A 40,545-nucleotide genomic window follows, 5' to 3' on the forward strand; every position below is an offset into this window, starting at 1 on the left:
ATGCAGGGGGCTTATATATGAAGTAGATGTGCTGAATGTTATCGTAGCGAACAGATAGCTGAGAATCCCAGTGTGCGTTTTAGACAACTGCAAGTCGTTGCGTAGTGTGTTGACCCGTGTCAGGCACTAGAGAGAGGAGCTTTCCTGCGCCAGTTCTCGTTTGCTTGCCTCCCAGCCAATGAGTGCTTTCTTGCGAGTCGAACCCCATCGGTATTTTTTTATGGCACCTGTGCTGGTTATCGCACGATGACATGGGATTAGGTACCCGACAGGATTGACGGCGATCGCATTCCCCACAGCTCTGGATGCTTTGGGGGTTCCGAGCAACGTTGCAATGTCCTTATATGTCGCAAGGTGTCCTGCCGGAATGGTGAGCAGGGCTCGCCATACATTGATTTGAAAATTCGTTCCCTTGAGGAGCAGTGTTAATTTTTTTCCTGTGCTTCCTTGCGGGTAAAAGATACTACGCATGATCGGTGCAATAGCATCAGAACTCCTTACAAAGCATGCTCCAGGCCAGGTGCTTTTCAGTTCGGCAAATTGGTGATCTTGCGACTGCCCTACAAATCCCAGATAGCAAATTCCGCGTGTAGTTGTTGCAAGCAGGCATTCTCCAAAGGGTGAAGAAGCAAAGTCGTAGGTGATGGTCAGCTCTTTTCCACGCTGTTTGTATTCACCGGGTGTCATTCCTTCAAAATTAACAAACAGATCATGAAGACGCCCAGGCCCGGAAAGTCCTGCAGAGTGTGCTGCATCAAGTATGGATTGTTGTTCTGCCAGCCGTTCTTTTGTGTACTCAACAGTAATAAAATGAAGAAACTGTATTGGGCTGACACCTACCCATTCTTTGAAAAGGCGTGCAAAATGATGCTTGCTCAAATGCACATGCGCAGCAATGTCATCAAGGCCTGGTTGTTCCTGCGCATGTTCTTCAATGTAATGAATTGCGGCCTCAATGCGCCTGTACACGATGTTGTGCTGTTCAATTCTAGCCATTAGCTCGCCTTTATTTTTTGTTGTAATACTGTGCCAATATATAGTGGGGTTTGTTTAATAGCCACCCGAATATTGCTATAGCACTTCAATAAAACGTACCGGTACAAAAAATAAATAAGAAAAGCAGTATGTTTGCATGTGAACAAAGTTTAACTGTTAGAAATGTAATGCAATTTCTATGTAGGCATGTTCGTTGTGTATAAAGAAAATGTATAATTATGCTGTTTTTCTGATCTAATTTATGGAAATAGATATTGAATAGTGCTAATCGTCCGAAGAGAAGTTTGCGTAGTATTGTGTGATAACACAGTCAACTGCGCTATGCGTTAATTTTAGCTGACAGAAAAAGAATGCCGGAAGTAATGCATGCGTTGCATTACATGCTTTTATGTCGCTGATATTGGGAAGGAGTGGAACGATGGGAAAATGTTCCCTGAAGATGCAACTTGTTTTGATTGCCGCAAGTGCATTGCTGTCATTCGGTGTCGGATATGGTTTTCTGTATGCAGGATCAAACGGTGTAACCGTCCCGGTTGCAAGTGTTAATACCGCGCTTTTAATAACTGTCGGTTTATTTACTATCCTTGTGTTACCGTTAGTCTTTATTGCGTTGGCTACGTTCCGTACAGCCGCTAACGTATTGCATGAAAAATGTAAAAGAGTCTGCAACAGTGACTATACAGTGTCTTTTTCTGCTTCAACTGCAAGTGATATCGCCAGTATTGAAAAAGATATTGAATCGCTGTTTAACTGTATGAAAGACCGGTTAGGTTTTGCTCATGGTGTCCTGACAGGAATAGATACTCCGTTTGTCGTTGTAGATACAAATGAAGTTCTTACGTACACCAACGAATCGTTACTGACGATTTTGGAGCAGGATGGAAATCCGGAAGATTACTACGGGCAGAATGTAGCGCACTTTTTTTATGGTGACGCATCCAGAAGGACAGTTCTTGCAGATAGCCTTGAAACACATGTAGTAACCAAGCGTGAGGTTGTGTTGACCGGCCGGAAAGGCGGACAACGCAAAATCTACATTCATGCTTCTCCGTTATTCGACCTGACAGGCGAACTTATGGGTGCGCTCTGTATTTATCAGGACTTGACTGCGTTACGACAGCGTGAAGAAGAAATTTTATCGAAAAATGAGCAAATTGCCTCAGCTGCACGCGAATCCGAGGAAGTTTCAACAAATGTTGCGCGGGTTGCTTCTGAGATTGCAGTCCAGATGGAGGAAACCAATGCCGCTGTATCTCGCCAAAATGAACGCGCATTGGAAGCAGCCACAGCAATGGAGCAGATGAACTCTGCAGTGACAGAAGTGGCTCAGAATGCATCTAATGCTGCAGAACAGGCTAACTCTGCACGTACTGAAGCCGAACACGGCTCAAAGGTTGTCGGGGAAGCAATTACTGCAATAGACAATGTTGCTCGCTTGTCTAGACAAGTACATGAGGACATGGCGTCGCTTGGACATCAGGCAGAAGGCATTGGTGAAATTATGAATGTCATCACAGACATTGCTGACCAGACAAACTTGCTAGCATTGAACGCTGCAATTGAGGCTGCACGGGCAGGTGAAGCAGGACGCGGATTTGCTGTGGTTGCAGATGAAGTGCGTAAGCTTGCCGAGAAGACCATGCAGGCCACAAAAGAAGTTGGTGATGCCATTACTGCGATTCAAGATGGGGCAAAGCGTAACATACTGAGTGTGGAGGAAGCCGCAAAGGCTGTTGCACGTTCCCGCGAACTTTCCGGAGCATCAGGTGAGGTGCTGACACGCATTGTGACCTTGGTAAATGATTCGACAGATCAGGTTCAAGCCATTGCGACTGCGGCGGATGAGCAAGCTGCCACAAGCGATCATATCAACAAGTCTGTGGACGATGTTCGCGTCATTTCCGAACAGTCTGCTGGGGTGATTGTATCAGCTTCCAAAGGTGTCCGTGAGTTGTCTGTTATGGCAGGTCAGCTACAGGAAATTATTCAGAAAATTGATTCATAATTTATTTCAAAAATAATAAAATTTCGGGGTGGAGAATCAGATTCTCCACCCCGTTTTTTTTAGCAATTGGATGATGCGACTTTTTTTTGTTCAGGAATATCAATGTAAATACAGTTACGTCCTGAATCTTTGCTTAAATACAGCTGTTTATCAGCTCGGGAAAGAACAGTGGAACTGGGTTCATGCGAACGGGCAATAGCGCCGCCGAATGAGGCCGTCACAGAAATTTTCTGGTTCTCGTGCATGAGCCAGGAGTTTTGAATAAGCAGGCGTAAGCGTTCTGCAAGAACAGATAAGGTTGAAAACGTTGTATTAGGAATAAATATGACAAATTCCTCACCGCCCCATCTGCATAATACATCAAGAAAACGTAATGACTTACTCATGTTTTGGGCAACCATACGCAGTACGTTGTCTCCGGCATGGTGTCCGTAGGTGTCATTAACTAATTTAAAATCATCAATATCAATAAAAAGAATGCCGAATGGCGCGTGATTCTGCTCCATGGCAAAGTCGAGATTGCGCATGGTGATTTCAGCATACCGCCGGTTGCCGATGCCGGTAAGCTTATCTGTCAGAACTTCCTTCCTCAGTACTTCCATTTCACGGCGGACATTCAGTGATTCGTTGTTTTCCGAAAAAATCTCAACGGCTCCGGCAATATTGCCGTCCGGTCCAATCATTGGATATGCTTGCACATTGATAGGAATTTTGTGGCCGAGCTTATGATGCATAAACAGGTTTTCCTGTCGTTCCTTTCCGTCCTTCAGTGTGGCAGAAAGCGGACAACCGTTATTGCATAGAACGCACCCGTCTTCAGTTTCATGTCTGAGAAGTTTTTCTGAACAAACATTGCCGACTACTTCTTCGGCGGTGTAGCCGCTGAGTCTTTCTGCAGATTTATTCCAGTAGGTTATGTTTTTATTTGTATCAACAAAATAGACGCCGTCTGTGATTGCATCCAGCAGCGTTTGATAAAACCGTTGATCCATGAATTCGTCCCCCGAAAAGAGTAAAGCATAGCAACAGGTCCCCCCCTGTAATTGGAACGTCTCACTATGTAGATCAAGGCACAAAACGTTTCCGTAAGAACGGATGTATAGTAAAAAAATGTGGGTACGCGTTAGAGTATATGTTTTGCGCAAAAATGATATGCATGTGTACACTGTTTGTGACGTAAAAACAACTGCTTGAGAAGTTTTTTGCAAAGGCTATTTTTTACCGTTCTATTCAATAAAATTGAGTGCTGTAGATACAAATACGATGTTTTACCGGCTAGTTTTTGTTGTAGTAATGGTAATTATTTCTTTTATTTTTTCAAGAACAGGGTGTTATGGTTCGAGAACTATATAGGGACTGAAGTTTTAAGCGGTTGTCTACTGATACAGTAGAGTTATTATCTGGTGCATCACCCTGTAATGCATGATACCGTGCGTTCAAATATAGTTAGGACGTATGGTATGAATCTTCTTCATGTTCTCATTTTCTGTTTGTCATTCAGTTTCAGCTTTATCTTTGCCCTTGGGGGTATCGGCTCAGCCGCAGCCATCATTCCTGTGCTTACGTGGGTTGGGGTTCCGTTCAGCATTGCACGCCCTACAGGATTATTCATCAACACGTTGAGTATGGGGGGAGCAACCTATTCAAATATCAAAGGCAGACGACTGGATGTAAAGCTAGGGCTTCCAGTAATTCTTACATCACTTGTAATGGCGCCGATTGGAGCATGGAGCGGGCATTTTTTACCAATACAGTATCTGATGAGCGCGCTTGTGGTGTTTTTACTGTTTGCATCATGCATGATGCTGTTCTTTAAAGGCAAGCAGGGAGAGATTGTTTACCGGGAAGACCACCCTTTTGCAGGGCCGGCACTTGTCGGCGTTCTGGCAGGATTTTTTTCTGGGTTGCTTGGAGTTGGTGGCGGTGGATTGATTTCTCCGCTGCTTATTATGCAAGGGTTCAATCCTAAGAAGATTGCCGCAATCACGGCTTTTGCCGTACCTTTTTCGTCAGCTGCAGGGTTTGTAACCTATGCTCTGATGGGATCAGTCGCATGGGACATCTGGCTTGTTGCTGGAATAGCAGCGTGCTGTGGAGGTTATCTAGGAACATCTGTTATGCATAAACGGATGCAGCCTGCTGCTGTTAAAAAGTTTTTGGGGTGTATTCTCTTTTTCGTAGCAATGCGCATTTTTCTGGATATGGTTTTTAGCTGAAACGAAACTCCGTTTTCAATAGTATTTTAGTAGCACAAAAAAAGAGACCGCATATGTCGGTCTCTTTTTTTAGCGATCTGTCCCCATATTTTCATGAGGCGATTATTTGGGGAGTACAAAAAGTGTGTGCCTTCCCTTGGTGAAAGGAAGGCACACGAATGAAGAGCGTTCTATTTCTAAAAATTTATTAGAAGGTACCTGCATGGATGGTGGTGCATGAAATAACCTGCGGAATAGTTATTTTGGTACCAGAACAAATTGATTGCTCAATCAATATGAGTGTTTTTTAAATATTCTAAGGTGCTGTGTCAATGGAAAAAAGAAGAAGAGATATGCAAAATTCCATTTTGCGTGTGCTTTTATTGAAATATCTCAATATATCATGCTGTTGTGGTGTGAGGAATGTTTGTGTTTGGGGCTTGGTGAAGATGGAGAGCTAAAAAGCACATGTATAAAATTTGAAAAAAAACTGCACTAAATTCTGTAAGACAGGCCTAGTGTTCGTAAATTAAATTTACAGTCATGGAACCGTTATTTTGGTGCTTGTTTTTTGATGAAAATTGCAAGCATGGAAGAAGTTGCAAAGTAAATTGTAGTTTTTTCAAATAGTAAATTTGTTCTAGAGAGTAAGAATATATGCAAAGACAGGCTGCTTATGTTGTGATGTGTTGGGTGCAAAAAATGGTCATACTCTGTGAATTAGCGAGCAGTCACATTTGAATTTTAGCGCAATGCTGTCTCAAGAAGGTGGGTAACTTTTATTTGCAAATGTGTAGCCGGACTTTGCTAATGAGCATCATCATGATAGTTAATCCGGTTGATTGCTCAACCAAACCGGTTGGCATCTACTCTGGGCCCTTATGCAGGATGTTGCCGTGCCTGTAAAAAGGGTGGTGGACTGTCATACTGCCTGAGCTCTGGTACAGCCAGGCAGTATGACAGAGAGTTAGACACATGTAGGTAGCGTTCCGTTGGCCTGGTCTCTACCTACACATACCTGAACTAGGACTTGTGATGGAATACTTGTCTTTTTTATTGGCGCTTGCGCCAATTGCGTGGCTTATCTTTTCGCTTGTTGTTCTCAAGCTCCCAGCACATAAAACTTGTACTGCAACCTTAGTTGCAACTATTGCAATTGCTGTATTCGGTGAATGGCACATGCCTGCATTCGATGCTGCCACAGCTGCGGCTGAAGGCGGTGCGTTGGCACTGTGGCCTATTATGATCGTTATTATTGCTGCGGTGTTTACCTACAACCTGTCTACCAAGACAGGCAGCATGAACGTTATCACCAAAATGCTTTCAGGCATTACAACTGACCGCCGTTTGCTCGTGCTTATTGTTGCATGGGGCTTTGGCGGTTTTCTTGAAGGCGTGGCCGGTTACGGTACAGCAGTAGCTATTCCGGCAAGTATCCTTGCAGCAATGGGCTTTGCTCCGATGCACGCAGCTGTAATCTGTCTCGTTGCTAACACTGTTCCGACTGCTTTCGGCGCAATCGGCATTCCGATTTCCACAATGGCAAGTGTTACCGGTATTCCTGTTGAAGTAGTAAGCTATCTTACTGCATTCCAGCTTACCGTATTTATTGTGCTTATTACCTTCCTTGTTGTTGCCCTTGTTGACGGGGTCAAAGGATTGAAAGGCGTAATAGGCGCTTGCATTGTTTCCGGCTTTAGTTTTGCCCTTCCGCAGCTGTATGTTGCCAAATTTATGGGTGCAGAACTCCCGTGTCTTGTTGGGAGTATCTGTAGTATGGCGGCAACCATAGCATACACCCGTATGGCACATCGCAGCACCGCAGCCGAAGCGGAAGATGCACTTACTGCAAAGAGCAAATTCCTTGCGTGGGTTCCTTACATTCTTATTCTCACGCTGATTGTTCTTTGCAGTAATCTTTTTCCTGCAATCAAAGACGCAGCAGGCTCTATCAAGTCTGTAGTCACCATCTACGGGGACAAACCATTTACCATTAAATGGATTGCCACACCGGGTGTTCTTATCATTATCGCCACCTATCTGGGCGGTATGATTCAAGGCGTCTCTGTTGCCGAAATTACTAAAGTTCTGGCCAGTACTGCAAAGCAGCTCACCAAATCTGCAATTACAGTAGTGGCCATCGTCGCGCTTGCGAAGGTAATGTCCTACAGTGGTATGATTAATACCATTGCTCTGGTCATTGCCGAGCTTACCGGCTCCTTCTACCCGTTCATCTCTCCAATGGTGGGTGCGCTTGGTACCTTTGTTACAGGATCCGATACATCTTCAAATGTGCTCTTCGGGCAATTGCAGATGCAGGTAGCAGCAAAGATCGGTGTCGATCAGGCGTGGCTGGTATCAGCTTCCGCAGCTGGTGCTACAGCCGGTAAAATGATCTCACCACAATCTATTGCCATTGCAACAGCAGCAACCGGTATTACCGGTAGTGAAGGTCGTATTATGAATAAGACCATCGTTGTGTGCTGCGGCTATGTGCTTATCCTCGGTACGCTTGTGTACGGGCTTATCCCGTACTTACACGTAATCTACTAGATCATTCGCAATGCGGCGGAGGCGTGTATGCGCCTCCCTCGCATTGAAATAATCCTGTCTGCTACGTTTACAGCAATGCTTGGCTGGTTTTTCGTGTGCGCTACAGTGCCTGTTCTGCAAAACCGAACTTGGAAAGTTGGTCGCACAGCACTTGCCGTGCAAGATACAAAACACCGAGCATCAGTAATCCGGAAATGAAAGCGTTTTCACGGAAAACGAAAGAAACAGCAAAACATATGGCTGTTACTGCAAGCTGAGCCTGAGCAAATTTTTCTGGAACTTTATTATGGGATACAAGCAGCCATTGCGGCTTGGTGCCATATAAAAAGAGAGAGACCAGAAAAACTACACCAAGAATTCCAGCAGCTTTTAAATCCGCAAGCAAAACCGGAAATCCAGCGGTGCCTCCGCTGAGTAATGCAGCACTCAGTAAAATATACATATCTATCCCGATAATAACGGGATCAGGTGTAACCTGTTTTTTTACTAAAATTGCAAGGGTAACCAGAGCAGTAGCTGCTGCCGCGTAAAACGGCATCATCCAGCTGTCCGGCTGGGAAACATCAACATACCGGAACGATAAAGCAAATATCTGAAGCGGCAGTAACTCGAGTAGAATCTGTAACCAGCGGTTCATAGTGATTCCCCTTGGTACTGTGTGCCGGAACGTCTGCCGTAACAAGAAACCAGTGTCTTTACCGGAGACGTGCAAGCACGTTATGTACAATGCTGAGAATTACTATTGCAGATTATTTTTTTTGTTATCAAGTCCTAATTGTTAATTGTGCTTTCAAACAGTTTCGAGAGCGATTCCTTAAGCAATCGCATCTATTCTAAAATGTTAAACAAAATTACATTTTGTATTTTCTTTGAGTGAAGAAAGAAAAATGCAAAAAATACGCTCTAGTAAGGGCGTAAGTGTTCACTCTCTGGAGTTGTTTCTCCGGAGATTTTTTATGTATTCACCTGAATTTTGAGATGGTACGTTTTGTCATACAACAGAAGGCCCTGATATACAGGGCCTTACGTGTATGAAGGAGGAGAGACGGCAGACCGTCAGGTGGAGATGTGGGTCTGCCGCGTTAAGTAAGCGCTGTCTTACTTAATGTATTGGGCAAACTGCAAAACATTTGCGCCTACAGCATGTGCTTTGATGGAAAAAGCAGTGAAGAGAATAGCTGCAGTGAGCAAAGTTGCGAGTTTTGCAGAGCCGGTATTGATTTTGGAGTCGTCAACGTTGAAAAACAGATTCATGGCAGTCCCTTTTGTTCCGCAAAAGAGTGTTACGAAAATTGTTTTTGATTGAGCAAACAAACAATATCAAAAACGCTAACCATGTAAAGCGGTAAAATGCTCTTTTTCGATTTTTTTACGAAATGATGATTTGTCACCTTCATATTGCTATGTAGATGAAGAGTAGGGTTCTTTTGAAATGCCTGCATAGCGTTTGCTTTATTTGTTTTTGTTTATTTTTGCCGTGCGCGTTTTGGTGCTTCAAGAAATAAGTTTGTTGTGTCAAAAAATGAGAGTGCATAACTTTTTTATTAATAAGTATTTAAAAAATAGATAGTTATTTTTGCTTTACGAAAAGTTGTATGGTCACCATAACCGTTTTGCAAAGTATAGGTCAGATTGTTTTCTACAAAATAATGCAAAAGTGAATTGAATGATTCATGTTTGAAAAGCGAGCAGATACTTACCGGTCTGAGCCCTTTGTTTTTCAGTGTATCCTACTGCGCGTTAGGGTTTTGAAAAGTGAGATTGAAGCGTAAAATTATCGCTCGAGCTGTCAAATGGTGGGAAAAGTCTTGATATCAGAAAATCTAAGTTAAAAATGAATCGATTTGGATAAAAAGTAATTCAATAATGAATTGATATTGAGCGTTGAATCAGTGTTGGATTTAAAAAATGATTAAAAACAGCATGTTGTGAAGTCGCGTATAGTTGGCACATGCTATGCATAGGGCTGAGTGCTCCTAAAAGAGTGCCAAAACCTTAGGCATGGGTGTTGTACGGTGTCATGTCCGTATGGATACCCCTCTGCATGAGAATCTCATCGTTGCTTATTGGGCGGTATGTAACCTGTCCCCAAGATTTAGTTCTCCTGCCGGTAACGACGCTATGGTTAAAAGGTAAACTTGGGAACAGCTCCGGTTGTTCCCTTAATTTAGGAGAAGCTTACTATGAGTGGTAATTCAACGAATTCAGACGACACTTCGGCGTTAAAGAAATCTATTAAACCATCTCAGGCATGGGCTCTTGCGTTAGGAGCCATTCTTGGATGGGGTGCGTTTGTTCTGCCTGCACTGCGCTTTCTGCCCTCAGCAGGGCCTTTGGCAGCATGCATCGGATTTATGCTGGGTGGAGGAATGTTATTCTTTGTAGCCATCAGTTATGGAAACATGGTGAGCAAGTATCCTGTAGCAGGAGGCGCATTTACTTTTGCGTACATCGGCTTCGGACCGACTGCAGCATTTATATGCGGTTGGGCTCTCGTTCTCGGATACATCTGTATTATTGCGCTTAACGCAACTGCCCTCGCGTTATTATCGCGCTTCTTATTACCGGGTGTGTTCGAGGTCGGGTATTTATACACTATTGTAGGTTGGAAAGTATACGCGGGTGAATTGGCAATGCTTATTGCTATTCTTGCCGGTTGTGGCTTTTTAAACTACTGCGGTGCCGATCTTGTAGGCAAAATTCAAGTGTTCCTGGCATTTGCTTTAGTAGCCGGAGTGTTTGCTCTTTTCTCAGGTTCCTGCCTGATGGAAAGTGCATCAGTTTCAAACCTGTTTCCGCTGTATGCGGAAGATAAAGGGTTGATTGCCAGCATTATGGCAATCACAGCCATTGCTCCATGGTTGTATGTTGGGTTTGATACCATCCCGCAAGCAGCAGAAGAGTTTGATTTTCCACACAAGGATGCTCAGCGTCTGATGCTGTCGGCCATTGCATGGGGCGTGCTCTTGTACGCACTGGTGACAATTGCTGTGGCGGTGGTGATGCCGTATCAGGAATTGCTTCAGATGGATGTTCCGTGGGCAACCGGTACAGTGGCAAAAATGAGCCTTGGTAATGCAGGCAGTGTGATTTTGGCGATTGCTGTATCTGCTGCTATTTTTACCGGTATCAATGGCTTCTTTATTGCTTCTTCCCGTCTGCTGTTCAGCATGGGACGTGCAAAGGTGCTTCCTGCATGGTTTGCACAGATCCATCCGAAACATCAAACTCCGCATAATGCTATTGTTTTTGTGCTTGTTATCGCTATCTCTGCACCGTTCTTCGGTCGCGAAGTTCTTAACTGGGTTGTAGACATGTCTGCAATCGGAACAGTTGTAGCGTATCTCTATTCCTGCCTTGCAGCGTATAAATATATGGTTGCACACCCATTTGAAGAAGGCTCCAAGAAAGGTAAAATTAACGCAGCACTCGGTACATTAAGTTCCGTTATCTGCCTTTGCCTTTTGACCATTCCCGGTTCTCCGGGTGCAATCGGATCAGAGTCCTGGATGGCACTGTTAGTATGGTGTGCTCTTGGCGGCATCTTCTACAAGACTAAAATTGGTGAATTTACATCAATGAGCCGTAAGGAACAGACAGAACTTATTCTGGGTTGTTCTTCTCGTCCGGTTTTCTTTAAATAGTTATAGTACTGATACTTGCTGGCTCCATGTGCAAGGAGCTTATGGTGTAATACGCTCTTTGGTTGATACAGCGGCATGAATGTTATCTCATGCCGCTGTTTTTTTATGCTTGACTGGATTCAGTTTCTTCTTTCTCTTCACTATTGTTACTTTTTCAATTTTCAGCGCAATATTGTTCAATATCTTGAGCTTCATTTTCCGTACTCTCTCCAGATAATTCAATGGAGGGTGCTACGTGTCTGTTCTTATTTCCATGTTTATTTTTATATTAGTCGGTGCAATTTCACCTGGGCCGGTAAATATTATTGCAGCAAGCACCGGTGCGCGTGCGGGCTATAAAAAAGCCGCAGCCTATATTCTGGGTGCGACTGTTTCGTATACTCTGGTTGTCATAATCTGTGGTCTGAGTTTGAAAGAAGTTGCGCACATCTTGCCTGAAATAACTTGGCTTCTTAAGATTTTTGGTGGAGTATTTTTGTTGTATATGGCGTACAAGATCGCCAGTTCAAAAGGGTTTGATTCCACACAAGGCATTGATGCTCCGCTGCCCGGTTTCTGGGATGGTGCGCTGGTGCAAGTGCTTAATCCAAAAGCATGGCTTTTTGCCATGTCCGGTGTAAGCATATTCATAGCGGGAAAGGCTTCTGCGGAGCTGTATCTTATGTTTTTCTGCACCATGTCTTTTCTGGTGTGTTTTTCCGGCGTGTCTGCATGGGGAGCGCTGGGAAGCAGCATTTCCGGTTTGTTGTCGACACCGGAGCGGCAAGCGGCGTTCAATTACGCTATGGGAGGTCTGCTTGGTATGGCAGTGTTCTATATGTTGCTTGGATAACGGGAAAAAGATGAAAAAAGACAATACTGTTTCTTTGAATACATGCAGCTTACCGTTTGTGGAAATACGAACGGCTGTTGACTCTGCCGCCTGCTATCATGCTCATTCACATGATGAATTTTCATTTGGTGTGATTGATAAGGGAGCGGCCAAGTACATGAATCATCATGCAATGCACAGAATTCATGCCATGAATACGGTGATGATTAATCCGGGTGATGTTCATTCATGTAACCCGTATTCAGAAGAGTGGTCGTATCGTATGCTTTTTGTGGACGCAGAATGGATCGGGGAAATGCAGCGTGAAATATTTGATTCTTCACTTGTGGACTATCAATGTTTTTCAACAGCCTATGAAACAGGGAGGAAACGATATGCCGAGTTTTCTGGTCTGTATGCTGCCTTGATGCAAGATTCCAGTGCACTTGCCTGTGAAAGTGCCTTGGTGGAATTCGTTGCCAAATGTTTTACACAGGAGAGTAGCGAAGATGCAGCCAGTCGGAAGATGGCTGCACACCACGTCCAGAGGGTGCGTGAAAAGTTACTGGATCAGCTTTCGGAAAATCATTCGCTGCAAGAGCTGGCTACAGAAGCAGGGCTGAGCCGGTATCACCTTATACGTAAATTTAAAGCAATCTACGGGCTCACACCGCATGCTCTTCAGATTGACGAGCGCATAAAGCGCGCCAAAGAATTACTTAAGCAGGGGCAGGCTATTGCCGATGCTTCCAGCCAGCTTGGTTTCGCAGACCAAGCCCACTTCCAGCGTAATTTCAAAAAACGCCTAGCCATCACTCCTAAACAATACCAGTCATTTTTCCTCTAGTTCACTATATTGCCATGTAACTGACGTGATGAAACCGTTTCATTCGTGGCACAACAATAAAAAACGCAAAATAAAATAAACATAAATAAAAATAGAAAGTTACATGGTTTTCATCAATGTTTTGTAACTTTGCTGTGAATGCGACGAAAGCGTTTACATTAAAGCCGTATGGAAGCTGAAAAGTATTGCTCCTGTTGGCTTTAGGAGTAGTCTGCTGTTTTTGGGAACCTATTTGACAGTAAGACCGTTTACATTATTTTGTGTTGTCATAATTTTCAAAAATGCTCTATAAATTTCTCTAGGACTATTCTTTTCAAGCGACCTACGTCATGTATTAGTAGAAGTTCATTTGAGTTTGTGCAGTTAGCAATTTCAATGATGAAGAAGCTAGGTATGGCATAGGTACCGGGGAAGGCGTGTTCGCCCGCACGTTACTTCACTGATGGTACAAGCGAGTGCTGTTACATTCGACCCGGTTTAACGTAACCATTTAGCACAAGTAAAAGAACATTATGATTAAAATCGGTATTAACGGCTTTGGCCGTATCGGCCGCCTTGTTTTCAGGGCTGCCACACAGCGTGATGATATTGAAGTTGTCGGTATTAACGATCTCATTGATGTTGATTACATTGCGTACCTTCTGAAGTACGACTCTACACATGGACGCTTTAATGGCACCGTTGAAGTTGTGGACGGCCATCTTGTTGTTAATGGCAAGACAATCCGTGTTTCCTGCGAATGCTGCCCGGATAAACTTGCATGGGATGAGATTGGTGCTGAATATGTAGTGGAAGCTACCGGTTTCTTCCTTACTGATGAGTCTGCTCGCGGTCATATTCGTGCCGGTGCTAAAAAAGTTATTATGTCTGCTCCTTCCAAAGATGCGACCCCTATGTTTGTTATGGGAGTTAACCACAACGAATACGCAGGACAGGACATTGTTTCCAATGCTTCTTGTACTACCAACTGCCTTGCACCGCTTGCGCATGTTGTTCATAGCGAATTCGGCATTGTTGAAGGTCTGATGACAACCGTTCACGCAACCACTGCTACTCAGAAGACCGTTGACGGTCCTTCCTGCAAAGACTGGCGTGGCGGACGTGGTGCCGGACAGAACATTATCCCAAGCTCAACCGGTGCTGCAAAAGCGGTAGGTAAAGTTATTCCGTCACTCAACGGTAAGCTTACCGGTATGGCGTTCCGTGTTCCTACTCCGGATGTTTCCGTAGTTGACCTTACATGTCGTCTTGAAAAGCCTGCCACATACGAAGAAATTAAAGCTGCTATCAAAAAAGCTTCTGAAAATGAGCTTAAAGGCATTCTTGCATACACAGAAGATGCGGTTGTTTCTACCGACTTTGTTGGTGAATCCTGCACATCTATTTTTGACGCAGAAGCCGGTATTGCTCTTAATGATAATTTTGTTAAGCTTATCTCATGGTACGACAACGAATGGGGTTACTCCTGTAAAGTTCTCGACCTGCTTGCACACGTAGCTGCTAAGTAGTTCCATAATGAATCATACACAGCGGCTTGCCTTTTAACGGGTAAGCCGCTGTGGTTTCTGCTGGGCTCTTTATTACAAAATTTTCATATCCCACGAGGCATAGAACATGGACAAACTTTTTATTAACGATCTCAATTGTGAAGAGAAAACTGTAATTGTACGCGTAGATTTCAACGTGCCTCTTAAAGATGGTGCTGTTGATAATGATAAGCGCATCAGGGCAGCTCTTCCGACAATTACCCATTTGGTAGATGAGGGCGCAAAAGTTATTCTTATGTCTCACCTTGGACGTCCGAAAGGCCAGCGAATGGAAGCTCTCAGCCTCAAACCTGTTGCGGAACGTCTTGCAGAGCTTTTAGGAAAGCCTGTGGCTTTTGCGGATGACTGCGTTGGCGAAGTTGCCAAAGAAGCAGTGAGCAAGCTTGGCGCAGGAGAAGTTCTTCTTCTTGAAAATCTTCGTTTCCACAAAGCAGAAACTGATAATGATCCTGAATTTGCAAAACAGCTCGCTGAGCTTGCAGAACTGTATGTAAATGACGCTTTCGGCACCGCACACCGTGCGCATGCTTCCACTGAAGGCATCACGCATTTCATGGAGAAAAGTGCATGCGGATATCTCTTGAAAAAGGAACTGGATTTCCTTGGTGGAGCACTTGCTGAACCTAAGCGTCCGTTCACCGCAATCATTGGCGGTGCAAAAATTTCCGGTAAAATCGATGTCATCAAAGCACTTCTGCCCAAAGTTGATAATCTTATCATCGGAGGCGGAATGGCCTGTACGTTCCTGAAAGCTATGGGACGTGAAATCGGTAATTCTCTTTGCGAAGATGAGAAGTTGCCTCTTGCGAAAGAGCTTCTTGAGCTTGGTAAAGGTAAGATCATGCTGCCAACAGACTACCTTGTGACTGACAAGCTTGATTTTGATGCACGTCAGATCGGTAGTGAAGCGATTGTTGCAGAAGACGCAATTACAGAAGGTCTTATGGCTGTAGATATTGGCCCTGAGACTATGGAAACTTTCAAGAATGTCATCGAAAAATCCGGCACAGTTGTCTGGAACGGCCCGATGGGAGTCTTTGAAATTGATGCCTCTGCGAAAGGTACCTTTGCTGTGGCAGAAGCGCTTGCAGAAGCAACCGAAAAAGGCAGCATTACCGTTATCGGCGGTGGGGACTCTGCATCAGCGATTGAGAAAGCAGGACTTTCCGATGCGGTATCCCATGTGTCTACAGGTGGCGGAGCATCTCTTGAATTTCTTGAAGGTAAAGCACTTCCGGGTGTAGAGGCTCTTTCGAACGCATAATTTTGCCTCAAGATGCGCTAATGGCATTTGGATCAATATAAAGAGAATGAAAAGCGGCATGTTGCAACTGCAACGTGCCGCTTTTTTTGTTCTCTACATACGCGAGGTAAAAAAAACGAAAATTTGCGTCTTTTAGCGCTGTTTACCGTCTATCTTTATGAGTGGCTGTCCTAAGTTGGCAGACCGAAAGTTTTACTACAGAAAAGGAGCGCATTATGAATATGACGATAGATGGAGTTCAGGTTGAAATTTTTGAAAACGATAAAACATTACTTGAAGTGGCTGGCAGATATGACATTCATATCCCTTCTCCGTGTTATCTGGCAAAGCGGAAGCATGGATGCTGTAAAGGCTGTGTTGTTGAGGTGGACGGTGAGCAAAAATACGCATGTGTCACAACACCCGAAAAGGGAATGCAGGTTGTTGTGGATCGAGAAGATTTAAACCAGTTACGCAAAGAGCGTATTGCGGTATACAGCAACGCAAAGAATGATCCTGCTGCACAGTGTACATGTGACTGCACAGAAGTGGGAGACTGTTCATCTACCTCTGCCTGTTGCTGATGTTCGACCTTGAAGTATTTTGACAAATGCTACGAGGGTACTATTTCCATACAAACAGCTGCAAGTGGAATTGTACGGAGGATGGTGTGGATGTATTAGAAACACAGTGGGTAACGCATCAAAAGAGCTTACTCACGTTCATAAGAAAACGTGTTGGTAGTAGAGACGTTGCTGAAGATATCTTGCATGATGTGTTTATCAAATTTTATACAAAATTTTCCACAATTGCAGACCATTCGATGATTCGTAGCTGGTTGTTTAGGGTAACGCGTAATACCATTATTGACTATTATCGTGCTCGGACTGTCACGCAAGAGTTGCCGGATGATTTGGAATCTTTAATTGGGGAGAGAGAGGAGAGCGTGCAGCAAACACTCTCTGCCTGTGTGGAAAAAATGGTGCTCCAGCTCCCCAAAAAATATCGCGTAGCCATTGAAATTGCAGAGCTGGAAAATAGACCACAGCATGAGCTTGCAGCGCTTGAACAGATTTCACTTTCCGGTGCAAAGTCGAGAGTTCAACGCGGTCGCAAGATGCTGCAGGCTATGATGTTTGATTGTTGCGCCTTTGATCTGGATGTCCATAATCGAGTCATAGACTGGGTGCCGCGTAATAGTGATTGCCAGTGTTGCTAGAAGTGTCTTGCAATACTTACTCGATCAATAAACAGCTTAATGGCAAACCTGCACTGTGACCCAAAACAGTTTTTGTTAAGCCGAGGCTAAGTTAGTTAAAAAATAATTTTTCTCGCCTAATAGGGGGTGCAGGGGGAATTATTTCCCCTGCCCGTCGGAGACAAAAAAGAAAAAGACTTTGTCAGCAGTCTGAAAAAAAGCCATGCCGCTATTGGGCATGGCTTTTTTGCATACAGCGATATGTTATTCTCTTCTACCAAATGAAGAAACAGGGAACGTTTCTTTATGTGGCTGCATGGCTGTTCCCAACCAATGGATTGTCTGCCCGAGGTTTTCCATATTTGCCATTGCCTCTGCATCATTTTTTACATCCCCCGGGGCAAGGCCAATACCAAGGTTCCAGTAAATGGAACCGGGCACAATCATCTGAGACATAAGGAACAGATGGTTGATGCTGTCAAATGCGTGGGTTGCGCCACCACGACGGACGGCAACCACAGCGGCACCTATTTTTCCGGCAAGCTTGCGGCCATTGGCAATGGCAACATAGCCCATTCGGTCAATCAGTCCTTTTAACTCTGCAGAGACATCGGTAAAGTATGTTGGAGTACCAAGGATAATAGCATCTGCACGAAGAATTTTTTCAAATAACTCATTGAACATGTCGTTTTTGATAATGCAGGTATTGTCCTTGGTCTCAAAACATTTGCTACAGGCAATACAGCCCTTGAGCTTTTTACCGCCTACTTGAATAAGCTCTGTTTCCCACCCTTGTGCTGCCAGAGGGGCAAGAGCATTTTCCAGTAGAATTTCAGTATTGCCCCCTTTGCGGGGACTGCCGTTAATAGCAAGTACGTACATAATGTGTTGTCCTTATGTTATTCTGATTTTTTATGAGGCAAGGTGATCTCGACAAAAAACAAAAGATGCCTAGATAGGGTGATAGTGACACAATTTTTAAAAGGTTCAAGTACGGTTTTTTTTGTGCCTTAGTATCATACAGGGTACTGATGGAGATATGATGATTCGCAGGTGTGACGTAAAAGAGCTGGACGGTAGAAGTTACAGGTGTTTTTTTGAATTGACGCTGCAAGTTGTGGGCGGCAAGTGGAAGCCGATAATTCTGTATCATTTGTGGCTGGAAAAGGTACTGCGCTTTGGAGCCCTGAAAAAAACTATGCCCGGTATTACTCAGCGCATGCTGACAAAGCAGTTACGGGAGCTGGAAGCAGACAGGCTGATTTCCCGTGTGGCGTACAATGAGATGCCTCCACGGGTGGAATATTCACTGACAGAATTGGGGGAGTCAGTGATTCCTATTTTTCAGGCAATGAGAAATTGGGGAATGGAATTTGAAAAAAGTGTTGCCGGCGAATTGATAACTGGAGAACACTATGAATCTGTTGATGCTGTTGAATAACAGGCGACAGATAAAAGGCAGATTGAATCGACTTCAATCTGCCTTTTGTTTTTATCAGTGAATTATTGCGTAGCCAGCTTTTCTTGTAGTCTGGCTGTCAGCACGTAATGCGCGATAAACAGAGTAGAAAACGGGATAGTTTCTGATAGCAGTCTGCTATCTGGGTACATGAACGCAAGCCCAAAGGAGCCTGCTGTGAGTAATGCCATTATGGCGCCATAAAGCGAGGTCTGCTTTGTGTCAGAAAACACAGCAGGGAACCATGCAGAGAACAGTAATCCATATATTCCTGCTCCCATAATCCACAAGAGCATTGCCGCAGATTGAAGCGTTGAATACAGCTCCATGAGCCAGAACTGCCCGCTGACAATTGCCAAGGCTCCGGAGATCACATAACCGTTAATCCCTAGTAGGATTTTATTCTGAAAACTACGGGTTACCAACTTGAATCCGATACACGCGGCAGCTGCCAGTGCGCTCATCCCGTATGTGAGCAGCCAATAGTGCTCATAGCTTGTCGGGATGGTACGCATTGCAGTGAGAAAAAGAGCAAGCGGTATGAATTCAAGAAGTCTTTCCATAATACAGCTCTCTATCGGGAGCGTGCGACAGTATGCAGACCTTGGACAATATCTTTACTCAATGATTGAAGTGCATCGCTTTGTGCCTGCACATAGGCGCTCATAGTGTTTCCTGTTACAGGAAATACTTGGACAAACTGCTTGGTAAGCATGGAGTTGTCTGTTCTCACATCAACAATCTGCCATATAGCATCCAGAGTTACCTTGCCTTGCAATTTGCCCTCAAACCGCCGAATGGTGAGGTACACTTGATATTGCGGACGTTGTGCACGTTCCCAAGGATATACTGCTACTTGAGGTGTTTTGAGCAGAAGCGAAATGTTTTCTGCAAGTGTTTCTTTTACCTGAGTCTCAAAAGAGTCACCCCAACGCTGATATTCGTGGATAGTGATGCGGTTTTGTCCTGTGGAAGTAACAATCTGTGAACGGTCAAGATGACCTGGAATTGTTACAGGTCCGACTCCTACAGATGTGTTGCTCATGGGTTTAATACCCTCTGCCTGCTGACTTGAGCTTGTCAGAATATAGTACGTGGAAGGCGGAGAGCTTTTCCCGCACCCACTGAGCACTAGGAATAGTCCGGTTAGTACGAGAAAGAAGGACAGTCTCTTATGCATTACTTTTCTCCTTTACCGCGGATAAGTGATTCTGGATGACGTTCTAACTGATCAGCAAGAGAGCGTACTGCTTTTGCAGCTTCACTCATTTCACGCAATGCTCGCTGTAATTCTACAATAGTTGCAGAATCATTTGAAAGCAGAGAACTTGCGCCTTCCATTGTTTCACGAGTTTTTTGGAATGTAAGTTCCAGCTCTTTTGAGCCAGCAATTTTTTCAAGGCTGTCACTTGTCTTTTTGATGCTCTGTAACGCTTCGACGGCACTGTTGCCAATTTCTTCCATTGGAACTTTTTGCAGTTTTTCGAGCAGAGCAGACATGTTGCTTGTCAGTTCTTCAATGGATGTCGGGGTGGTCGGAATCTGGGTTACCCCATCTTCTTCACTGACTTTTGCCGGCTTGACATTTTTAAAGAAGTCGAGAGCGATATACAGTTTGCCGGTAAGTAAATTGCCTGTACGAACTTGTCCGCGTAATCCTTGAGCTACAAGAGAGTTCAAAATGGATTTTGTATCGTTAATACCTTTTTCCGAAGCAATGCCGTTAAGACGCTCGGTTTCAATCTCAATGCGAACCGGAACAAGGACTTCGTTGTTGTTCCAGTCGAATTCAATACCAATATCCACAACACGGCCGACGTGGAATCCTTTAAATTCAACAGGAGCACCGACAGAAAGGCCGCGAACAGACTGGTTGAATTTTAGCAAATAGTACTCTTTTTGCGTAAACTGCTGTGTCATAGCCGCGTCACGCGTCGGGTAAAGCTGAAAAATATCTCCGGCATCAGCAATAGGTGTGTTCAGGACATGATCTGGATTATGCAAGGTGATACCACCAATCAACATGCTTACGACAGATTCTGTATCTACTCGTATCCCATCGGTATTCATTTGCAAATCAACACCGGAAGCCAGCCAGAATCGTGATGAATCTTTAACATACGCGTCGTAAGGGGCATCAACAAAGACATTGATATCAACGCCTTTACCAGCTTTTTGGAGTTTATACCCTACGACTTGCCCAATTTTGATTCCGCGATAGTAAATAGGGGAATTATAATCCAGCGAACCAAGATCACGGGCTTTTAATGAAAACAGTTTTCCCGGGGTGTCGTCTGTGACAACCGGAGGAATTTCCAGTCCAGTAAATTCATATTGTTCCTCGCCCCCTTTTCCCGGATCAAGGGCGATGTACGCGCCGGAAAGCAATGTTCCTAATCCAGAAATCGTACCACCACTCAAGCGTGGACGGACAATCCAGAAGCGAGTCTGCTCGTTGAGGTAATCATCTGCTCTTTTGACAAGGGAGACTGTCACTTCTACCTGTTGAAAGTTTTCAGAAAGCTCAACGCTTGTTACCTTTCCGATTTCAACATCTTTATATTTCACCTTTGTTTTACCGGCCTGAAGTCCTTCAGCCGATGCAAAGGTAATGGTTACACTCGGGCCTTTTTCAGACATGGCTGTGTAGGCAAGGCCAATACCGGAGAGCAGTGCGATAAGAGGCACAACCCATATTAACGGGAAGCTTCTCTTTTTACAGATTTTAGCCTGTGGCAGTTCTGCAGCTGGGGACGCTGAATTTTCTTCTGTCATATATTAATCCTTCTGATCCCATATGAGTCTGGGGTCAAAGCTTTCTGCAGCAATCATGGTGATAACCACAACAGCTGCAAAATAAGGAACACCGGAGCCAGCCCGTACATCTGCAAACGGTTCAAGCTGTACAAGGGCAACAAGCACGGTAACAACGAAAACATCCACCATGGACCAACGTCCAACAGCTTCAGTGAGTCGGTATAACTTCGTGCGTGTTTCCGGTCTCCATTGATGTCGAAATTTAATGGAAAGAAGCAAGTATACAAGGATGACAAGCTTCATGAGCGGAATAAAGATACTGGCAACAAAGATGATGGCCGCTATGTGCCATGCGCCTGTAAACATAAAGTGGATAACACCGCTCATAATGGTATCGGCTTGAGCGACACCAAGTTTACTTGAGATAGTAATCGGTAGCAGGTTCGCTGGAATATATAAAATGGCTGCGGCAATGACTAATGCCGTAGTGCGCCGCAAGCTGTCAGGTTTGCGCAAATGTATGCCTGAGCCGCATCGGGGACATTTGGAATGGGAGGCACTGGATATCTGGCAAAGATGTGAGCAGCTATGGCATGTAGCACACTCCTGCTCAGAGTCCGGTGTCTGTTTTCCTTTTTTTATTGGTATTCGGCACCAGAGATCATCAAGGTTAAAGCCGGCAATTGCGCTGATGAGCACCACGATTAATGCTGAATATGCCCATATTGCCGTACCTGGGGTGATTGTGGCCATTTTGGTGAGTTTAATCATGGAAACGAGAATTCCCATTAAAAAAACTTCCATCATACTCCACGGTAGTACGTGCCGGAAAACACGTAACATTACGCAGGTTTTAGGGGCAAGGCGTCCGAATTGAACAGGAAGCAACAAGTATATCAATGCAGTCAGCTGAAATAATGGAACAAGAATACTTGTAAAACAGACCAGAACAGAAACCCCGGGCATTCCATTTTTGAAAAGCCAGATGATACCGGTGAGTAATGTAGTTTCCTGTATTCTTCCTTCTACTTCCATTGAAAGAAAAGGAAATATATTCGCCAAGACAAAAAGGATTAGTCCGGTAACGGCAAGTGCTAACGTGCGCTGTGTGGTGTCAGGTGTTTTTTGAAAAAGTACAGCACTGCAGCGGCCGCATACAGCTTTGCTACCGTTGAGCATTTCTGGGAGTGTTTGCATTAATCCGCAATCGTGACAGGCGACGATCGAAGGAGGTTGAGTATCCATGGTACGTTAGTAATATTCCTTTGGTTAGCCATCTATGCTGCATTAAGGTGCGGTTGGTAATGAGATCTTTGCATAGCGGTACTTGCTTTTTGATTTCTGAGAGTAAGGCTTACCTGATGGCGTAGCTCACGGCAATACAGAAAATACTCTATGTAAACTAGTGTATTGCGCATGATGTTATGAGGCGGTTAGTTTTTTAGCTCAAGCTACCTAAGGTGGAACGCAAGGTGGAGGAAAAAACTTTTCTAAGTACAGCATTCATTTTATAGTACCAGTAACTATTTTTAGAACTGTACGTAGAACGAGTTTTTGTACTTTTTACAGAAGATAATCGTGTTCAGTACTGTAAACAGAATTCATAGAGGTGCAACATGTCGAAACATAGTATGCAGGATCGTGCTGCTGGTGCGCTGATGGGCGCTTTCATCGGGGACGCGTTGGGGCTTGGACCGCACTGGTACTATAATCTGGATGAATTGCATCGCGACTATGGCACGTGGATTGACGGCTACACAGAACCGCTTGCCGGAAGATATCATGAGGGTATGAAGGCTGGTGAGCTTTCTCAGGCTGGATATATTCTTACAATGCTGGTGCGTTCTCTTGTTGAGAACGGCAGGTACGACGAAAAAGATTTTTGTCTCCGGATGGACGAAGAGTTGTTTCCGTTAGTTGACGGTACGCCCATAAATGGGCCGGGCGGATATACAAGTCAGTCCATTCGTGAAGCATGGAAGTGTCGGGTTCAACAAAAACTTCCGTGGGGGCAGGTTGCCGGAAAGGCAGATACAACAGAGGCTATTGAAAGGACGCTGGCACTTGCGGTGCGGTATGCGTTGCATCCAGATTCGTTGGCAAAGAATATATGTGACAATACTCTGCTGACACAAAATGACGATACTGTAGTTGCTTTGACGGTTGCGTATGGTGCTGTATTGGGAGCATTAGTGCAGGGACATCCGTTAGATGGAAATATATCCAGTGTGCTGATGACGCAGGTAAGAAAGGGAATTTTACCGTTTCACTTTGTTTTGGGAGAATCACTAGAACCGCCGCAAGCAGGAGAAACTGAGTCTCCGAGGGTAGGAAGATTTGCCTCACCTGACGCATTACTGACACCTGGATATGTTGCTGCTGCGGCAAATGATCCTGCGATTTCCATTGAACCGGCATGGAAGGTGTCTCTGGTATATGGTATGCCGTGTGCCATCTATCATGTACTGCCGTGTGCGTATTATCTGGCAGCACGTTTTCATGATGACTTTACCTCAGCGGTGCTCCATGCAGTCAACGGAGGCGGACAGAATATGGCGCGAGCAATGCTGACAGGGGCACTTGCTGGAGCACAAACAGGTTTATCCGGTATACCGCAGCGCTTTATTGACGGGCTTGAAAACGGGAAGGAGTTACTTGAGTTAAGTAAGCAGCTAGCGGAGCAAAGCGTGTAAAATATGCGCTGTGGGTAACTGCCCCGAAAGTAACACTACCACATCAAATAATTGGGCGAATAAAATGTGTCAGATGCTTTTATCTGGCACGTTTTTATTGGGTAAAAGTACATTTACTTCCAGAAACAAAGTTGCACCTAATCGTATTCATCCTCCTCTCTGAAAATGAGTGATAGTACTGCTTGGTTTGATTCTCAAATAAAGTTGTATTTACGAACGCGGGTGATGGTAAGTGCTTTATTTTTAAGAGGTCTCTATGGGGTGAAAGCAAAAAAAATCGCCTAATAATCGCGGTTGGTTGCAAGGAATATTTGAGAAATTACTTCGCGAGTGCTTGATGCCTCGTTTTTTTTTGGCTAGATACTCAAACTGATTTTGAGAATCAGAATCAAATTCAATCAAGGTGTGCTGAAAGTCAGTTGCAGTGATGCGTAGTTGGCTTGTGGCAAGTATTAACGGTTAATGGGTTTCATTTAAGAAACTTCACTTGGGGTGGGGATAATGAAAAAGAACGTATTGTGTATAGTGGCTTTAATGGTGGCGGCATTTGTTGCGAATTCTGCTTTTGCAGCTGATCAAACGTTGTATAGTGCGGAAACAAGTTCTCCGATTCTTTTAGACGGTAAGGCAGAGAGTGCTTGGGATAAAGCCAAAGAGATTGTGGTTACTGTAGACCAGCTCGTATACGAGCCGAATAATGGCTACGAGGGAATGAAAGAAACAGATGTTCGTATTAAGTCTCTTCACGATGAGAACTTTGTGTATTTCCTCATAACATACAAAGATCCGACTAAAAGCCTTGCACGTTTTCCCTGGGTTAAGCAAAAAGACGGAAGCTGGAAAAAACTGGCCAATAAAGACACCACTGGGCACGATAATACGTATTACGAAGATAAATTTTCAATATACTGGAACATAAATACAAAAGGCTTTGAATCTGAAGGGTGTATGATTTCCTGCCACCTTGATATTGAGGGTGATACATCTGCAGGAAGAAAGTTTACTGCCTCTGCCGGTGAAACAATTGATATGTGGCATGCAAAGTATGTTCGTTCATTGCCAATGGGCATGTTTGATGATCAGTACGTAGACAGCAATACTGATCCCAAGAAGAACAAAAGCTGGGGCAGAAAAGGTGATACAGGTAAAGGTGGTTACAAGAATAACGACAATGCGGATAAGACCGCGCCAGCTTACATGAACCTGAACCCTACAGCTGATGAACAATACTATGTTATCCCGAGCAAAAAGGTGCCTTTTGTAGATACTTTTAAAGAAGGGGACATTGTTCCTGGAATTTCTATTGCTCCAATGCAAGGTGGAAGAGCTGATGTGCTTTCCCGAATCGAGTACAAGGACGGGCAGTGGACACTTGAAGTAAAGCGTGCGCTGCGGACTAAAGGAAAGGATGCTGAGGTGCATGACGTGCAGTTTATCGATAAAACAAAGGCATACCCATTTGGTATTGCAGTGTTTGATAACTCACAGATTAACCACTTGTTCCACAATGACACTCTTGAACTTCGATTTAAATAATCAAAGTTAGTAAGAAACAGTAACAGGTCTCGCATTCTTGAATGCGAGACCTGTTTTTTTGGGAATGTGCAGAGAGTGTATCACCATTATAGGTTAGGAGTACTACATTTGAAGCGATACATGGCACATTTTGGGGCGTAGTTTGAGTTATACGTCAGCTGAACTGGATGTATGTATAAGTTGCTCAGCAAGAGTAACGGCAGCAGACTGAATATCCGAAACATCATTGTCCGGTGAGCCGTTTTGCGACGTAGCGCGAAGGATTTTTACAGAATACCCGTATAGTTTCAGCGCGTCTGTGTAGCGCGTAATGACCTCGTGGTAGGTATCATCGCTATCTCCTTGGCTGAGGATGAAAATAGCTGTCTTTCCTTGAGAGAGGCGACCGGCGAACGGGCTGGGTTTTGAAAAATCTACATCTACCAGCGACCATGTTCTGTCAAAGAACATCTTAAATTGTCCTGAGACATCTCCATAATACACTGGGCTTGTGAATACGGCGATATCGGCTTCTTTCATGCCATCTAATATCGCTGTTACATCATCTTTTACGATACAGTGTGTTTTGGTTGAGTGGCACTGTTCACAAGCTTGGCAACCTTTATAGGTAAGGGCATTTAGATAGAAGGTGTCTACGGTTGCCCCAAGGCGCTCTGCAGTGTCTGTAAAAGATTGTGCAATACGGTTACTGGTTCCCTTTTTTCTAGGACTTCCAAGAACAGATATTACTTTCATAATTGATGCTTCCTGACTGTAGTGCGGGTTGTTGTGCAAAGTGCAGTTGTGCATAGGTCGTTTGACCTAAAAACAGAACTAGGTCAAGCGACCTAGTATGTCAAGTCAAAGAAGGTCCGGCTGTATTGGTGTGATCAATTCTGAAAAAGAAGGTGCCAGCTTGTCAGCTGGCTGGGTAGGGTGGTACTGCGGTGTATACCTAGGAGCAAGCAGGTGGCAAAAGTAACTACAACAGAACATCCTAAGATATCCTTAATAATTCAATGTGCCTTGGCAATTTTGAGTGAGCGCGGAGAGCATGGTCTGACAATGCGGCAGGTGGCTGTCAGTGCAGGCATGTCGTTAAGTAATGTTCAATACTATTTTACCAATAAGAATGAACTGCTTAAGGGCATGGTCGAGTATTATGCAGCAGAGTGTGATGCAAGTTTTGAATCATATCTTATAGCAGCCAATGCAGATACGCCTCAGAAGCGGGTGCGCAGTATCATAGAGTACGGCTTGTGTGATGGAGAATGCCTCTCTGCTATGTGTCGAATTCTTAGAGAATTACAGGCAATATCTTCACGGAATGAGGATATTAAATTGTTTCTAAGGATGTTTTATCGTCGCTTTATCAAGATGATATCTGAGTTCTTAGCTCCACTGGCAGTAAGCGAAGCAGCAGTATCCAAAGCTGTAAGCCTGTTGGTTCCATATTTGGAAGGCTATTCCATGACTGCCTGTTCTCTTCCATATGATAAGGAACAGTGTGTAGGCATGCTGTATGATCTTGTGTTGAATATTCTGCAGTCATCAGAGCAAGACGGGAGAACATCATAGGGGTATTCAGCCTTGCGATGGTTTAGTGAGCAATATTGAGCTGCTGAGTGCTGCGTTGGTGCCAGCATGGACGTTGAAACCCGCTTCTGCTGCAAGTGTTTTCTCTAGCTCCAGAACTTGTTCTGAGCAGTGTATTTTGGGTTCAAGCACAAGAAAATTGGCTCCCGGCTTGAGCTGATTGTACACGTCGTTAAAGAATACCAGTATGTCCGGTGTTTCGTGCACCATCCAGCATGCAAGTGCAAAGTCTACTTGTTCAGATAATTCCAGAGATCGCTCAGAGCAACAGTGTGCTTTGATCCTATCTTCAACTCCGCGTTTCTGAGCTCTGCGGAGCATGACATCCAACATTTTTTGTTGGAGATCTGTGGCAATAACAACGCCGTTATTTCCTACCATCTCTGCCATGGCGAGAGAGAAGAAACCAAACCCGCATCCTATGTCCAAAACACGCATATCTTCCTGAAGATACGGGCCAACTATTTTTTCAGGGTTGTGAATGACTCTTCGTACCCAGTTGTCGAGAAAGTATCCTCCCCACCAAGGACAAACGGGATGTGGGTGGTAATCAGCTTTTTCGGGATTTTTTTTATCCGTCATCGAATCTTCTCCAACTGCTTTTGGCGCAATGTTTTTCATACGTTCCGATTCGTATCCTATGCCTATATAAGAAATCGCAGTGTGGATACAGTCTATTTTATTGAAATAATAGTACGTTTTTTATAAAGAAATTGGAACGTTACTTTATGGAGTACTATCAAATACAGGCTGGGAGCAGGACATGGTTCAGGTTCGACAAATAACAACAATTTCAGATGAGCAAAAGCAAGAGCTCGTTAATCTCTTAATGGATTCAGTGGAAGGTGGTGCTTCTATGGGATTTCTTGCTCCTCTTTCTGAGGAGAAAGCTCGTGCTTATTGGAATGACGTTGAAAAGGCACTTCAGTTCGGGTTGAGAGTCTTTGTTGCTGAAGCCGGTTCCAGCATCGTGGGTTCTGTGCAACTCTCTCCTTGTCCAAAGGAGAATGGAAAGCATCGGGCAGAGATTTTGAAACTGTTTGTTCTGCGCTCCCATAGAAGAATGGGGATTGCTAAGCAGTTGATGCAGTATGCACAAGAATATGCAGCTACCCTCAAATGTTCCTTGCTGATTTTAGATACTCACGAAGGCTCAAATGCTGAGGTTTTATACAGAAGTATAGGCTGGATAAAGGCTGGGATAATTCCGGGGTATGCTTCAAATCCTGATGGCGTTATGTATCCAACTGCTTTTTATTATAAAGAGTTGTAGCAAATTGATAGCGATAGAAATGTATAGCGGGAGAGCATGTATGCTTTCTCGCTTTTTTTATGGCTGATTGATGTAAAAGGAGCTGCCCCGCTTTGAGCAAAGTGCGGTTTTCTTCGATTGTGGTGGAAAAATGTTTACGCCATGTGTTGACGTTGATAATCAATTTCAATATATTTTCAAAAAATTTGGAGATTCAAATGGCGCGAATAAATCGATTTGGAACTACAGAGGATATGATTATTCAAGAAGTAACAGAAGGTGATGCTTCTTTTCTTGTTGCGATAGATTCTAACGGGTTATATTTTACCACGCCGGATCGTGTTGATAACGGAATGGCAGATACAAACCGTTATGCAATGGATCGCACTGTTTTCTTGAACCGTCTGGAGAAGCTTGGCTTTTCGCCGATTGAGTTGTTTGAAAGCAATAGGGATAAGATTAAAATTGTTTCGAACTCAGCTAAAAAGCTTAACCCTCTTAAAGCATCCAAACGTGGCTTATCGTAACCCATAACTATTGATACACGGCAGCAGGTGAATTGTCGTTCTTCTGCATCAACAAGGCTCTGGCACTGATAGTGTCAGAGCCTTTGGTTTTTTCTGTATTTGCTCTGTACAACGGAAGAACAGTTCCCTAGGGAAGTAGGAGTGCCTTATTTTGCATAACTTATATTAGTTGAACTGGATTTACAGGTGTTGATCAAATTTTATATGGCAACAGTTGCTATTTAAGGTTGTTAGGTGGGGCACGTTGAGAGTTTGGTTCTGGGGAAAATATTTTTTAGCAAGTTTTATTCTGTTTTAACTTGCTACTTGATGACAATGCAGTGTGGATATATCGGGCATGAAAAACAACATGTGCTGATGTAGAAATGGTATTTTCGGGAATGGGGGGCTTGTGCGTCTTTTCTGATATTCATTTTTTGACGCAGCGAGATGCTAAATGATGTGTTTCAAGGTTGTTATAGTTAGTTTGTATTGCATGACCAGAAGCTTTTTCATCCATGCTTCTGGGTTGAAATAGATGAGTATGCGTCGAGGACGGTTTTAGCGCATACGGATTATTATGAAAAAAAAGAACCTGAAGGAGAGACACGCAATGGTGCGAGTTTGTAGACTGCTGTTGGTGGGTTTTGTGTGTACAACCTTGTTGGGGTGTGCACATATGCAGACAAATCAAGGGAAAGGCACCGCTGTTGGTGCTGGCATTGGCGCAGGTGTTGGCGCTATTGTAGGACAGGCGATCGGCAGAGATACTAAAGGAACCCTTATTGGTGCCGGAATCGGGGCTCTTGTTGGGGGCTTGGCAGGTAACCAGATTGGTCGGTACATGGATATGCAGGAGCAGGATCTTCGTAACGCCATAGCTGCCTCTGATGCTGCAAGTGTGCAAAGAGAGCAGGATGTGTTGCGTGCGACCTTTAAAGGGGAAGCATATTTTGATTTCGACAAGAGTGCTCTTAAGCCGGGTGCCTATTATGAATTAAAACGCATTGCAGATGTGTTGAATAAATACCCGCAAACAACAATTGAAGTCGGCGGTCACACTGACACAAAAGGATCTGCTGCTTACAACCAGAAACTGTCAGAACGCAGGGCAGTGGCTGTTAAGGATGAGCTGATTCGTAACGGCGTTGCACCTCAGAGAATAAGCGCTATCGGCTACGGTGAGACACGGCCGATCTCTTCTTCTGATTCTGTAAACCGTCGAGTAGAGATTCTGATTGTTCCAGTACGCCAAGGCTAGCTGGTCGGAAAAATGAAAATAAAAAAGCTGCATTGTATAATGCAGCTTTTTTTATTGGCAGAGTTTTATAGATGTTTTTTAGTAAAAAATGATTTCATTCCTATGGCTGAGTGGGAGATCCACAAAATAGTTTTTACTCATTAATAGGGTAGGTTCTTTTGCCAGTGCGCAATAAATATGTAATTTCTTCTGAGGGCTATATTTAACGTAAGGTTTAAACCAAGATACAAAAGGTTAGTTATGAAAGCTGTAGAAGGCAGTCAGAGCCCAATTTATGATTTGAAAGAGGTGCCAGCTCATATTCTAGAGCGATTGGGAACAGTAACCTCTCTATTGTCGTTGTCAGATACTTGTTTTCCAAAAAGTGCGTTTGGGAATGTTCCAGAAGAATTGTGTAAGGTTGATAGGTTAAAATCAATAGCTCGTTATGAACAAAAAAATATTGTCGAATTATTTGAGGGAAGTCCGGAGTTTAGAAAAGCTGTAATCGAAATGGGATTTTCATGTTTCTTAAATCATGGCGCTATATTTATGGGGCAATATTCAGCGAATGATGCAGAGGAAGTTGTGCTAACAACTGTAGAGTCAGAGGCTTTTAGGAATAACTTGATTGATCACCTTACGGTGGTTCCGTCGATGATGGAGAGAACTAGCTTTATCGTGAAGGGCTTGTATTTTCATAAAAAGAAAGAATACTTGGCTGCTGTGCTCGTTATTTTAGCTCAGCTTGAAGGGATTATAGCGGATTATTTGGAAGAACGTGGGTTAGCACTTAATGCGGAAGGAGCAGTTTATAAGCTAGATTCTTGCGGGGACTATTGCTTAACGAAAAAGAAAAAAAAGAATAAACTTGTTGGGTTATCAAATAAGATTGATAGAATAGATAAGCCTTCGGGGTGTACTATGGAAGTATCGTCTTATTTTAATGAACTTGCGATGTATCCCATTGATAATGAATGTAATCTTTATACTTATCGAAATAGAATAATGCATGGAGATAAAACAATTATTCCAACGCAAGAGACTTCAGCAAAGTTGATGTACATACTTTCTGGATGTCTGAATATATTTTATGGTTACTTATTGTTTCAGAAGATGCGGGATGACAATGTAATTTAATAGATAGCTTCCCTGATTTTAAAGAATTCAAGAGCTCTGCTTGCAAAGTTGTACAGTTTAGCAGATTCAAACGTGCCGCATGTTTTCAAAAGGTGCTTGCAAGTGTATGCAGTTATTTACTGCCATATGGTTAAGTCTAATAATTTTATGCTATTGGAGGTTGTATGCAAGGATCATCAAGAGAGCATGGTGTGTTCAGTTTTAATGAACTGATTACTTCAGATTTGGAGTCTGCAAAGAAGTTTTATGGCGAGTTGTTCGGCTGGGAATTCAGGGAAACAGAAACAATTTATGGTAACCTGTATCTAGTTGCTATGAAGGGCGATAAGGTCGTTGCGGGTATGATGCTCAGAGAAGGAAACGTGCCCGATGATGTTCCTCTTATTTGGGATCAGTATGTAACTGTTGATGATGTAGATGCTTCGGCTCGGAAGGTTTTGGAAATTGGTGGCAAAGTCATGCTGCCCCCAACCGATATTGAGGGAGTGGGGCGTTTTTGTGTTGTGTTAGATCCACAGGGAGTAGGATTGAACTTGATCACCTATGTATAACGTATGAAAAAATATGTGACGTCATTTCCGATGAAGAAAATAGTAGTAAAAGAAGGACTGAAGTAATTCAGTCCTTCTTTTGGGTTAGTTGGTAGAGATTGGGTATTCTCCTCGTTTGACGGGCTTGAAAACAAGTTGCCATAGCAAGAAGACCTACGTTACTTCCCTAAGCAGTTCAGTGATTGAATATTCAAGCCAGTACTGGGTTCTGAATAATTTTAGAGGAGAATTTCCATGGGGCAAAATACATTAGACCCTGATGATTGGGGAGCTTTTCGCGCTTCGGCACATAAATTATTGGATGCCGCTATGGATAAAATGGAGTCAGCAAAAGAAGGAAGAGTCTGGACTCCACTGCCAGAAGGTATGAAAGAAGCCTTACAGGCAGATCTTCCTGTTGATGGCCTTGATCATGAATCTTTGCAGCAGAGGCTCGCGGAGTTGTTACCGTATGGTGTAGGGAACACCCATCCGCGTTTTTTCGGCTGGGTGCATGGTGCAGGTAACCCGGGAAGCGTCTTAGCTGAGATTACAAGTGCAGCTATGAACGCGAATCTGGGAGGACGTGATCATGGTGCCATTTATGTCGAGAAGCAGGTAATAGAGTGGAGTCGCAAGATGATGGGCTTTCCGGAAGAAGCAAGCGGGCTTCTTGTTTCTGGAACCTCAATGGCAACCATCATTGCCTGCAAAGTCGCACGGGATTCAAGGCTCGGCTCTCAGTGCAGAGAACAGGGTGTAGGAAAGACGCAATTGGTAGGCTATCTTTCCGAGCAGGCTCACTCCTGTATTGCACGTGCTTTTGATTTGCTGGGCATAGGTAGCGGAGCGCTGAGGAAAATTCCTTGCAACGCTGACTTCTCGATGAATCTTGAAGAGCTGCAAAAAGCTATTAAAGAAGACCGTGCACAAGGTTTTGAGCCATTCTTTGTTGTGGGCACGGCTGGTTCTGTGAATGTTGGAGCCATTGATGATTTGGATGCATTAGCGGAAATAGCTAAGGCGGAGAATTTGTGGCTTCATGTTGACGGTGCCTTTGGTGCTACGGCTATTTTGAGCAAAACAGCGAAAGAGCGCCTTGTTGGACTGAATCGTGCCGATTCCGTAGCTTTTGACTTTCATAAGTGGCTGCAGGTTAACTATGATGCTGGGTGTGTGTTGATTCGTTCCAAAGAAAAGCATCTACAATCCTTTTCAGGACGAGCGGAATATCTCACAGGTGTGAATAAGGGCCTAGCGGCAGGCGACTTGTGGCCTGTAGACCTTGGGCCGGAACTTTCCCGTGGTTTCAGAGCGTTGAAAGTGTGGGCTCATTTGCTTGAACATGGGGTAGAGAAGCTTGGGGCGTGCATTGATGAAAACTGCAGACAGGCAGCTTACCTTGGGCAGAAGGTAGAGGACTCTGCTCAGTTTGAATTGCTGGCTCCTGTTGCGCTCAACATTGTTTGCTTCCGTTATATTGCAAAGGCAGAGTGTGATCTGGATGCGCTTAACAAGGACATTGTGATCGCTCTGCAAGAAAGAGGGATAGCGGCTCCTTCTACCACGTTCCTTAATGGTCAGTTGGCCATACGCGTGAACATTACGAACCATCGAACAGACATTCGAGATCTTGATTTACTTCTGGAAGAAGTCCAAAAGATTGGAGCTGAGTTTACAGAGAAAAATTAATGACACGTCTTGTCATGTTCTTTTCAAAAACGTAGCATGTCAGTTCATATTCATCTGCATCAAGCACAATCCTGAGAATCTTTTATTTCAAGAGACAACCACATCGGGAAGGTACAGACGTTCAGTTTAGATGTTTGAGTGGCGAAAATGTCGACATGTGAAATGGATACAATGTGTTATATGAAGAAGGCTTAGGCTGAATTGGTCTAAGCCTTCTTTCTTTGCCATGAATGAAGCACTATGGATACTTCGTTGGGTGTCATTCGTTTTATTTCTGAATGTACGATTAGGATGTGTAGCTGGATATTTTACTAATCTGGTAAGTACATCATCGACTATTAATGAATGCCCGTAACTAATTGATTATTTGCGCTTGTGAGTAGGCAAAGTTGACAGAGCAGTGGTGTGTTGTTAGATAGACCGAGTGGACTAAAAAGCAAAGCTTTTGCATGGAGTAAAAATTAAGCACTAAAAAATAGTAGGGCAAGGATGTTCGGTACTAGATTGCCAAGAATGTGTTTGATTTAGCAGGAGTAAATCTAAATAGCGTGTTGGTATTGAGAGTCCTGCGGGTATTGAGAGTGGAGGGGATGGGTGAGCTGAACTTATTGAACTAATAAACCTTGGGTAATCAACAGGAAAGTACATTATGAAACTAATTAATATTCTAGGAAGTCCAAGAAAAAAAGGTACTAGTGCTCGTATTGCCGAGTCTTTCGTTGAGGCTGCAAAAATTCACGGTGCACAAGTTGATAATTTTTATCTTAATAATATGGATTATAGAGGCTGTCAGGGCTGTGAGCAATGTCATACAAAGGCTGACAAGTGCATTTTGAAAGACGATCTTACAGTTGTTCTTGATAAGATGCGTAGTGCTGAAATTGCGGTATTTTCAACTCCTGTCTATATGGGGGGAACATCAGGGCAGTTTAAGCAATTTATCGACCGTACTTGGTCGCAGGTGGCGGTTGACTATACCAGTGAACAACCGTTTTCTAGTCGCCTACCTGATGGCAAGATCGCTATTTTTATTCTAACTCAGGCAGATGTTGAAGAAAAGCACACCGATATTGTGGAACGTTATACAGAGATATTCGGACTATATGGGTACGATATTCGAGTAATCAGATCCGCAGGTCTTATCGATGGAAGGTCGGATGCGGATGTCTCTGCTGCGCAGGAGAAAATAGTGATGTTAGCACATGAGCTTTTGGGCACACGATAATAAATTCACTTCTGATGTGAAGCTCATAGTCACGAATGGCTTCTTTGTATTGAATCCTGTTCGGATAAGCCTTTTTTTTAATTTAAAAGAAATGCTGATACCTTAGAATGAAAGAATCCACCTGGTTTGTCAGGTGGATTTTTTTGTCTCTTTCCTCTTTTTGCTTTAAAAATAAGAAAAAGTCTGGCTCTTTTCCACTTTGAGTTATCGTGATAGTTCCAAGCCACATTGTGTGCCAACTGTTACAAAAAAATATTAGGTCAATGAGGAATAAATATGCCCAAGATTGTAGACCATGCAAAAATGCGGGAAGAAATTGCTCTTAAAGCTGCAAGTGTGTTTCTTGAATATGGATACAAAGGCATTAGTATGAGGCAGCTTTGTAAACATATTGAGATGAGTAAAAGTGCTGTCTATCATTACTTTAAAAGTAAAGATGAAATTTTTAAAGCCTCGACTGAGGCTATTGTAAACTACGATTTTGAAGTTCTTTCTGATGTTCCATTAGCGAATGTAGCTAGCCTAGACGAAAAATGTCAGAACTTTGAACGTCTATTCCGTGTATTGTCTTCTCGTTTTTTTCAAGAGCTAAATCTCGTAATGGAATATATTGAGACTATTGGTGAAGATGTAGTTGCAAAAGATGAGCTAATGAACATCTCAAATAAGAAATATCAAGAGTTACTGTTTCGATTTGTAGATGAAGAAAATTCGAGTACTCTATATACGATGCTACTAGGCTTGCTAACTCATCGCGTTCTTCGTGGTGAAGATTTTAGCTCTGAAGAAATTCAGTTGGTTGCTAGAAGACAGCTAACAGCCAGAGTATAAAATTATTTTTTTAAATGGTAATTGAAAAAGTTGGAAGCAACGTAGAATGTAGGAAGAGTGATATTGATTTGATAATATCAATTTTTATATAAGATAAATTCATGTTTGAATTTTTTCGGCAATACTTTTTAGCTTTGTAAGAGACGCGAAACTATTGTCTGAAGCTGTTTGATTTATGTTTTTACTCGGTAAATTAGTCGAAGATGCTTTATACAATATAAGGTCTTGAAATATTAAAGGCTAGAGAGTCCATTCCGTAGTGCATACAATGTTGCTTGAACTCTATTGGCTAAACCTAATTTACAGAAAATATTGTTCAAATGTGTTGAAACAGTTGCACAACTAATATTTAGCTCATTCGATATAGTCTTATTATCCCTTCCTGTTGCCACCAGTTGTAGAATTTCTATTTCTCTGGAAGTTAGTTGTGATGTTTTTTCTGCAGTAAGGTCATGAGAAGTAATAAGTAACCTTAAAGCCTGTGTTGCAATGGTAGGATTAGTTGTTAGCAGCCCACAGTTTAACTTTCGAATGCTTTCAACCAACTCTTCCGGTGAAGCCGTTTTTTCTAAAAAACCCAAGATTCCTGCTTTAACAATAGTAGCAAGCTCGTCTTCAGATATTATATTCGTTAATAAGAGTATTCTACTTGGAATTTTTCTTTTTATCAGCCTGAGGCTTGTCTCTAAGTCATCAATAAGGATGATGTCTGGTTTTGTAAGTTCTATTTTAGGAAGTATTGAATTTTCGGTAGATACATCTTCTACAACAGTTATTCCTGTGGCTTTAGATAATACCATCTTTAAACCAATTCGAAATATTTCCTGACGATCAACTAACAGAATTTTTAAGTTACGATTATTCATGACTAGCCTTACTGCCTATAACGAATACAGATTTTATGCTTGTTAGGTTGTCATCCGCTAACGTTAGATCACCCTACGTTTTTCTAAAGAAGGTATTTGAGCTGGCTTAGGGACGATGCAGTCGTAACAGTGCTACGAAATGTTGTTTGAATTGGGCAATAGTTTGCCCGCCCCTCGTTCAAGGTTTGTTTTTTTGTGTTTTTATAGTCCGCTTGGTCTGTAAAGTAGATGCAGGGGCCATTCTTGTCAATGTAAAAGTCCAATTGGACTAAAAAAGGAGTGCTTTCCGGTCTTTTTTCTTGAAAAAATTCAAGGTGGATAACTGCAGTAAAATTGAAGCTGCTTTTGCGAGAGTAAGGTCAGCTGTCATCTTTTTAGTCCAAATAGTCTAAAAAGATTGACAGGAGCAGCGTCAATTTTTATTTTCGTCCAAGTGGAATAAAAAAGCCGATTAATCTACCAAAGTTAAAATGAAAAAAGGAATTAGAAATGTTTAACGGATTTTCAAGAGAATTTTTAGGCGAGACTCCCACAAGACGAGATAAAATAACAATTTTTAGTATTACTTTTCTATTAGTAGGGGTTGTTGGCTATAAAAGCTCACCAGAGCTAGCAATGTTACCTATGTGGAAAGTAATACTATTTCTGGTAACGATATTGGACATTTTTGCTGGAGCGATAGCCAATTTTACGAAATCGAGTCAGATCTATTATAAAAATAAGCCAGCTAAAAGAATTGCTTTCTATTTTGAACACATAATTCACATTGCATTCCTCGTCTTAACAGTGGGGCACATGTGGTATTGTGTTGGATTGCTAGCATACACAATTGCTGCTGGCTTATTTGTAAACTATACTGATTCACTTAAGCAGCAAGAAATTAATGCAGCAGCTGTTGTATGTATTGGTCTTGTTTTATTTTATGTTGTCGTTCCAGTTCCGCAAATACTTGTGTGGTTGCCGTCTGTTTTTCTGGTAAAATTGATATTTGGCTTTTCGATACGAAGAGAAAGGTAACACTATTCCTGCTGAGGGAACATTTTGTGGAGGATATAAGACGCTCGCTTAATATAGTTAGGCGGGCGCTTTTTTTCTTGAATATTAAGATTGAGAACAACGTGCTAACTTCATTGTTTTTGTTAATGAAAAATCCCAATACGTATTCATTTTATCAATTTGTTCAAGATGTTCTGCGCATGTATAGCGGTAGTAATTTTAACATCTTGGAGGAAGACAATGAGCGATGCTGCATACACAGCCATGTGGGAGAATTTAAATCTGGATATCTCGGCACACGATGGCCTGCTTGAAGTACTGGGAAAGTTTTACGGGGATATTTATCTTTCTCAGCAAAATAGACTCAAGGGAATGGAGTACTTGGATTTTGTTCTCTCCGAAGTACATGGTTTGCGTGTCAAAGAGCTTCAGGACGCAAAAGCAGCAGGGAAAAAGGTCATTGGTACCTTCTGTGTTTTTGTTCCAGAAGAGCTCACATTAGCTGCAGACGCTGTACATGTGGGACTGTGTTCAGGTGCTGATGCTGGAACGGAGGAAGCGGAAAAGCTCGTTCCCCGTAATACATGCGCACTCATCAAATCTTTTATCGGATTCAAACTTGCCCGTCTTTGTCCATACACAGAGTCATGTGATCTGATCGTTGGTGAAACAACATGCGATGGTAAGAAAAAGGCATATGAAGCATTCAGCAATCATGTTTCAATGCATGTTATGGAAGTACCGCAAACAAAGACAGCAGATGCTAAAGCTCTTTTTAAGGCAGAAGTGCTTAGGCATAAAGAAGCCTTGAAAGCACTTACCGGTACTGAAATCACACTCGAAAATTTACAAAAATCAATCACTATAGTGAATGAAAAACGAAAAGCACTACAGCGCCTTTCCCGCCTGAGAGCCGCCGATCCTGCCCCGATATCTGGACGTGATGCGTTACTTATTAATCAGGTTTCTTTTTACGACGATCCGGTTCGTTTCACCCAGTCCATCAACACACTCTGTGATCAAATTGAAGAACGCATTGAAAAGAAAGAAGGTGTAGTTCCTGCTGGAACTAAACGCTTGTTGGTGTCTGGATGCCCTATGGCTGTTCCAAACTGGAAATTGCCGTATGTTATGGAAAGCTCCAATGCTGTGATAGTTGGCGAAGAATCGTGTATCGGCTCCCGAAATGTCAGGGACTTGGTAGATGAAACGCCAGACACTCTAGATGGACTGATTGATGCGTTAGTTGACCGCTATATGAAAATAGACTGTGCCTGCTTTACGCCAAACAACGAACGCATGAGCAATGTAGAAACAATGGCAAAAGAACTTAATGCCGATGGCGTAATACACTATGCGTTATCTTTCTGTCAGCCATATGCACACGAAGCCATAAAGCTAAATAATGTGCTGTCAGCGAAGGGCATTCCCATGCTGTCTATTGAAACTGATTACAGCATGGAAGATGTTGAGCAGCTTAAGACTCGTGTAGAAGCTTTTGTTGAGATGTTGGATTAGCGATGTTTGCAGGGATAGACATTGGCTCACGTTCAATTGAACTGGTGGTACAGCAAGCAGGAAAAATTATTCATACCGCGCAGCTTCCCACTACGTTTTCACCCCTCGAACAATGCCGAAAGCTATTACATGGTCACACACCGAAACTGCTCACAGCAACAGGCTATGGCCGTGAATTGGTTAAAAGTATTGAGCTTCCGTATGAAGTCAAAACGATTACTGAAATCAAAGCACATGCCCTTGGCGCTCATGCGTTATTTCCAGACGCCCGAACAGTTCTTGATATCGGCGGTCAGGATACCAAAGCTATCGCCCTTAATGACAAAGGGAGAGTTCTCAAATTTGAAATGAATGACCGTTGTGCAGCAGGAACTGGAAAGTTTTTAGAGTATACGGCTGCGGTATTTCAAATGGATGTCGAACAGTTTGGGAAATATGCGCTAGAGGGTATTAACCCGCCTGTTATTAACAGTATGTGCACCGTATTTGCGGAAACAGAAGCAACATCGCTTATGGCACAAGGTTTTCCTCCATCAGATATCGCGTTGGCCTTGCATCAGGCTGTCGTACGCAGGACGTGCACCATGTTAAAGCGAACAGGGTTAGAATACCCTCTCGTATTTTCCGGTGGCGTGGCAAACAACGCCTGCATACGCAATCAGTTGCAACAGGAACTCGGAAGCAGCGCTACTGTTTATATTGCAGATCAACCAGATATGTGTGGTGCTTTTGGGGCAAGCCTCTGGGCAGAACAATCGTGCTCTGACTAAGGGGGGCTTAATGCATAGAAGAAAATTGTTCTGGTTACGACAACATAGATAAGAGTAAGGCAGGCTGATTCATTTCAGTCTGCCTTTTTTCTTTTGGTATAGTCACATAATGTGTGCACAGAAATCTCGCATAAAGGCACAACCGACTATCGTACTACTGCACTGGATGTTTTGTCGAACGGGTTTGTGCGGACAGCGAGGGAGAAAAGGTAAGGGTAGTCCGTTTGCAGATGTTGCATGTAGTCTATCCATTGGGAGAGCAACAGCTTGTATACTCGGTGGATATCACCCGAAAGATGCTTGAGATCTGTTTTAGGAAGATCGGTGAGAGTGCTTCGGTTAAGTAGCTCTTCTTTTAGATGGAATGTTGCCCACATCAGATCTGTAAACTGTTCATGCTCAGCCATGTTGGGGTTTTCTAGTATGCGCATCAAAAAAGGCGTGTGGGTTTGTAATAGCTGCTTGAGCTCTTCTAAATCGTTTCCAGCATGTTGGGCTTCAAAGGGGTAATTCAGCATGTGCTGGCGTACTCCGGCAAAGTCTTTTGCCTGCCATTTACCGCAATTGGCGAGTCTGCTTTGCACGGTAGGCAGGTTCGTATCCAGACTGGAAATTTGGAACAAGAGTTTGGTGCCCACTTCACTGAAAAAGCTTCCTATGACCATGTTAAGACGTTGCAGCCGCTCGCGTTTCTCTCTGGCATTTAACAGGCGTTCGGTCATGCTGGTGAGGACGATAGTGAAGGTGCATACGCCGGAGAGAATGAGAATAGTAGCGAGAATTTTCCCAGCTCCAGTTGTTGGGTGGATGTCTCCATAACCTACTGTGGTTACAGTAACGACGGAAAAATAGAGAGCATCGGCAAATGGGATATTTTCTGCATACATAAACCCGAAGACACTACAGAGAAAAAGGGTGCC

Annotated in this window: 38 protein-coding genes; 25 read left to right on the forward strand and 13 right to left on the reverse strand. The window is 43.3% G+C overall.

All coding sequences use genetic code 11. The features are described from left to right. Nucleotides 1-126: 126 nt before the first annotated feature. Nucleotides 127-996, reverse strand: coding sequence for a bifunctional transcriptional activator/DNA repair enzyme AdaA (locus SP90_RS14815; RefSeq protein WP_066858056.1), 870 nt, complete (start codon nucleotides 994-996; stop codon nucleotides 127-129). 418 nt (nucleotides 997-1,414) lie between these two features. Between SP90_RS14815 and SP90_RS14820 the strand changes: the two genes are divergently transcribed. Then, nucleotides 1,415-3,001 carry a methyl-accepting chemotaxis protein gene (locus SP90_RS14820; RefSeq protein ID WP_066858059.1) on the forward strand — a complete coding sequence of 529 codons (1,587 nt, stop codon included), beginning with the start codon at nucleotides 1,415-1,417 and terminating at the stop codon, nucleotides 2,999-3,001. A 59-nt stretch (nucleotides 3,002-3,060) separates the two neighbouring features. On the opposite strand, the gene SP90_RS14825 is transcribed toward SP90_RS14820, so the two are convergent. After that, nucleotides 3,061-3,993 (reverse strand): diguanylate cyclase, encoded by a 933-nt coding sequence (locus tag SP90_RS14825; protein WP_066858062.1) that lies wholly within the window; start codon nucleotides 3,991-3,993, stop codon nucleotides 3,061-3,063. A 468-nt stretch (nucleotides 3,994-4,461) separates the two neighbouring features. On the opposite strand from SP90_RS14825, the gene SP90_RS14830 reads away from it, so the two are divergent. Continuing rightward, entirely contained in the window at nucleotides 4,462-5,217 is a 756-nt protein-coding gene (locus SP90_RS14830; protein WP_066858064.1) for a sulfite exporter TauE/SafE family protein, read from the forward strand. 1,014 nt (nucleotides 5,218-6,231) lie between these two features. Then, nucleotides 6,232-7,749, forward strand: a complete 1,518-nt coding sequence (locus SP90_RS14835; protein WP_066858067.1) for an L-lactate permease — start codon at nucleotides 6,232-6,234, stop codon at nucleotides 7,747-7,749. Nucleotides 7,750-7,849: 100 nt separating this feature from the next. On the opposite strand, the gene SP90_RS14840 is transcribed toward SP90_RS14835, so the two are convergent. Then, nucleotides 7,850-8,386, reverse strand: coding sequence for a hypothetical protein (locus SP90_RS14840; protein ID WP_066858070.1), 537 nt, complete (start codon nucleotides 8,384-8,386; stop codon nucleotides 7,850-7,852). Nucleotides 8,387-8,847: 461 nt separating this feature from the next. Beyond that, nucleotides 8,848-9,003: a hypothetical protein gene (locus SP90_RS16660; RefSeq protein ID WP_157471337.1), complete on the reverse strand. Its 156-nt coding sequence runs from the start codon at nucleotides 9,001-9,003 to the stop codon at nucleotides 8,848-8,850. 929 nt (nucleotides 9,004-9,932) lie between these two features. Between SP90_RS16660 and SP90_RS14845 the strand changes: the two genes are divergently transcribed. From SP90_RS14845 to sigZ, 7 genes are all read left to right on the forward strand, one after another. Beyond that, a complete protein-coding gene (locus SP90_RS14845; protein ID WP_066858073.1) occupies nucleotides 9,933-11,393 on the forward strand; it encodes an APC family permease in 1,461 nt (486 codons plus the stop codon). A gap of 235 nt (nucleotides 11,394-11,628) precedes the next feature. After that, nucleotides 11,629-12,225: a LysE family translocator gene (locus SP90_RS14850; RefSeq protein WP_197498806.1), complete on the forward strand. Its 597-nt coding sequence runs from the start codon at nucleotides 11,629-11,631 to the stop codon at nucleotides 12,223-12,225. A 10-nt stretch (nucleotides 12,226-12,235) separates the two neighbouring features. Beyond that, nucleotides 12,236-13,051, forward strand: a complete 816-nt coding sequence (locus tag SP90_RS14855) for a helix-turn-helix transcriptional regulator (protein WP_066858076.1) — start codon at nucleotides 12,236-12,238, stop codon at nucleotides 13,049-13,051. A 512-nt stretch (nucleotides 13,052-13,563) separates the two neighbouring features. Next, nucleotides 13,564-14,559 carry a type I glyceraldehyde-3-phosphate dehydrogenase gene (gap, locus tag SP90_RS14860; protein WP_269449364.1) on the forward strand — a complete coding sequence of 332 codons (996 nt, stop codon included), beginning with the start codon at nucleotides 13,564-13,566 and terminating at the stop codon, nucleotides 14,557-14,559. 106 nt (nucleotides 14,560-14,665) lie between these two features. Then, nucleotides 14,666-15,862 carry a phosphoglycerate kinase gene (locus SP90_RS14865; RefSeq protein ID WP_066858083.1) on the forward strand — a complete coding sequence of 399 codons (1,197 nt, stop codon included), beginning with the start codon at nucleotides 14,666-14,668 and terminating at the stop codon, nucleotides 15,860-15,862. Between the two features lie 215 nt (nucleotides 15,863-16,077). Next, the gene (locus SP90_RS14870; protein ID WP_066858086.1) at nucleotides 16,078-16,425 is read left to right on the forward strand and encodes a 2Fe-2S iron-sulfur cluster-binding protein; all 348 of its coding nucleotides are present in this window, start codon (nucleotides 16,078-16,080) and stop codon (nucleotides 16,423-16,425) included. A gap of 86 nt (nucleotides 16,426-16,511) precedes the next feature. After that, complete coding sequence (sigZ, locus tag SP90_RS14875; protein ID WP_066858089.1) at nucleotides 16,512-17,060, forward strand: RNA polymerase sigma factor SigZ; 549 nt, start codon at nucleotides 16,512-16,514, stop codon at nucleotides 17,058-17,060. Between the two features lie 243 nt (nucleotides 17,061-17,303). Here sigZ and SP90_RS14880 read toward each other — a convergent pair whose 3' ends face one another. After that, nucleotides 17,304-17,921 (reverse strand): flavodoxin family protein, encoded by a 618-nt coding sequence (locus SP90_RS14880; RefSeq protein ID WP_066858091.1) that lies wholly within the window; start codon nucleotides 17,919-17,921, stop codon nucleotides 17,304-17,306. 160 nt (nucleotides 17,922-18,081) lie between these two features. On the opposite strand from SP90_RS14880, the gene SP90_RS14885 reads away from it, so the two are divergent. After that, on the forward strand, nucleotides 18,082-18,480 hold the full coding sequence (locus tag SP90_RS14885; protein WP_066858094.1) for a winged helix-turn-helix transcriptional regulator: 399 nt from the start codon (nucleotides 18,082-18,084) through the stop codon (nucleotides 18,478-18,480). Between the two features lie 62 nt (nucleotides 18,481-18,542). Here SP90_RS14885 and SP90_RS14890 read toward each other — a convergent pair whose 3' ends face one another. The 4 genes from SP90_RS14890 to SP90_RS14905 are packed head-to-tail and all read right to left on the reverse strand — an operon-like array spanning nucleotide 18,543 to nucleotide 22,500. Continuing rightward, nucleotides 18,543-19,061, reverse strand: a complete 519-nt coding sequence (locus SP90_RS14890; protein WP_066858097.1) for a hypothetical protein — start codon at nucleotides 19,059-19,061, stop codon at nucleotides 18,543-18,545. Between the two features lie 11 nt (nucleotides 19,062-19,072). Continuing rightward, nucleotides 19,073-19,678, reverse strand: a complete 606-nt coding sequence (locus SP90_RS14895) for a PqiC family protein (protein ID WP_066858101.1) — start codon at nucleotides 19,676-19,678, stop codon at nucleotides 19,073-19,075. Continuing rightward, entirely contained in the window at nucleotides 19,678-21,273 is a 1,596-nt protein-coding gene (locus SP90_RS14900) for a PqiB family protein (RefSeq protein WP_066858104.1), read from the reverse strand. The genes SP90_RS14895 and SP90_RS14900 overlap by 1 nt, the downstream gene beginning before the upstream one ends. Nucleotides 21,274-21,276: 3 nt before the next feature. Continuing rightward, entirely contained in the window at nucleotides 21,277-22,500 is a 1,224-nt protein-coding gene (locus SP90_RS14905; RefSeq protein ID WP_082936479.1) for a paraquat-inducible protein A, read from the reverse strand. Between the two features lie 371 nt (nucleotides 22,501-22,871). On the opposite strand from SP90_RS14905, the gene SP90_RS14910 reads away from it, so the two are divergent. Then, nucleotides 22,872-23,948, forward strand: coding sequence for an ADP-ribosylglycohydrolase family protein (locus SP90_RS14910; RefSeq protein WP_066858107.1), 1,077 nt, complete (start codon nucleotides 22,872-22,874; stop codon nucleotides 23,946-23,948). 501 nt (nucleotides 23,949-24,449) lie between these two features. Beyond that, nucleotides 24,450-25,484 (forward strand): ethylbenzene dehydrogenase-related protein, encoded by a 1,035-nt coding sequence (locus tag SP90_RS14915; protein ID WP_066858110.1) that lies wholly within the window; start codon nucleotides 24,450-24,452, stop codon nucleotides 25,482-25,484. A 147-nt stretch (nucleotides 25,485-25,631) separates the two neighbouring features. Here SP90_RS14915 and SP90_RS14920 read toward each other — a convergent pair whose 3' ends face one another. After that, entirely contained in the window at nucleotides 25,632-26,219 is a 588-nt protein-coding gene (locus tag SP90_RS14920) for a flavodoxin family protein (RefSeq protein WP_066858113.1), read from the reverse strand. 213 nt (nucleotides 26,220-26,432) lie between these two features. Between SP90_RS14920 and SP90_RS14925 the strand changes: the two genes are divergently transcribed. Continuing rightward, a complete protein-coding gene (locus tag SP90_RS14925) occupies nucleotides 26,433-27,041 on the forward strand; it encodes a TetR/AcrR family transcriptional regulator (RefSeq protein ID WP_066858116.1) in 609 nt (202 codons plus the stop codon). A gap of 6 nt (nucleotides 27,042-27,047) precedes the next feature. Here SP90_RS14925 and SP90_RS14930 read toward each other — a convergent pair whose 3' ends face one another. Further along, the gene (locus SP90_RS14930; RefSeq protein ID WP_066858163.1) at nucleotides 27,048-27,641 is read right to left on the reverse strand and encodes a class I SAM-dependent methyltransferase; all 594 of its coding nucleotides are present in this window, start codon (nucleotides 27,639-27,641) and stop codon (nucleotides 27,048-27,050) included. Between the two features lie 181 nt (nucleotides 27,642-27,822). On the opposite strand from SP90_RS14930, the gene SP90_RS14935 reads away from it, so the two are divergent. From SP90_RS14935 to SP90_RS14970, 8 genes are all read left to right on the forward strand, one after another. Next, entirely contained in the window at nucleotides 27,823-28,332 is a 510-nt protein-coding gene (locus tag SP90_RS14935) for a GNAT family N-acetyltransferase (protein ID WP_066858118.1), read from the forward strand. A 197-nt stretch (nucleotides 28,333-28,529) separates the two neighbouring features. Next, nucleotides 28,530-28,838, forward strand: coding sequence for a hypothetical protein (locus SP90_RS14940; protein WP_066858121.1), 309 nt, complete (start codon nucleotides 28,530-28,532; stop codon nucleotides 28,836-28,838). Nucleotides 28,839-29,496: 658 nt separating this feature from the next. Next, the gene (locus SP90_RS14945; RefSeq protein WP_231895577.1) at nucleotides 29,497-30,078 is read left to right on the forward strand and encodes an OmpA family protein; all 582 of its coding nucleotides are present in this window, start codon (nucleotides 29,497-29,499) and stop codon (nucleotides 30,076-30,078) included. Nucleotides 30,079-30,318: 240 nt separating this feature from the next. Beyond that, complete coding sequence (locus tag SP90_RS14950) at nucleotides 30,319-31,197, forward strand: hypothetical protein (protein WP_066858128.1); 879 nt, start codon at nucleotides 30,319-30,321, stop codon at nucleotides 31,195-31,197. Between the two features lie 164 nt (nucleotides 31,198-31,361). Next, nucleotides 31,362-31,748 (forward strand): VOC family protein, encoded by a 387-nt coding sequence (locus SP90_RS14955; RefSeq protein WP_066858131.1) that lies wholly within the window; start codon nucleotides 31,362-31,364, stop codon nucleotides 31,746-31,748. A gap of 234 nt (nucleotides 31,749-31,982) precedes the next feature. Continuing rightward, nucleotides 31,983-33,419 (forward strand): pyridoxal phosphate-dependent decarboxylase family protein, encoded by a 1,437-nt coding sequence (locus SP90_RS14960; protein WP_066858134.1) that lies wholly within the window; start codon nucleotides 31,983-31,985, stop codon nucleotides 33,417-33,419. 649 nt (nucleotides 33,420-34,068) lie between these two features. Then, entirely contained in the window at nucleotides 34,069-34,644 is a 576-nt protein-coding gene (locus SP90_RS14965; RefSeq protein ID WP_066858136.1) for a flavodoxin family protein, read from the forward strand. Between the two features lie 276 nt (nucleotides 34,645-34,920). Continuing rightward, complete coding sequence (locus SP90_RS14970; RefSeq protein ID WP_066858140.1) at nucleotides 34,921-35,475, forward strand: TetR/AcrR family transcriptional regulator; 555 nt, start codon at nucleotides 34,921-34,923, stop codon at nucleotides 35,473-35,475. A gap of 233 nt (nucleotides 35,476-35,708) precedes the next feature. On the opposite strand, the gene SP90_RS14975 is transcribed toward SP90_RS14970, so the two are convergent. After that, on the reverse strand, nucleotides 35,709-36,341 hold the full coding sequence (locus SP90_RS14975; RefSeq protein WP_066858142.1) for a LuxR C-terminal-related transcriptional regulator: 633 nt from the start codon (nucleotides 36,339-36,341) through the stop codon (nucleotides 35,709-35,711). Nucleotides 36,342-36,830: 489 nt separating this feature from the next. Here SP90_RS14975 and SP90_RS14980 point away from each other — a divergent pair, with 489 nt between their 5' ends. The 3 genes from SP90_RS14980 to SP90_RS14990 all read left to right on the forward strand — a co-directional run bounded on the left by SP90_RS14980 (nucleotide 36,831) and on the right by SP90_RS14990 (nucleotide 39,625). Beyond that, nucleotides 36,831-37,358, forward strand: a complete 528-nt coding sequence (locus SP90_RS14980) for a hypothetical protein (RefSeq protein WP_066858145.1) — start codon at nucleotides 36,831-36,833, stop codon at nucleotides 37,356-37,358. A gap of 219 nt (nucleotides 37,359-37,577) precedes the next feature. Beyond that, a complete protein-coding gene (locus SP90_RS14985) occupies nucleotides 37,578-38,855 on the forward strand; it encodes a double-cubane-cluster-containing anaerobic reductase (protein ID WP_066858148.1) in 1,278 nt (425 codons plus the stop codon). 2 nt (nucleotides 38,856-38,857) lie between these two features. Then, nucleotides 38,858-39,625 carry an acyl-CoA dehydratase activase gene (locus SP90_RS14990; protein ID WP_066858151.1) on the forward strand — a complete coding sequence of 256 codons (768 nt, stop codon included), beginning with the start codon at nucleotides 38,858-38,860 and terminating at the stop codon, nucleotides 39,623-39,625. Nucleotides 39,626-39,771: 146 nt separating this feature from the next. On the opposite strand, the gene SP90_RS14995 is transcribed toward SP90_RS14990, so the two are convergent. Further along, nucleotides 39,772-40,545 (reverse strand): potassium channel family protein (locus SP90_RS14995; protein ID WP_157471339.1); only part of this gene is annotated, 774 nt, incomplete at its 5' end.

Source organism: Halodesulfovibrio spirochaetisodalis, from assembly GCF_001672295.1.
GTDB lineage: Bacteria > Desulfobacterota > Desulfovibrionia > Desulfovibrionales > Desulfovibrionaceae > Halodesulfovibrio > Halodesulfovibrio spirochaetisodalis.

Coding starts and splice junctions, on each gene's coding strand:
- SP90_RS14815 (WP_066858056.1), bottom strand. CDS start 996: ATGGCTAGAATTGAACAGCACAACATCGTGTACAGGCGCATTGAGGCC.
- SP90_RS14820 (WP_066858059.1), top strand. CDS start 1,415: ATGGGAAAATGTTCCCTGAAGATGCAACTTGTTTTGATTGCCGCAAGT.
- SP90_RS14825 (WP_066858062.1), bottom strand. CDS start 3,993: ATGGATCAACGGTTTTATCAAACGCTGCTGGATGCAATCACAGACGGC.
- SP90_RS14830 (WP_066858064.1), top strand. CDS start 4,462: ATGAATCTTCTTCATGTTCTCATTTTCTGTTTGTCATTCAGTTTCAGC.
- SP90_RS14835 (WP_066858067.1), top strand. CDS start 6,232: ATGGAATACTTGTCTTTTTTATTGGCGCTTGCGCCAATTGCGTGGCTT.
- SP90_RS14840 (WP_066858070.1), bottom strand. CDS start 8,386: ATGAACCGCTGGTTACAGATTCTACTCGAGTTACTGCCGCTTCAGATA.
- SP90_RS16660 (WP_157471337.1), bottom strand. CDS start 9,003: ATGAATCTGTTTTTCAACGTTGACGACTCCAAAATCAATACCGGCTCT.
- SP90_RS14845 (WP_066858073.1), top strand. CDS start 9,933: ATGAGTGGTAATTCAACGAATTCAGACGACACTTCGGCGTTAAAGAAA.
- SP90_RS14855 (WP_066858076.1), top strand. CDS start 12,236: ATGAAAAAAGACAATACTGTTTCTTTGAATACATGCAGCTTACCGTTT.
- gap (WP_269449364.1), top strand. CDS start 13,564: ATGATTAAAATCGGTATTAACGGCTTTGGCCGTATCGGCCGCCTTGTT.
- SP90_RS14865 (WP_066858083.1), top strand. CDS start 14,666: ATGGACAAACTTTTTATTAACGATCTCAATTGTGAAGAGAAAACTGTA.
- SP90_RS14870 (WP_066858086.1), top strand. CDS start 16,078: ATGAATATGACGATAGATGGAGTTCAGGTTGAAATTTTTGAAAACGAT.
- SP90_RS14880 (WP_066858091.1), bottom strand. CDS start 17,921: ATGTACGTACTTGCTATTAACGGCAGTCCCCGCAAAGGGGGCAATACT.
- SP90_RS14885 (WP_066858094.1), top strand. CDS start 18,082: ATGATTCGCAGGTGTGACGTAAAAGAGCTGGACGGTAGAAGTTACAGG.
- SP90_RS14890 (WP_066858097.1), bottom strand. CDS start 19,061: ATGGAAAGACTTCTTGAATTCATACCGCTTGCTCTTTTTCTCACTGCA.
- SP90_RS14895 (WP_066858101.1), bottom strand. CDS start 19,678: ATGCATAAGAGACTGTCCTTCTTTCTCGTACTAACCGGACTATTCCTA.
- SP90_RS14900 (WP_066858104.1), bottom strand. CDS start 21,273: ATGACAGAAGAAAATTCAGCGTCCCCAGCTGCAGAACTGCCACAGGCT.
- SP90_RS14905 (WP_082936479.1), bottom strand. CDS start 22,500: ATGGATACTCAACCTCCTTCGATCGTCGCCTGTCACGATTGCGGATTA.
- SP90_RS14910 (WP_066858107.1), top strand. CDS start 22,872: ATGTCGAAACATAGTATGCAGGATCGTGCTGCTGGTGCGCTGATGGGC.
- SP90_RS14915 (WP_066858110.1), top strand. CDS start 24,450: ATGAAAAAGAACGTATTGTGTATAGTGGCTTTAATGGTGGCGGCATTT.
- SP90_RS14920 (WP_066858113.1), bottom strand. CDS start 26,219: ATGAAAGTAATATCTGTTCTTGGAAGTCCTAGAAAAAAGGGAACCAGT.
- SP90_RS14930 (WP_066858163.1), bottom strand. CDS start 27,641: ATGACGGATAAAAAAAATCCCGAAAAAGCTGATTACCACCCACATCCC.
- SP90_RS14935 (WP_066858118.1), top strand. CDS start 27,823: ATGGTTCAGGTTCGACAAATAACAACAATTTCAGATGAGCAAAAGCAA.
- SP90_RS14940 (WP_066858121.1), top strand. CDS start 28,530: ATGGCGCGAATAAATCGATTTGGAACTACAGAGGATATGATTATTCAA.
- SP90_RS14945 (WP_231895577.1), top strand. CDS start 29,497: ATGCAGACAAATCAAGGGAAAGGCACCGCTGTTGGTGCTGGCATTGGC.
- SP90_RS14950 (WP_066858128.1), top strand. CDS start 30,319: ATGAAAGCTGTAGAAGGCAGTCAGAGCCCAATTTATGATTTGAAAGAG.
- SP90_RS14955 (WP_066858131.1), top strand. CDS start 31,362: ATGCAAGGATCATCAAGAGAGCATGGTGTGTTCAGTTTTAATGAACTG.
- SP90_RS14960 (WP_066858134.1), top strand. CDS start 31,983: ATGGGGCAAAATACATTAGACCCTGATGATTGGGGAGCTTTTCGCGCT.
- SP90_RS14965 (WP_066858136.1), top strand. CDS start 34,069: ATGAAACTAATTAATATTCTAGGAAGTCCAAGAAAAAAAGGTACTAGT.
- SP90_RS14970 (WP_066858140.1), top strand. CDS start 34,921: ATGCCCAAGATTGTAGACCATGCAAAAATGCGGGAAGAAATTGCTCTT.
- SP90_RS14975 (WP_066858142.1), bottom strand. CDS start 36,341: ATGAATAATCGTAACTTAAAAATTCTGTTAGTTGATCGTCAGGAAATA.
- SP90_RS14980 (WP_066858145.1), top strand. CDS start 36,831: ATGTTTAACGGATTTTCAAGAGAATTTTTAGGCGAGACTCCCACAAGA.
- SP90_RS14985 (WP_066858148.1), top strand. CDS start 37,578: ATGAGCGATGCTGCATACACAGCCATGTGGGAGAATTTAAATCTGGAT.
- SP90_RS14990 (WP_066858151.1), top strand. CDS start 38,858: ATGTTTGCAGGGATAGACATTGGCTCACGTTCAATTGAACTGGTGGTA.